Source organism: Smaragdicoccus niigatensis DSM 44881 = NBRC 103563, assembly GCF_000380645.1.
In the GTDB taxonomy this organism is placed as follows: Bacteria; Actinomycetota; Actinomycetes; order Mycobacteriales; family Mycobacteriaceae; genus Smaragdicoccus; species Smaragdicoccus niigatensis.
The window spans coordinates 55936-106736 of the sequence record NZ_AQXZ01000008.1 but is presented as its reverse complement, the minus strand read 5'-3'; the positions used below and the strand labels follow the sequence as shown (position 1 = coordinate 106736).

50 protein-coding genes (1 of these 50 running past the window's edge) are annotated in these 50801 nt (G+C 64.1%); 25 read left to right on the top strand and 25 right to left on the bottom strand.

Annotated elements, in window-relative coordinates; translation table 11 throughout:
- From F600_RS31445 to F600_RS0102035, 4 genes are all read left to right on the top strand, one after another.
- On the top strand, positions 1 to 448 hold a 448-nt coding region (locus tag F600_RS31445), incomplete at its 5' end, for a hypothetical protein (RefSeq protein WP_211220029.1).
- A complete protein-coding gene (locus tag F600_RS29990) occupies positions 445 to 1560 on the top strand; it encodes a DUF6777 domain-containing protein (protein ID WP_060934602.1) in 1116 nt (371 codons plus the stop codon). The genes F600_RS31445 and F600_RS29990, both read left to right, overlap by 4 nt.
- 89 nt (positions 1561 to 1649) lie before the next feature.
- Positions 1650 to 2414 (top strand): class II aldolase/adducin family protein, encoded by a 765-nt coding sequence (locus F600_RS0102040; RefSeq protein WP_245541453.1) that lies wholly within the window; start codon positions 1650 to 1652, stop codon positions 2412 to 2414.
- A gap of 22 nt (positions 2415 to 2436) precedes the next feature.
- Entirely contained in the window at positions 2437 to 2973 is a 537-nt protein-coding gene (locus F600_RS0102035) for a putative immunity protein (RefSeq protein WP_018158916.1), read from the top strand.
- Between the two features lie 9 nt (positions 2974 to 2982).
- Here the strand turns inward: F600_RS0102035 and F600_RS29985 are convergent, their stop codons facing one another.
- Genes F600_RS29985 through F600_RS0102020 form a run of 3 tightly spaced genes read right to left on the bottom strand, consistent with a single transcriptional unit; the run spans position 2983 to position 6533 of the window.
- Positions 2983 to 4125 (bottom strand): DUF3047 domain-containing protein, encoded by a 1143-nt coding sequence (locus F600_RS29985; RefSeq protein ID WP_018158915.1) that lies wholly within the window; start codon positions 4123 to 4125, stop codon positions 2983 to 2985.
- A gap of 51 nt (positions 4126 to 4176) precedes the next feature.
- Complete coding sequence (locus F600_RS0102025; RefSeq protein ID WP_018158914.1) at positions 4177 to 5064, bottom strand: alpha/beta fold hydrolase; 888 nt, start codon at positions 5062 to 5064, stop codon at positions 4177 to 4179.
- Complete coding sequence (locus F600_RS0102020; protein ID WP_018158913.1) at positions 5061 to 6533, bottom strand: flavin-containing monooxygenase; 1473 nt, start codon at positions 6531 to 6533, stop codon at positions 5061 to 5063. Before F600_RS0102020 ends, F600_RS0102025 begins: the two co-directional genes overlap by 4 nt.
- Positions 6534 to 6658: 125 nt before the next feature.
- Between F600_RS0102020 and F600_RS0102015 the strand changes: the two genes are divergently transcribed.
- Positions 6659 to 7882 (top strand): PucR family transcriptional regulator, encoded by a 1224-nt coding sequence (locus F600_RS0102015; RefSeq protein ID WP_018158912.1) that lies wholly within the window; start codon positions 6659 to 6661, stop codon positions 7880 to 7882.
- On the opposite strand, the gene F600_RS0102010 is transcribed toward F600_RS0102015, so the two are convergent.
- A complete protein-coding gene (locus tag F600_RS0102010) occupies positions 7866 to 8444 on the bottom strand; it encodes a TetR/AcrR family transcriptional regulator (RefSeq protein ID WP_018158911.1) in 579 nt (192 codons plus the stop codon). The two genes, F600_RS0102015 and F600_RS0102010, sit on opposite strands and share 17 nt — an antisense overlap.
- A gap of 92 nt (positions 8445 to 8536) precedes the next feature.
- Between F600_RS0102010 and F600_RS0102005 the strand changes: the two genes are divergently transcribed.
- Together F600_RS0102005 and F600_RS0102000 are read left to right on the top strand one after the other, a co-directional pair.
- On the top strand, positions 8537 to 9016 hold the full coding sequence (locus F600_RS0102005) for an SRPBCC family protein (RefSeq protein WP_018158910.1): 480 nt from the start codon (positions 8537 to 8539) through the stop codon (positions 9014 to 9016).
- Positions 9017 to 9035: 19 nt separating this feature from the next.
- Positions 9036 to 9302, top strand: coding sequence for a hypothetical protein (locus F600_RS0102000; RefSeq protein ID WP_018158909.1), 267 nt, complete (start codon positions 9036 to 9038; stop codon positions 9300 to 9302).
- Here F600_RS0102000 and F600_RS0101995 read toward each other — a convergent pair.
- A complete protein-coding gene (locus F600_RS0101995; protein ID WP_026306070.1) occupies positions 9286 to 9927 on the bottom strand; it encodes a dihydrofolate reductase family protein in 642 nt (213 codons plus the stop codon). The genes F600_RS0102000 and F600_RS0101995 overlap by 17 nt on opposite strands.
- Positions 9928 to 10085: 158 nt before the next feature.
- Between F600_RS0101995 and F600_RS0101990 the strand changes: the two genes are divergently transcribed.
- Positions 10086 to 11450 (top strand): wax ester/triacylglycerol synthase domain-containing protein, encoded by a 1365-nt coding sequence (locus F600_RS0101990; protein ID WP_026306069.1) that lies wholly within the window; start codon positions 10086 to 10088, stop codon positions 11448 to 11450.
- A 3-nt stretch (positions 11451 to 11453) separates the two neighbouring features.
- Here F600_RS0101990 and F600_RS0101985 read toward each other — a convergent pair whose 3' ends face one another.
- Positions 11454 to 11948, bottom strand: coding sequence for a RidA family protein (locus F600_RS0101985; protein WP_018158905.1), 495 nt, complete (start codon positions 11946 to 11948; stop codon positions 11454 to 11456).
- Positions 11949 to 12014: 66 nt separating this feature from the next.
- Between F600_RS0101985 and F600_RS29980 the strand changes: the two genes are divergently transcribed.
- On the top strand, positions 12015 to 12608 hold the full coding sequence (locus tag F600_RS29980) for a TetR/AcrR family transcriptional regulator (protein ID WP_018158904.1): 594 nt from the start codon (positions 12015 to 12017) through the stop codon (positions 12606 to 12608).
- Here F600_RS29980 and F600_RS0101975 read toward each other — a convergent pair.
- The 3 genes from F600_RS0101975 to F600_RS0101965 form a co-directional block, all read right to left on the bottom strand.
- A complete protein-coding gene (locus tag F600_RS0101975) occupies positions 12605 to 13420 on the bottom strand; it encodes a methyltransferase domain-containing protein (RefSeq protein ID WP_040630036.1) in 816 nt (271 codons plus the stop codon). The genes F600_RS29980 and F600_RS0101975 overlap by 4 nt on opposite strands.
- Positions 13421 to 13572: 152 nt before the next feature.
- Positions 13573 to 14238, bottom strand: coding sequence for a lysophospholipid acyltransferase family protein (locus F600_RS29975; RefSeq protein ID WP_018158902.1), 666 nt, complete (start codon positions 14236 to 14238; stop codon positions 13573 to 13575).
- A gap of 142 nt (positions 14239 to 14380) precedes the next feature.
- Complete coding sequence (locus tag F600_RS0101965; RefSeq protein WP_060934603.1) at positions 14381 to 14965, bottom strand: hypothetical protein; 585 nt, start codon at positions 14963 to 14965, stop codon at positions 14381 to 14383.
- A 260-nt stretch (positions 14966 to 15225) separates the two neighbouring features.
- Between F600_RS0101965 and F600_RS0101960 the strand changes: the two genes are divergently transcribed.
- Positions 15226 to 15576 (top strand): hypothetical protein, encoded by a 351-nt coding sequence (locus F600_RS0101960; protein ID WP_018158900.1) that lies wholly within the window; start codon positions 15226 to 15228, stop codon positions 15574 to 15576.
- 19 nt (positions 15577 to 15595) lie between these two features.
- Here F600_RS0101960 and ychF read toward each other — a convergent pair whose 3' ends face one another.
- Genes ychF through F600_RS0101945 form a run of 3 tightly spaced genes read right to left on the bottom strand, consistent with a single transcriptional unit; the run spans position 15596 to position 20822 of the window.
- The gene (gene ychF, locus F600_RS0101955; protein WP_018158899.1) at positions 15596 to 16681 is read right to left on the bottom strand and encodes a redox-regulated ATPase YchF; all 1086 of its coding nucleotides are present in this window, start codon (positions 16679 to 16681) and stop codon (positions 15596 to 15598) included.
- Between the two features lie 20 nt (positions 16682 to 16701).
- Positions 16702 to 19671 carry an AAA family ATPase gene (locus F600_RS0101950; RefSeq protein WP_018158898.1) on the bottom strand — a complete coding sequence of 990 codons (2970 nt, stop codon included), beginning with the start codon at positions 19669 to 19671 and terminating at the stop codon, positions 16702 to 16704.
- Positions 19668 to 20822 (bottom strand): exonuclease SbcCD subunit D, encoded by a 1155-nt coding sequence (locus tag F600_RS0101945; RefSeq protein WP_018158897.1) that lies wholly within the window; start codon positions 20820 to 20822, stop codon positions 19668 to 19670. Before F600_RS0101945 ends, F600_RS0101950 begins: the two co-directional genes overlap by 4 nt.
- A gap of 137 nt (positions 20823 to 20959) precedes the next feature.
- On the opposite strand from F600_RS0101945, the gene F600_RS0101940 reads away from it, so the two are divergent.
- Genes F600_RS0101940 through F600_RS29970 form a run of 4 tightly spaced genes read left to right on the top strand, consistent with a single transcriptional unit; the run spans position 20960 to position 25486 of the window.
- Positions 20960 to 23158 carry an MMPL family transporter gene (locus F600_RS0101940; protein ID WP_018158896.1) on the top strand — a complete coding sequence of 733 codons (2199 nt, stop codon included), beginning with the start codon at positions 20960 to 20962 and terminating at the stop codon, positions 23156 to 23158.
- A gap of 4 nt (positions 23159 to 23162) precedes the next feature.
- Positions 23163 to 23447: a YciI family protein gene (locus tag F600_RS0101935; protein ID WP_018158895.1), complete on the top strand. Its 285-nt coding sequence runs from the start codon at positions 23163 to 23165 to the stop codon at positions 23445 to 23447.
- Positions 23448 to 23502: 55 nt separating this feature from the next.
- On the top strand, positions 23503 to 24666 hold the full coding sequence (locus tag F600_RS0101930; protein ID WP_018158894.1) for a DNA recombination protein RmuC: 1164 nt from the start codon (positions 23503 to 23505) through the stop codon (positions 24664 to 24666).
- Positions 24667 to 24691: 25 nt separating this feature from the next.
- A complete protein-coding gene (locus tag F600_RS29970; RefSeq protein ID WP_156024359.1) occupies positions 24692 to 25486 on the top strand; it encodes a DUF6542 domain-containing protein in 795 nt (264 codons plus the stop codon).
- Between the two features lie 25 nt (positions 25487 to 25511).
- On the opposite strand, the gene F600_RS0101920 is transcribed toward F600_RS29970, so the two are convergent.
- Complete coding sequence (locus F600_RS0101920) at positions 25512 to 26516, bottom strand: 4-hydroxy-3-methylbut-2-enyl diphosphate reductase (protein WP_018158892.1); 1005 nt, start codon at positions 26514 to 26516, stop codon at positions 25512 to 25514.
- Here F600_RS0101920 and F600_RS0101915 point away from each other — a divergent pair.
- The 3 genes from F600_RS0101915 to F600_RS0101905 are packed head-to-tail and all read left to right on the top strand — an operon-like array spanning position 26515 to position 28692.
- The gene (locus F600_RS0101915; protein ID WP_018158891.1) at positions 26515 to 27207 is read left to right on the top strand and encodes a lipid droplet-associated protein; all 693 of its coding nucleotides are present in this window, start codon (positions 26515 to 26517) and stop codon (positions 27205 to 27207) included. The two genes, F600_RS0101920 and F600_RS0101915, sit on opposite strands and share 2 nt — an antisense overlap.
- Before the next feature lie 10 nt (positions 27208 to 27217).
- Positions 27218 to 28465, top strand: a complete 1248-nt coding sequence (xseA, locus tag F600_RS0101910; protein WP_018158890.1) for an exodeoxyribonuclease VII large subunit — start codon at positions 27218 to 27220, stop codon at positions 28463 to 28465.
- Complete coding sequence (locus F600_RS0101905; RefSeq protein WP_018158889.1) at positions 28462 to 28692, top strand: exodeoxyribonuclease VII small subunit; 231 nt, start codon at positions 28462 to 28464, stop codon at positions 28690 to 28692. Before xseA ends, F600_RS0101905 begins: the two co-directional genes overlap by 4 nt.
- 3 nt (positions 28693 to 28695) lie before the next feature.
- Here F600_RS0101905 and F600_RS0101900 read toward each other — a convergent pair whose 3' ends face one another.
- Positions 28696 to 29262, bottom strand: a complete 567-nt coding sequence (locus F600_RS0101900) for a DUF4245 domain-containing protein (RefSeq protein ID WP_245541452.1) — start codon at positions 29260 to 29262, stop codon at positions 28696 to 28698.
- 140 nt (positions 29263 to 29402) lie between these two features.
- Between F600_RS0101900 and glpX the strand changes: the two genes are divergently transcribed.
- The gene (glpX, locus tag F600_RS0101895) at positions 29403 to 30440 is read left to right on the top strand and encodes a class II fructose-bisphosphatase (RefSeq protein ID WP_018158887.1); all 1038 of its coding nucleotides are present in this window, start codon (positions 29403 to 29405) and stop codon (positions 30438 to 30440) included.
- A gap of 3 nt (positions 30441 to 30443) precedes the next feature.
- Here the strand turns inward: glpX and F600_RS0101890 are convergent, their stop codons facing one another.
- On the bottom strand, positions 30444 to 32612 hold the full coding sequence (locus F600_RS0101890; protein WP_156024358.1) for an EAL domain-containing protein: 2169 nt from the start codon (positions 32610 to 32612) through the stop codon (positions 30444 to 30446).
- Between the two features lie 117 nt (positions 32613 to 32729).
- Here F600_RS0101890 and F600_RS0101885 point away from each other — a divergent pair, with 117 nt between their 5' ends.
- Positions 32730 to 34118: a class II fumarate hydratase gene (locus F600_RS0101885; RefSeq protein WP_026306066.1), complete on the top strand. Its 1389-nt coding sequence runs from the start codon at positions 32730 to 32732 to the stop codon at positions 34116 to 34118.
- Here F600_RS0101885 and F600_RS0101880 read toward each other — a convergent pair.
- The 3 genes from F600_RS0101880 to phoH2 form a co-directional block, all read right to left on the bottom strand.
- The gene (locus F600_RS0101880; protein WP_018158884.1) at positions 34115 to 34972 is read right to left on the bottom strand and encodes an acyl-ACP desaturase; all 858 of its coding nucleotides are present in this window, start codon (positions 34970 to 34972) and stop codon (positions 34115 to 34117) included. The genes F600_RS0101885 and F600_RS0101880 overlap by 4 nt on opposite strands.
- Before the next feature lie 111 nt (positions 34973 to 35083).
- Positions 35084 to 35629, bottom strand: a complete 546-nt coding sequence (locus tag F600_RS26425) for an LGFP repeat-containing protein (protein ID WP_018158883.1) — start codon at positions 35627 to 35629, stop codon at positions 35084 to 35086.
- Positions 35630 to 35729: 100 nt separating this feature from the next.
- Positions 35730 to 37070, bottom strand: a complete 1341-nt coding sequence (phoH2, locus tag F600_RS0101870; protein WP_018158882.1) for an RNA 5'-3' helicase PhoH2 — start codon at positions 37068 to 37070, stop codon at positions 35730 to 35732.
- 390 nt (positions 37071 to 37460) lie between these two features.
- On the opposite strand from phoH2, the gene F600_RS26420 reads away from it, so the two are divergent.
- The gene (locus F600_RS26420) at positions 37461 to 38063 is read left to right on the top strand and encodes a hypothetical protein (protein WP_245541451.1); all 603 of its coding nucleotides are present in this window, start codon (positions 37461 to 37463) and stop codon (positions 38061 to 38063) included.
- 12 nt (positions 38064 to 38075) lie between these two features.
- Positions 38076 to 38267, top strand: coding sequence for a DUF559 domain-containing protein (locus F600_RS32235; protein ID WP_342664554.1), 192 nt, complete (start codon positions 38076 to 38078; stop codon positions 38265 to 38267).
- Between the two features lie 35 nt (positions 38268 to 38302).
- Here F600_RS32235 and glyA read toward each other — a convergent pair whose 3' ends face one another.
- Positions 38303 to 39616, bottom strand: a complete 1314-nt coding sequence (gene glyA / locus F600_RS0101860; RefSeq protein ID WP_018158879.1) for a serine hydroxymethyltransferase — start codon at positions 39614 to 39616, stop codon at positions 38303 to 38305.
- Positions 39617 to 39677: 61 nt separating this feature from the next.
- Here glyA and coaA point away from each other — a divergent pair, with 61 nt between their 5' ends.
- Positions 39678 to 40610, top strand: a complete 933-nt coding sequence (coaA, locus tag F600_RS0101855; RefSeq protein ID WP_018158878.1) for a type I pantothenate kinase — start codon at positions 39678 to 39680, stop codon at positions 40608 to 40610.
- A 59-nt stretch (positions 40611 to 40669) separates the two neighbouring features.
- On the opposite strand, the gene F600_RS0101850 is transcribed toward coaA, so the two are convergent.
- The 4 genes from F600_RS0101850 to F600_RS0101835 all read right to left on the bottom strand — a co-directional run bounded on the left by F600_RS0101850 (position 40670) and on the right by F600_RS0101835 (position 46386).
- A complete protein-coding gene (locus F600_RS0101850; RefSeq protein ID WP_018158877.1) occupies positions 40670 to 42316 on the bottom strand; it encodes a calcium-binding protein in 1647 nt (548 codons plus the stop codon).
- 190 nt (positions 42317 to 42506) lie between these two features.
- On the bottom strand, positions 42507 to 44105 hold the full coding sequence (locus F600_RS0101845; RefSeq protein ID WP_156024357.1) for a beta strand repeat-containing protein: 1599 nt from the start codon (positions 44103 to 44105) through the stop codon (positions 42507 to 42509).
- Positions 44106 to 44257: 152 nt separating this feature from the next.
- Positions 44258 to 45502, bottom strand: coding sequence for a calcium-binding protein (locus F600_RS0101840; protein ID WP_026306061.1), 1245 nt, complete (start codon positions 45500 to 45502; stop codon positions 44258 to 44260).
- Between the two features lie 113 nt (positions 45503 to 45615).
- Positions 45616 to 46386, bottom strand: a complete 771-nt coding sequence (locus F600_RS0101835; RefSeq protein WP_040630032.1) for an isoprenyl transferase — start codon at positions 46384 to 46386, stop codon at positions 45616 to 45618.
- 112 nt (positions 46387 to 46498) lie between these two features.
- Here F600_RS0101835 and trhA point away from each other — a divergent pair, with 112 nt between their 5' ends.
- The 3 genes from trhA (at position 46499) to F600_RS0101820 (ending at position 49756) form a co-directional block, all read left to right on the top strand.
- On the top strand, positions 46499 to 47167 hold the full coding sequence (gene trhA / locus F600_RS0101830; RefSeq protein ID WP_018158875.1) for a PAQR family membrane homeostasis protein TrhA: 669 nt from the start codon (positions 46499 to 46501) through the stop codon (positions 47165 to 47167).
- Between the two features lie 77 nt (positions 47168 to 47244).
- Positions 47245 to 48771 carry an adenylate/guanylate cyclase domain-containing protein gene (locus F600_RS0101825; protein WP_018158874.1) on the top strand — a complete coding sequence of 509 codons (1527 nt, stop codon included), beginning with the start codon at positions 47245 to 47247 and terminating at the stop codon, positions 48769 to 48771.
- A 274-nt stretch (positions 48772 to 49045) separates the two neighbouring features.
- Positions 49046 to 49756 carry a glycoside hydrolase family 25 domain-containing protein gene (locus F600_RS0101820; RefSeq protein ID WP_081628665.1) on the top strand — a complete coding sequence of 237 codons (711 nt, stop codon included), beginning with the start codon at positions 49046 to 49048 and terminating at the stop codon, positions 49754 to 49756.
- Between the two features lie 51 nt (positions 49757 to 49807).
- Here F600_RS0101820 and F600_RS0101815 read toward each other — a convergent pair whose 3' ends face one another.
- Complete coding sequence (locus F600_RS0101815; RefSeq protein WP_018158872.1) at positions 49808 to 50683, bottom strand: dioxygenase family protein; 876 nt, start codon at positions 50681 to 50683, stop codon at positions 49808 to 49810.
- Positions 50680 to 50801, bottom strand: partial view of a GTP cyclohydrolase II gene (locus tag F600_RS0101810; protein WP_018158871.1) — the final stretch only. Its footprint extends 538 nt past the window's final position; only the last 122 of its 660 coding nucleotides appear in the window; its start codon lies off the right edge, out of view; the stop codon is at positions 50680 to 50682. Before F600_RS0101810 ends, F600_RS0101815 begins: the two co-directional genes overlap by 4 nt.

Sequence of the window (50801 nt, the reverse complement as noted above, 5' to 3'; positions counted from 1 at the left end):
GATCTGCAACAGCGGCACCTGCGGATGCGGCCACGGCCTCACCAACTGCTCCGGATACTGCATCAACACCTACACCGACCCCAACAACTGCGGCGCCTGCGGAAACGCCTGCAACTCCGGCGCCTGCAACAACGGAACCTGCGCACCCGTCACCCCGACCTGCTCAGGCGGCCAAACCCTGTGCAACGGCACCTGCGTCTCCCTCGGCTCCGACCCCAACAACTGCGGCGCCTGCGGAAACGCCTGCAACTCCGGCGTCTGCAACAACGGAACCTGCGCACCCGTCACCCCCGCCTGCCCTGGTGGCCAAACCCTGTGCAACGGCACCTGCGTCGACCTCAGCAGCGACGCTTACAACTGCGGTGCCTGCGGCAACGTGTGCTCGATCGGCCAGACCTGCACTCATTGTCCGGTCGGCACCTGTTCCAACGGAGTGTGTGGGCCGTGACCGCGCGGAACCAGATCCGCTGGATCGCACTCGTCGTCGTCCTGGTGTCCGCACTCGCGGGCTGCTCCGCCAAACCCGCCACCGGTACCAGCGAATCGGGAGAGGTGTGGCTGACCACGGCAACCGCGCCCGGCCACAACCCGTTCATGCCGCCGGCCGCCGCAGCGTTGCCCGAGAAGACGGCCACTCCGCCCAAGCTCACACCACAGGGCAATGGGCAAAGCATCACGCCGCAAAGCCAGCCGGGAAACCAAGAGGGCCTGTACGGCGGCACGATGAACAACTCCTCGTGCGACCGCGACAAGATGATCGCCTTCTTACAAACACACCCCGCTCAGGCGAAGGCATTCGTCGAGGCGTTGAATGCGGACTCGACGCTCTTCTGGAGCGGCGGAAGGCAGCTCCGGGTCGACCAGATTGCCGCCTACCTCCGGGAATTGACGCCCGTGATCCTTCGGGTCGATACGCGCGTGACCAATCACGGGTTCGACGGGACCAAGGCGACGCCGTTGCAGTCGGTGCTCCAAGCCGGGACGGCCGTGATGGTCGACGGGCACGGCGTTCCACGGGCACGCTGCTACTGCGGGAACCCGCTCACCGCCCCGAGCGCCCTGACCGCCACCCCGAAGGAAAACGGACCCAGGTGGGCCGGCTACAACCCGGGCACGATTGTCGTCGTTCAGCCGACGACGATCGTCATCAACATCTTCGTGCTCATCGACATCGTCACCGGACAGCCGTTCAATCGGCCCGTCGGTTCGGACGGTAAGAAGGACGCTCCGAAGTCCGGAACTGCACCGGGCGGCGCGGTGAAGAACGGCGTGTACTCGAGCGGCGGACTCTCGGTCACCGTCAAGGATGCTGTGTTGGTCAAACTGGCCGAGAACATCGGCGGCAACTGCGCGCTGAATGTCGACCTGTCACTCGCCATCGACCCGACCAACGGCACGTTCTCCGGACCGTGGACGAGTCAAGTTATATCCGGCAAATGCACCGGCGCCTCGGGGACGATGAGTGGCTCGGTTCACGACAACGTCATGACACTCACGCTGGTCAACAATTCGACCGGCAAGACTTTCACGGACCAGCTGCAGCTGGGCTCACGGCGCTAGCCAATCGCCCGTTGTGACCTGCACTGAATGGAACACTGGTGCCCATGAACGAGACCGTCCGGAAACTCCTCGAACAGGCCGTCGGCCCGATGCCGGAGAACTGCGACCTTCCGGTTCCACCCATGGGCCTGTCCGAGGACGAAGAGCGTGCACAGCGCAAACTCGACCTCGCGATCGCCTTCCGCGTCTTCGGGAAGTTCGGATTCTCCGAGGGCGTTGCCGGGCACATCACCGCTCGCGACCCGGGCGACCCGAACCTGTTCTGGGTCAACCCCTTCGGAATGAGCTTCAACCAGATTCGGGTAAGCGACCTCATCTGCGTCGACCACGAAGGCCGCGTCATCCACGGAACTCGGCCGGTCAACCGAGCCGCCTTCATCATTCACGCGCAGGTCCACGCAGCCCGCCCAGACGCCGTCGCGGCCGCCCACGCGCATTCGTTGTATGGGAAGGCCTTCTCGTCGCTCGGAATCGAACTCGCACCGATCACACAGGATGCGTGCGCGTTCTACGGCGACCACGGGCTCTACCTGAACTACAGCGGCGTCGCCTATGCCGAGGAAGAAGGCAAGAACATCGCGGCTGCCATCGGCGACTACAAAGCCGCGATCCTCCGTAACCACGGCCTCATCACCGTCGGAAGCTCGGTATCCGCAGCCGCCTGGTGGTTCGTCACCATGGAGCGGTCCTGCCAGGCTCAACTCGTCGCGATGGCCGCGGGGACACCCACAGTTGTCGACCACGACACCGCGATCCTCGTTCGCCAGCAGATCGGGAACGAGCCCGCGGGTTGGTTCCAATTCCGTCCGTTGTGGGAACAGATCATGGCGACGCAGCCGGACGTCGCAAGCTGAGCCGATCGGCCACAATGAGGTCGTGGCGATCGATCCCAAGGACTACTTCGATCTCGAGATGTCGGAGCTTCGGGAGGTTGCTCGATTCGCCGTCCGCAACGCGGAAGACGTTCTGGGCGTTTTCGAAGAAGTGAATCCCGTCGATGCGCGCCCGCGGGCTGCCATCAGCGCGGCCTGGGAGTTTGCGAACGGCGCAAAGCGCAGCAAGCTCCAACGGGTCACCGCGCTCGATGCACATCGCGCGGCCAAGGAAGCGGGCTCTGAGGCAGCAAAACATGCCGCGCACGCTGCTGGCGATGCTGCGGCCGCTGCGTACCTACATCCCTTTGCCAAGGCCGAACAGGTGGGCCACATCCTCCGGTCAGCCGCCCACGCCGCGTGTGCGACTGATCTGCTTGCCGGAAACCCGCAGGCCGGAACGGATCACATCACCAGGGTCGCGGCCCGCGCGACGCCCGTCCTCATCGACGTGCTGCGCCGCTACCCGCCCGCGCCGGCAGGCAAGTCGCGGGTCGCCGAGCTCATGCTCGTTCTGGATGGAATTGTGAGATCTCGCTGATCGGTCGTCTCAGAGAACGCTGGTGACGTCGCTGCCGTCGACGAGCGCGATGCCCCGGAACGCCGCAGTGGCGGTCTGATGCATGTGCAGGCTGACGGCGATCAACCAGATCGCGACCACTCGCGCGGGCGCCGCGCCACCGATTGCCGCTCGATGGTCGGCAAATGCCGGCCGTTCGTCAGACACCCAGGTCCCCAGATCCGAACGACCGCTGCGGACCACGATGTGCGTTTCACGACGTCGCCAGTGATCGAGCGGGCACGGATAGGCCAACCCCAGCGGCAGCGAGGAACTCCACTGCCAGGTGAGGTCTCGCCCATCGTCGAATTCGACGGCGATACTCACGTAGTCGTGGGTGAACATCGTGTTCTCGGGCACCGCAGCCGGAAGGTCGTCGACGCGCCATGACCAGCGCAAACGCAGGTTATCGGTGAGCGCAACATCGACCGGGTGCCGAATGATGGCGACTGTATCGCGGCAATCGACGTCGATTTGGCCTTCGGCCTCGGTGTAAACGTCCTCGTGCCCGAGCAAAGGGTGGTGGAACCAACCGTTCGGAGCGTGCGGTGGGTTGGTGAGACGTTGAGATTCGATCGCACACAATCCCGACGAATCCGCGGCGGCGACTTGTGCGAGGGCGCGCTGGGGATCGCCGTCACTCGGCCAGATGGCGACAACGACCGTGAAGCCTCCGCGAATCGCCTGGAACGGGATGCGATCGGTCGTGACATCGCCGTTCGACTGCAGTTCCGCCGGTAGTCGTCCGCCGAACTGCACTTCTCCTTCCCGATCCGCGGTGAAGGTGAAGGTGGGGCGCGCGCTCATCAGCGCCGGTCCGTCGCCGACCCGGCACAGCATCCCGAAGCTCGGACCCGCCCCGATCCCGCGCTGCGTCATCGCGAATGCACGCCCCCACGCAAGCCACGTGACCCGATCACCCGGCCGGACACGGATGCCGGTGGCCGTCCAGGGCCGCCGGTTGGCCGGCACTGTGACGAGGTGGGCCTCTCTCGCCACGCTGAGGAGGAGAATCCGCAGTTCCCGGCCGTCGACGACGGTAGTCGCCGGTGGTCGATTCCCCGCCATCGCCTGAACGGTGGCGAGCGACTGTCTCAACAGCGCTCGCGCGGAGGTGTCCGTGAAGATGTCCACGGAGATTATTGAACGCCTGACCAGGCCCTACGGACAGTCGAAGCCGCGAACCTAAGCGCTGACCTCGACATGACTGGCGATCAGTTCGAGGAGCCGTGGGATGACCCCAGCCGGGAAGTTATGCCCCATGCCCGGGATGACGACGTGCCGCGCACCGCTGATGGCGGCGGCAGTGGCACGACCGCCACTCGGCGCGACGATGAGGTCGCGATCACCGTGGATGACGAGAGTCGGAGCCGTGACGCGGGCCAGTTCTGCCGTTCGATCACCGGACTTGTGAATCGCGCTGATCTGCCGCGCGACCCCGCGACCCGTGAGCGGACCGGCACCGCGGTCCCAGGCCGCGGCAGCGTATTCACGCTCGGCAGCCTCTTCGAACGGGAACCCTGCCGACGCGATGTGGCGCATCATCCGCACGTGGCGAGCAATCGCCTTGCGTTTGGTCCGCGCGGGCGGGGCCGCGAGGTGCAGCATCGTCGACTTCCGGGGCTGCCCGACCGACGGGTCGCCGGTGGTCGAGAAGATCGAGGTCAGCGACGTGACACGCTCGGGATACCGGGCCGCCACCGTCTGCGCGATCATCCCGCCCATCGACATTCCGACGACGTTTGCTTGGCCAATTCCGAGGTGGTCGAGCAGGCCGACCGTGTCGGCGGCCATGTCACCCAAGTCGTAGGCATCTGCGCGCGGGCGCGCCATGAGCTTCCGCAAGGTTCCGGGCGCTTTGGTGTCGATCTGCGTCGACCGCCCGATGTCGCGGTTGTCGAATCGGATCACATAGAAACCGGACCGCACGAGTCCATCAACCATCGCCTCCGGCCAGACCGTCAGGTCGACACTGAGTCCCGCGACGAGCAGCAATGGCGTCCCGGCTGGGTCACCGTCGGTGCGATAGCAGAGCGTGATGCCACGGCCGACGTCGGCGAAGTTGTCCTTCATGCGAAAACCTCGATTCGAGAGGAAGAAGTGAAACGAAGATTGGGGTCATCGACCGGCCCGCCGCGCAGCAGCTTGACGTCGGCCTGATAGTTCATCGACGTCAGCCACGGGTAGCTGAGTCCTTGACGCGGCAGGTCTTCGATCGCGCGTTTGACGTAACCTGCCCCGAAGTCCAGCAGCGGACGGGTCGCCATGTCTGGTGCGGGCAGCTCGGGATAGCAGATGTCGGCACCGATCTCGTCCATGTGGGACAGCAATCGGGTGAAGTGCTCACACAACAGTCCGACCTTGAGCGTCCATGACGAGTTGGTGTAGCCGATCGCGTAGGCGAGGTTCGGCACGTCGCTGAGCATCATGCCCTTGAACGCGACCTTGTCGGCCAGGCTGACCGGCGTCCCGTCGATCGTCAGGGCCACTCCCCCGAAGAGCTGCAGGTTCAGTCCGGTGGCGGTCACGATGATGTCGGCTTCGAGTTCGCGGCCGGACTCGAGACGAATGCCCGTCTCCGTGAAGGTGGCGATGCGGTCGGTGACGACCGATGCGGAGCCGTCGCGCAGGGTCTTGAACAGATCACCGTCGGGCACCGTGCACATCCGCTGGTCCCAGGGGTTGTACGTCGGCTTGAAGTGTTCGTCGACCGGGAAGTCCTTCGGCAATTGCCGAGCGTTCGTCGCGCGGATGAACCGGCGCATTGCCCGCGGAAAGCGCTGCGACACTTCCCAGATCAGGCGCTGCTGCACGACGTTCTTCTGACGGGTGATCCGGTAGGCGAGGTTCGCCGGCAGGACCTTGCGCAACGTGTTGGCGATGGCGTCCTCAGACGGAACCGGCAAAATGTACGTCGGCGACCGCTGCAGCATCGTGACGTGCCCGGCCTGGGAGGCCAACGCAGGCACGAGCGTGACCGCAGTGGCACCGCTGCCGATGACCACGATCTTCTTGCCGGTGTAGTCGAGGTCGGCGGGCCAATGCTGAGGGTGCACGATCTGGCCGGTGAACTGCTCGCGGCCTTCGAACGTCGGGGTGAATCCCTCGTCGTAGCGGTAGTAGCCGGCCGCACAGAAGATCCAGTCTGCAGTGATGGTCACCGGCTCACCGTCGTGATCCACCTCGACCGTCCAGCACGCTTCCGCCGTCGACCACGCCGCCGAGACGACCTTGTGGCGGTAGCGGATCTGCTTGTCGATGCCGTTCTCGGAAGCCGTCTCGCGGAGGTAATCCAGGATCAGGTCGGCGGTCGCGATCGACTTGTCGTGGACCCACGGCTTGAACTCGTAGCCGAAGGTGTGGAGGTCCGAGTCCGACCGGATTCCCGGGTAGCGGAACAGGTCCCACGTGCCGCCCGACGCCTCGCGGGCCTCGAGGATCGCGTAGCTGCGGCCCGACTGCTCGGCCTGCAGGTAGTACGCGGCGCCGATGCCCGAGATACCGGCGCCGATGATCAGCACGTTGACGTGTTCTGTTGCCATGGAAATTCCGTTCGATGAGGTGTCGACTCCAGAATCCGCTCTAAACCACGTCATTAGCCATGGCAGAGTGCATCACATTTGACATGTCATGGTGCTTGTTGCACCAGCATGGCTATCCTTCGACCATGGCATCCGAAGAGGCGCTCGATCTCCTCCGCCGCACCGCTGAGCTTGCGCTCAGCGAGCCACAGCGATGGCTCGCCAATATCGACGCCGCCATCATGTCCGCGCCAAGCATGCGGGTCATCGCCGATGACCCCGTGCTACGGGCCGCCACGCAGCGAACGAATCGTTCAAACATGCTCCACTGGGCCACCGCGGTGGCCAGCGATCCCGCTGCCCGGGTGCCTGCGAACATCGGCGCCGAGACGCTGAACTACGCCCGCGACCTCATTCGGCGCGGAATGACCGAGTCAACCTTGGACTCGTACCGCATCGGACAGAACGCGGCATGGGTGCAGTTCATGCGCGAGGCGTTCACCTTGACCTCCGACGCGGAGATCCTGCAGGAGGTCCTCAGCCTCGCGTTTGCCTCGATCTCCGACTTTCTCGATGCAACGATCGGCGCAGTTGCCGCGCGCATGGCCGTTGAACGCGACGAATTGACTCGCGGCACACACGCCGAGCGCCGGGAGGTCGTCTCGCTCATCCTCGACGGAGCACCCATTCCCCGCCCGCGCGCTGAGGCGCGACTGGGCTACGCATTGACCGGCACGCATCTCGCGGCGATCGTTTGGGGCGAGGACCCGGATTCCGAACTGAGCGACCTCGAACGCGCGAGTGACCTCGTCGCCCGAGCCTGCGGTGCGCGTCACCGGCTCACTGTCGTGCCGAGCGCTGCGACCCTGTGGGTGTGGTATGCGGGCGGCTACCCGCCGGACGCCGATCGACTCGACACGCAGATCAAATCCATTGCCGGAGTTCGTATTGCACTCGGACCGGCCGCTTCGGGGATCGAAGGTTTCCGGCGCAGCCATCTCAACGCGCTGACGACCCAGCACATGGTCGCGCGCCTGAAGTCCAGCCGCCGCGTCGCAAACTTCACCGACGTACAACTACTCACGATCCTCAGTGGTGACCTCGAAGGCGCGGACGCGTTCGTCACCGCAACGCTCGGCCCCTTCGCCACCGCCCCCGCCGACATCCGCCAATCGGTACGGATGTTCGTGCAGTGCCAGTGCAACGCCTCACGGGCCGCGACCACCCTGCACGTGCATCGCAACACCATGCTTCGACACCTGGAACGGGCGGATCAACTGCTGCCGCGACCGTTGAACGACAACAGTGTCAACATTGCTGTCGCGCTCGACATCGTCGAGTGGCGCGACGCATCTACCCGACGACCCTGAGGGCGAGTGTGCGCGCTCGGTCGAGTTCCGCGTTGTTGCCAAACAATTCGCGACGCACGTTGCCGGCGTTGAGCAGGGCGTCGATCGTGAATGCATCTGCCGCCGGGTCCGCCGACCCGGCCGTGACGAACTCCGCCTCGAGCAGATCGAGCCACTCACGTTTCAGTTTGCGGACCGAGTCCGCGACTGGCCCTTCGCGGTGCCCGTACTCAACAGACGTAGCTGAGACGAAGCAGCCTCCGGGAAAGACGCCGGCGAGCAGGTAGGCGATCCAGGAGTCGACGAGCGCCCGCAGCCTGGGTTCTCCCGGTTGGCTACCCCACGCTGGAGCGATGACCGTCTCGCGATAGATCCGCCGCGCCTCTGCGACGGCCGAAATCTGGATCGCCTCACGGGAACCGAAAACCGTCAGGATGCCGCTCTTGCTCAGTCCCGTGGCGGCGGCGAGCGAGCCCACGGAGATCGAATCGAGCCCGTGAGTGGTGGCGATCTCTGCCGCCTTGCGCGCGGCCTTGCGTCGCGTCACGTCACCGCGCGCGCGCCGACCGTCCACGGAAGTCATCCATCTATTTTATACGACCGACTGGACGTAAATTACCGCGGGCGCTAGCTTCATAATTACGACCGGACGGTCGCATAGTTCAAGGAGTGGCCATGCCTGAATACGAGCCCGTTCTCATGGACAGCATCGACATCGATGCGCCCATCGAGAAAGTCTGGAGCTTGGTCAGCGATGTCTGCCGGATGCCGGATTGGAGTCCGCAGGTGCGCTCAACCCGACTTCGCAGCGGCTTCGACCAGGTCGGGTTGGGAACGCAATTCACGAACCTCAACAGCCAGGACGGTCTGGAGTGGACAACCCACGGCGAAATCGTGCGTTTCACGCCGCTACAGGAGCTCGCATTCCGAATCGTCGAGAACTGGGCGGTGTGGTCATTCACGTTGGACCGCAACGAGTCCGGCGGAACGCGGCTCACGCAGCGGCGGGAGACACCAGAGGGACTATCAGCGGTGTCGCTGAACCTCACTGAGACCTATCTGGGCGGGCAGGATGCGTTCACCCAGTCAATGAAGGCCGGCATGCGGCAGACGATCGAAGGGGTCCGCATGGCCGCGGAAAGCGCTGCCGGATAGCTGCCGATATCCTCGGGCTGTGGTGAACTTCCTGCTGTCCGTCACCTTCGCCTGTGGACTTGTCATCGCCGTGGCACACGTGGTCAACCGGCGCTTCGTAGCTCCCGTTTACGACGTGGTCGCCAACGTGCTGGCATTCGGATGTGCGACCGCGGCATCCCTGTTGCTCGACCATTGGACTCCGGCGGCACTCTCGGGATTCGCCATTCTGTGCTGGCTGATCCTCGCGCGCCGCACCATAGGCGCCCTCAGTACCCGGGAACTCGAGGTCAGCGCGAGAAAGTGACGTGGATCGTGCCGCTCTCGGCAACTTCCGTCGCCACGTTGTACCCACCCTCGAATCCCCGCAGGTCCGCCCACAGATTCTCACCGCGGCCGAGCAGGATCGGCGCGATGGCCACGTGCAGTCGGTCGACCAGACCGGCCGCGAGGTACGGCCGCACGGTCCTGATGCCGCCGCCGATACGAACGTCGCGATCCCCGGCAGCGTCCCTGGCGAGCGTGAGCGTCTCCTCGGCCGAACTCTGGACGAAGTAGAAAACCGTGCCGCCTTCCATCGTCAGCGTTGGCCGCTTCTCATGGGTGAGCACGAACACCGGGACGCCGAACGGCGGGTTCGAACCCCACCAGCCCTGCCAGTCCGGGTCGTCTGGGTGAAGGTGTAGTCCGAACATGCCGGCGCCCATGATCTCGGCGCCAATGCCCTCGAAATACGCTGCGGCGTAGTTCTCGTCGATGCCATCACTGCCACGATCGGGTTGACCGAAGACCTTTCTCTGCATGGTCTTCGTTGCGACGTACGCCGCGGTGAGGCGTTGCCAATCCTGCCCGATGGGGTCTTCGGGAGTTTGGTCAGTCGTCGTCGCATAGCCGTCGAGTGAGATGTTGAGGTCGACTCGCACCAAGCCCATTTGTGCCCCTTCCGTGGTGAGGCTCATGCTAGCCGGGTCCAAGCAGGGTCCGACCGATCCACCATGGACCTCAGTCTTAGGGCACAAAGTCTCCGATCACGTCCTGGGTGTTGTGATGCGGATCACCGCCGTCGTAGCTTTCCGTGAAGGAGAGAACGATGACTGAATTCATGAGCAATAGCGACGCGTTCACCTGGGCGATGGAGGCAGATCCCCGGCTGAGGTCGACGGTCGTCACGGTGATTCTGCTGGAGCGCGAACCGGACTGGAATGTCGTGCGGTCCCGGTTCGAGTTGGTTGCGACAAAGCTGCCGATGTTCCGCAAGAGGGTGGTGGAGTCGGTTCCGCCGGCGCCGCCTCGGTGGGAATACTGCGCGGACTTCGACCTCGACTTCCACATGCTCCGGGTGTCGGCCCCGGCGCCCGGAGGCCTCGACGTGGTGTTGGAGATGGCGCGCCGCTCGGCCATGGACGAGTTCGACCGCGCTCGTCCGATGTGGGAGGTCACGTTCATCGACGGACTGGCGGACGGCGGCGCGGCGGTGCTCTGCAAGTTCCATCACTCGTTGACCGACGGCGTGGGCGGCGTGCAGATCGCGATGACACTGTTCGACCTCACCGAGGAGCCTCGGGTGATCAGCGAGGAGATCGTCGAACCCCAGATCACCAACCCGCAGTTCCTCCAGACCTACCGGGATTCGGCCGGCTACGACGTGGGACTCCTGTCCTCGACCGTCCGCAGCGCGCTCAAAGCAGCTCCGTCACTGCTGGTGGAGAGCATTCGCCGGCCGGTTCACGTGGCGACCGAGGCGGCCGAGATGGTGGCGTCGGTGTACCGCACCGTGCGGCCCGTGAACCAGACTGGATCTTCGCTGATGACGGATCGCTCGCTTGTGCGGCACCTCGCCGTGCTGGAAGTGCCGATGCCGCGTTTGCGAGAAGCCGCCCACCGCGGCGGCGGCGCGCTCAACGACGCGTTCGTTGCCGGGGTGGCCGGCGGCTTGCGTCTCTACCACGCCAAACACAGCGTCAGCGTGGGTGATCTGCACCTGACAATGCCGGTGAGCCTGCGCACCACGGACGACTCCATGGGTGGGAACAAGATCACTTTGATGCGGTTCGACGTACCCGCCGGCGAAGCCGATCCCGCGCTGCGGATAAGCGCGATCCACAGCCGCACGCAACGGGTACGCCATGAGAAGTCGTTGCCCTACACCCAGTTGATCGCGGGCGCCCTCAACCTGATGCCACGTTGGTACATCGGCTCGATCCTGCGCCACGTCGACTTCCTGGCCAGCGACGTTCCCGGGATTCCGGTCCCGGTGTATCTCGGCGGAGCCAAGGTGCAGATGCAGTTCGCGTTCGGCCCGACAATCGGGGCTGCGGTCAACGTCACGCTGTTGACCTATGTCGACACCTGCGCACTCGGCATCGACGTTGACACCGGCGCGATTCCGGACTTCGAGGTGTTCTTCGACTGCCTGGTGGCGGGGTTCGACGAGGTTTTGGCGCTCGTCGACTGAGGGTCACGCGGTCGCGCCGGCGATCTCCAGTTCCGCTGAAATCACCACTGGCAGGCGGAACGGCAGGGTCGAATAGCCGACCGCCGTTCGAGCATGCGCACCGACCTCCGGACCGAAAACCTCGAGCAAGAGCTCAGAGGCAGGGTTCAGAACCATGGTCGTCAATTCGAAGTCCGGTGCTGCATTGACGAATCCGGTAACCGTCAACCATGCGTCGATTCTGTCCAAGCTTCCGATCGCCTGCTTCAAGCTGGAGAGCATGGACAACAACGCAAGAACACCTGCGCTCTGAGCCTGTTCGAGGGAGACCTCTGAAGGCACTTGTCCTACCGGTCCGGCCATCGTGCCGTCCGGCGCCAGGGGCCCGTGCCCCGAAGCGAAGGCGCGACTTCCGTGGACGCGGACCCAGCTGAAGGGAATCCTGACACCGGGCGGCAGCACAGCCGGTCGCGGCAATTGAAATCCCAGTTCAGACAACCGCCGCTCAGCATTCGACATGACAGGCACCTCGCTTTACAGCTTGTCAAGCTTTCGAGTTTCAAGTATCCGAGTAAGCTTTACACCGTGTCAAGTGGAGACCCACAGACCCGACAACGAATCCTCGAAGCAGCACTGGCCGTTCTGGAGGACGGCCGCGGCGCGCCGGTGTCGATGTCGCAGGTAGCTACACGTGCCGGCGTATCCCGGCAGGCTCTCTACCTCCACTTCGCCGACCGGACCACCCTGCTTCTCGAAGCCAGCCGACTGGCGGATCGGAAATATCGGACTCCGGACCGTCAGCGCCGTATCGACGAAGCGCCGTCGGGGCGCGAAGCGTTGCGGAAGGCCGTCGCCCTGCAAGCCCACATCAAGCCACTTCTGCTCCCGATGATCATTGCGCTGGGCGTGCTCCGCCGATCCGACGCCGCCGCCGAGATCGCCTGGCAAGAGCGGGATCAAGCCAGACTCGAGCGCTGTCGCCAAGTTGCTGACCGTCTCGAGAACGAGAGCTTGCTCAGGCCAGGGTTGTCGACCGACGCAGCCGCAGCAATGATCTGGGTCGCTACCAGCTCTGCCGCGTGGGAGGACTTGGTGCTCAGCTGCGGGTGGACCGCTCAGCGCTGGACGGATGAGACAGTCGCGCTGCTGGAAGCTGGACTGCTCAGGTCAGACGCTTAGGAGGGCTTGCGACCCCACACCTGGAAGAAGAGGTGGGATACGACGAGCCTTCTCGGGTCGGCCAGATCTTGTGCAAGGCGAGTCTTGATCTCCCCGAGCTCGTCCGCCTGGATCATGCCGTCGCTCACTACACGTTGCGTGAGGTTCTCGGCGAAATCGAGCAAGATCGATCGGCGCTCGTGACCGGGTGGGTAAATGTGAACGATCGGATTGATCTGCACATCGGTCACGCCGGCCTCGCGCAACAAGCGGGGCACCTTACGACCAATGAATGGGTCAATTCCGTTCCGTGCTGAATAGTCCACGAACAGGTCGACGATCGACGTCCACGCCTCGCTTGGCGGATCACAGAAGTGGCTGATCCAGTCCGCCTCATGGAAGGCGACAAGTCCACCGGGCCTGGCAAGCGCCACCGCCTCCATAACCACTTCGTGCGGCCTGGGGATATTCACCAGAACCAGGCGTGCGGTGACAAAGTCGAAGCCGCCCCGCGGTAGGCCCGTGGATCGAGCATCAACTTCGCGAACTTCCACGTTATGCAGGCCTTGAGAAGCGATCATCTGTCGCGCCAGCATGACGGCATCGCTGCTTCGCTCGACGCCCGTGACCGATCCAGATTTGCCGACACGACGCGAGAGTTCGTCGAGGCAGCCATGCGGTCCGCAACCGATCTCGACGACGCGACAGCCCTCGAGAGAGCCCACCTGATCGAACAGCCAACTGGACTCAGGCGCGAGCTGAGCCGCCTGCTGCTGTAGCCGCTTCTGTTCTTCGGTGCGGTAGCCGAGCACATACTGATCTTGTTGAGACACGATGCCTCCAGCCGCCGAACCATCGCTTTGCTGGGGACGACGCTACGCCGTGAATTCGCTGACGGTAGATGGTTACAACCGCGATTGAACAGCGGAATTGGGAGTCAACGTCGCGCTCCCTGATAGCCAAGATTATGGTCACCCGGTCGCGCTCATTCACAATCACCGTTGAGGGCCTTCACCAATGCCGAAGTCGCCGCGACTTCTTCCCCTGGAACGACCGTGATAGGCGCTCCGACAGTGAGCACCCAGCGCGAGACAAACGGAATCGGAAGAGGCTTTTCGTCCCATCCCCCAAGGTTCCAGCAACGTTTCACCTGGAAGCGAAGGGGGACGAGCGGCAGTCCGGTCGCAACCGCGGTGAGAACTGCGCCGGGGCGCACTCGACGTCGAGGACCGGCAGGACCGTCTGGCATCAACATCGTGTTTTCCCCACGGCGGACCCCGGCGATCATTGCCTCGAGCGCCTCCCGTCCCCCGGTACCGCTGGAACCCAGATAAAGCGTTTCGACGCCATCCCAGCGAGCCGCCAGATGGACTGGCCGCATGTACCAATAGGGATGGTTCAGCCAGCCCTGACCCCGCCAATCGCCTAGCGAGATCCAACTGAGCCACACGTGCTCGTGCCACAGCACCCACACGTAACGTTGCGTTTCAAGATGCTCTTTGCCGACAACGGTGAACCGACAGGTCCAGCGGGCGAGACGGATGTAGCTCCACATCAGCGCGGCGACGAAGTACGAGATCGGCACGTACACGGGCAACCACCGCTTGGGGACGTTGTCGACGCGGTACCAACTCTTCCACGACGAATTCAACTGCCCTCCCTAAGCGGTTTGACTGGGCTCGCCGCGAGTATCCAGACCGGAGTTCGCCAAAGCGAGCGATGGTTTCCCTGACCGGCCGCAGCCAACCATTTCTGCAACCTACTTGCTCACAGTGAACCGCAATTCGGCGACATCAAAGTTCGCGATGCGGTAGGCCGTACGTCGTGCGATAAGCGTTGAGGATTGTCGCAAGCGGCTCGGGGTCGCCAAAACCGGACGGGATTTCTAGGTACTCGCGCTTGCCAGGCCGGCGAGTCAGGCACTCGACGTAACGGATTTTCACTCCCGGGTTGTATTCACCAGCGGGAATCCAACGAGTCTTGGGTTTGAACGTCCCTAATTCTGACCACGCGTAGGTTCTTCTCCGCGACGGATGGAGTTCCACGGTCAGCCCAAGCTCATCGAGATCAATGGACGGTAGGAATCCCCGCAGCCGCGGAATCGCCGCGAGCCAGCATCCGAGTGCAGCGGCGGCGACCATGAGTCCAAAACCAAGAACAAGCCAACGAGATTCGTCGGCGAGGACCAAGACCGCGCAACCCGCAAGAAATACCGCCGCGGCGGTGAACAGGACAGCGCCGACGAGCAAGACGAATGCCGAATTCTCGCAGGCGATCCAAGTGACGGGCACAAGAGAAGCCCGGACATCGGCGACCTGGAGGCGGCAGATCCTGCCCGCTTCAGTTCGCCTCAGCTGGTTGACTTCCCGCAGGTTCACGCATTTACCCTAGGCGCGTCGCGGCCCAATCAAGTGACAGGCGGCCATTGCCCCGGCTAGTGGTCGCCGCCGGATGAGGGACCGCAGCATCGCCATTGCCTGACTGTTGGACCCCGGATCTAGTCGCGCAACCCGCGTTGGCGGCTCGATCTACTTCCTGACCTACTTGCTCACATTGAAGCGGAACTCGACGACTGAGCGCCTGCCCGTTTGAGAGCAAACTCGCGCTCGGCGGCAGCCGCTTCAATAACGTTTGTCCCGTGTGGGCCGGTATTGCATTCGCCGCGGCGGTGGTTGTTGCGATCACTGCGACTCGGGTCAAGATCGCGCGCGATCGAGCGCGTCGCTCGCAGGCAGGACTCACCGGAACCGACCTCGATCCACCGAGCCGAACTGCGTGGCTTCTGGCGTTTATCTTTCCCGGCATGTTCGGAATCGGATCTTCGATCGCCTCAGTCCATGCTGCCGTCGATCATCACACCGGCAATGCCCTGTTCTTTGGCTCGGTCGGAGCCCTCTGCATCTACGGGATTTTCCGAATCTGGCAAAAGCGTGGACGGTACAGCTGGGCAGACCTCAGCGAAGCCTGGAAACCAGACGGCGGTGGATAGATCCGCACAACTTCGTCGCCTACTTGCTCACATTGAAACGGAACTCGACCACGTCACCATCGGACATGACGTAGTCCTTGCCTTCCATCCGGACCTTGCCCGCGGCCTTGGCGGCAGCCATTGTGCCGGCCGCGTCGAGGTCCTTGAAGGCAACGACCTCGGCCTTGATGAAGCCCTTTTCGAAGTCGGTGTGGATGACGCCGGCAGCCTTGGGGGCGGTGTCGCCCTGGTGGATCGTCCAGGCGCGAGATTCCTTCGGACCGGCCGTCAGGTAGGTCTGGAGACCGAGCGTGTGGAAGCCGGCCTTGGCGAGGGCGTGGAGGCCAGGCTCGGTCTGACCGATCGATTCGAGCAGCTCAAGGGCACTCTCGTCGTCGAGTTCCTGAAGCTCGGCTTCGATCTTCGCGTCGAGGAACACCGCGTCGGCGGGCGCGACGGCTTCGCGCAACTTCTGCACCTGGGCGTCGTCAGTGAGCACCGACTCGTCGGCGTTGAAGACGTACAGGAACGGCTTTGCGGTGAGCAGATGCAGCTCGCGGACGTACTCCGGATCGATGGACTTGCCGGCAGAAAACAGCGTCTTTCCGCTGTTGAGAAGCTCCTGGGCCTCCACTGCCGCATCGAAGTACGGCTTGCGGTCCTTCTTGACCTTGGCTTCCTTCTCCAGACGTGGTACTGCCTTCTCCAGAGTCTGAAGGTCAGCCAGGATCAGCTCGGTCGCGATCGTCTCGATGTCGGCGAAGGCGTCGACTCGGCCGTCGACGTGCACGACATCGTCATCGACGAAAACCCGCACGACCTGGCAGATCGCGTCCGCCTCACGGATGGTTGCGAGGAACTTGTTGCCCAGCCCGGCACCCTCGGACGCGCCCTTCACGATTCCGGCGATGTCGACGAACGACACGGTCGCAGGCAGAATCCGCTCCGACGAGAAGATCTCCGCGAGACGGTTCAGACGAGAGTCCGGAAGCGGAACAACACCGACGTTCGGCTCGATCGTGGCGAACGGATAGTTGGCGGCGAGGACGTTGTTCTTGGTCAGTGCGTTGAACAATGTCGACTTTCCGACGTTCGGTAGACCGACGATTCCGAGGGTGAGGCTCACGAGGTCAGAAGTCTACCCGCTCAACTGACCTGTACTTCCAGCCGAGAACCCAGGTGACCACGCACAACGTGCAGCCGCGCGGGAATCCGTTGCCGCATCTCCTCCACGTGACTGACCACGCCGATGATCCGACCACCTTCACGAAGATCGTCGATGACACCCATGACCGACTCCAGCGATTCGCCGTCCAGCGAGCCGAACCCCTCGTCGATGAAGAGGGTGTCGAGCATGGTGCCGCCCGACTCGTTGGCCACAACATCGGCCAGGCCGAGCGCACAGGACAGCGACGCCATGAACTTCTCCCCGCCAGACAGGGTTTTCACCGACCGGACCTGGTCGTTGTAGAGGTCACGAACGTCAAGGCCGAGTCCGCCGAGTGTTCCGCGAGGGCCTGCAGCATCGCTGTGAACGAACTCGTACCGACCACCCGACATCCGCCGCAGCCGCATCGACGCCTCGGCCGCGACCTCCTCCAGTCGCGCGGCGAGGACGTAGGACCGCAACGAGATCTTGCGCTGGTTCTGCCCGCGCCCGGCGACGAGATCGGCGATGCCGGCAAGTTCGTTGTGCCGTTCGCGTTTGGGCGCGATCTTGCTGTCCGCTGCCCAGAGGTCGACGACGAGTCGTTCCAGCTTCGCGACCTCGTCCTTAGCCGCCGAGAGCCTCGCTGCCGTCGCCTCGGCGTCGGCCGTCGCCGCGCGCAGAACCGCAGTGACCGCCAAAACGTCGACGGGTTTGTCCGCGTCTGGAGCGGTCTCCTCGAGAACGGCCTCGGCACGAACCCGTCGATCGTCGACCGCACGCAAGCCACTCTCGAGCCGCTTGATCTGTGTATCTCCGCGGACCGCCTGCCGTGCGGACTCGGCGGTCTCGAATCCGGCGTCCAGCGCCGCGCGGCCCACCCTGGCTTCGAGCTCGCGAACCGCCTCGGCGGCGGTGGCCGACGAGTTGAGTGCGTCGCGCAGCCGTCCCGCCGTCGTTACGAGGCTCGACAGTCGATCGCGGCGCGCGACCGGCGAAATGTCGGACCGACAGACATCACCGATTGCGGCCCGACGTCGCTCGAGGTCCTCGTCAACGGAAGCAATCTGTTGGGTCAGGACGGCGGACCGCTTCTCGGCCTCGCGGATCTCCTCGTCGAGGCTGGACTGCTGGGCCTGCAATCGAACAATCGTCGACCGCAATGCTTCAATTCGGGCAGTAGCAGCGCGAGCGGCATCGAGCTTGGCGACAAGGTCGACGTGGCGAGTGGTCAGAGTGCTCACCGGCTCGTCGTTCGAGACGACCAGCAACCGGTCGGCCTCACGGCGAGCTTCTGCGAGCCGCTCCTGATCGAGTTCCTTGAGGTCAGCGGCCCGCTGCTCCGCAGCCCGGGCCTTCGCCTCGTCATCCTTGGTTGCGCCGGAACCGCCCGGAACCGCCGGGGCGGGATGCTCGACAGATCCACAGACCTCGCAGGGCTCGCCAGCGACCAACGCTCCCGCCAATTCGACCGCCATCGAGTTGAGACGACGCTCGCGAACATCGACGAGGTTCTCCCGGGCAGACACGTGCGCGGAGCGACTCGCGATCGCGGCTGCCTCGGCAGATTGCACGGCGCGACGCTGCTGCACGAGCGCCTTCGCGGCGTCGAGCTGGTTCCGGCATTCGCGCGCCGAAACCATCAACGCGTCGAGTCCGGCGGCGAGGTCGGAATCAACGCTGAGCTCGCCGTCGACTTCGGCGATCTGCGTTGGGAGCACCGCACGTTGCTCCGTCAGCGCAGCGAGCCTGACGCCGACGGATTCGAGTTCTGTCCCCGCCCGCTGACGTGCCGATTCGGTCGCAGCCAGCTCCTCGACCTGCGGAATGATCGCGTCGAGCAGACCGATTTCGGCGTTCCAGGTCCCGATCGCCTGATCGACCGCCGAGACCCGCTCCCCCGCTTCGAGGGATTGCAGAATCGCAGCTAGGTCGGCGCCGTCAGCATCCGACTCGAGCGCGACCGCGCAGCTACCGACTTGTTTCTCCGCACCGGATTTCCGGACCTGAGCAGACACCAGCTGCGCATCGAGAACAGCGACCTCGGCGCTGCGCCGGGCACCTTCGAGCTCGGACACCCAGGTCAGGTAGGTGTCGTGTTGCGCTTGCAGCTCAGCCATCGCCGCCGACGCCTGTTCGCGCCTCATCAGGCGTGCCGCCAATGCCTCTTCGTCGGCCACTCGCTTGTGTGCTTCGGTCCGCTCACGACTCCGGAGCTCGTATTCTGCACGTCCCTGTTCGACGCGAAGCCGCGCACATTCCAGCAGGTCGGTGGCCCATTCGACATGTCCGTCCGCGGGCAGGTCCGCGGCCGTCGCTCCCTTGATTTCCGAAACGAGACGGTCCCGAGCCTGGCTCAATGTCTCGAGCTCATCGGCACTCTTTCGCCGCTGCTCGGCCAGCCACTCCTCCGCCGCCTTGAACCGACCGGTGTCGAAGAGGCGCTCGAGCAGCTTCTCGCGCTCGTCATTAGCCGCCACGAGGAACTTCGCGAACTCGCCCTGCGGAAGCATCACCACCTGGAAGAACTGTTCAGCGCTCATCCCGAGCAGACGGTTGACCTCATCGCCGACCTCGGTGTGCCGCGTCAGGTTGTTGCCTTTGCCGTCGAGCCAGGTCAGGGTGACCGCCGCGTTGACCTTCGTCTCGCCGGCACCACGACGCTTGGGCCGGAGGTACTCAGGGCTCCGGATCAGACGGAGGCGACGACCGCCGACCGTCGCTTCGAGCTCGACGCGAGGAACGACCGCCGCCTCGGCGTAATCGCAACGGAGGCGGTTCTCCTTCCCCCGCACACCGGGCACACGGCCGTAGAGAGCAAAAGCGATCGCGTCGAGAATCGTCGTCTTACCTGAGCCCGTCGCTCCATGGAGAAGGAACAACCCGTCCGTCGAAAGCTGCTCGAAATCCACGTCGACGGTCGCCGCGAACGGCCCGAACGCGGTGATCGACAGCTTGTGCAACCTCATGCCGACTTGGCCACCCCCGTCGGCTCGACCTGACGATCGTCCTGTGCGAGCGCACTTTCGAGCCAGGCAACTTCGCCAATCGTCGGTTCACTTCGCACGTCGGCCACAAACCCGCGCGCGATATCGAGGTCCGTCCGTCCCTTGACCCTTCGCCGATAGTCGAGAGCCTGCATGGCCTGCTGGTTCACGAGGTCGAGGTGGACGGCAAAGGGAAAGCGCGCCTTCAGCTTCCGCATTGCCTCCGCAGGGCGCACCGCGTCCGTGAGCAGGACGGAGATGTAGTGGTCCTCATATGTAGCAAAGGACGGATCGGTGAGCAGTTCCTCGAGAGACGCCGTGAGGGTCGACAGTCCGCGGATGATCGGCAAGTCGTGTCGTTCCACGTTCGACAGGCCCTGTGCGTCGAGATCGACGACCCAGACGGCCTTCCGATGGGAGGTCTCCGCGAAGGAATACGGCAGCACAGACCCCGAGTACCGGACGTTCTCGGCGATCGTCTGCGGCGAGTGCAGATGTCCGAGGGCGACATAGTCGACGCCGGCGAACACCCCGGCCGGCACGGTTTCGACTCCCCCGACCGAGATCGATCGCTCGGATTCCGAGGGCTCACCGCCGACGACGAACGCATGCGCGACGACCACTGTGCGCGCGCCATCTCGAGACTCGATGTCGGCACGGATCTGACCCATCGCCGCAGTCAGCACCGATTCGTGCGAGTTGCCGCACGCCAAGCCATGCCGGGTCACCTCGGGTTCGAGGTACGGAATGCCGTAGATCAAAACCGGGCCATGCTCGTCGACGAGCTCAACCGGCTGGGCGATCTGCTTCAGGTCCGTGCGCAGGTGCAGCCCGCCCGCGGCAGCGAAGGACGATCCCGCACCGAGCCGCGGGGCCGAGTCGTGATTGCCGGACGAAACGACGAGCTGGGCACCCGCGGCCCGGATTGCCTCGAGCCCGGCCATGCAGGTCGACACCGCGTCGGCACTCGGAATCGCGCGGTCGTACACATCACCGGCGAGCACGACGACGTCGACGCCGGTCTCGGTGACCAGGTCAGCAATGGCAAGAAGTGCAGCGAGCTGGTCAGCCAGGAGATCGACACCATGAAACGTTCGGCCAATGTGCCAATCGGAGGTGTGCAGGATCCGCATGTCGCAGACGCTACGACTGCCCTCTGACAAGTTGCGGTAACCGCGCCGGGGCGTGAGATGCGCGGGGCGCGCTCAGGGTCATATCAGGGAAATACCGGATGGCGTTTGCGCCAGATTTGCCGGTATTAGTGGAAGTTATGAATCGACAGGTAGCCGGTTGGATCACGCATAGGTGGACGAAGTGGGCGATTCTCGCCTTCGCTCTCGTCTTCATCGGTGCGATCGGGTCCTTCGGCGCGCAGCTGACCAGTGTCCAGAAGAACGACATCGCCTCCTGGCTTCCGGGAGACGCCGAGTCGACTCAAGCCCTCGCCAAGACCAAGGGGTTCTCCGACCCCAACAACATCCCGGCGATCATCGTCTTCACTCGTGACTCCGGCATCACCGGTGCCGACATCCAGGCGATCACCGAAGACATCCAGAAGATCAAGGGCGTCGACGGCATCACCAACGTGACGACCGCGGGACTTGCGGGACTTCCCGAAGACAAGATCGACCTGTGGATTCCGTACATGCCGTCGCTGACGGGCGCTGACCTCGCCCGATTCACCTCACCGGACGGCCAGGCGGTCCAGGTCATCGCGATGACCCACATGTCCAGCGAGGGCTGGGAGAAGCTGCCCGGCATCGTCACCGACCTGCGGAAGATCGTCGATGCCGACACCGGCGGACTGAAGGCCTCCATCGCCGGACCTGCTGCACAGGGTGCGGACCAGGCCGAAGCCTTCGGCGGAATCGACGGCGTTCTGTTGTTCAGCGCCGTCGGCGTGGTCATCGTCATGCTGTTGCTCACCTACCGCAGCCCCGTGCTGTGGCTCATTCCGCTGTTCTGTGGCGTGGCGAGCGTGATGACGGCGCAAGGTGTCGTGTACCTGCTGGCCAAGTACGGCGACCTGACCGTGAATGGTCAGAGTGCCGGCATTCTGAGCGTCCTGGTCCTGGGTGCGGGTATCGACTACGCACTGCTGCTCGTCGCTCGCTACCGCGAGGAACTCCACCGCTACGCCGACCGTCACGAAGCCATGGCGCACGCACTGCACCGCGCAGCGCCCGCGATCATCGCCAGCGGCGCGACCGTGGTCATCGGTCTGTTGTGCCTCACCTTCGCGCAGATGAACTCGACAGCGGGACTCGGGCCCGTCGCGGCGGCCGGCATCGTCGTCGCCCTGCTGATGATGCTCATTCTTCTGCCGGTCCTGCTGGTGATCTGCGGTCGCTGGGTGTTCTGGCCGTTCATCCCGCGTCTGGGAACCCCGACGCAGACGTCGAAGGGCTTCTGGGCACGAACTGGAACCGTCCTCGCCAAGCGTCCGCGCGCGGTGTGGGTCGGCACCACCGCCGTGCTTCTGGTCGTCAGCTTCGGAATGCTGCAGCTCAACGCCAACGGCCTGAGCAACAAGGACATGTTCACCAGCGAACAGCCGTCGATCGCTGCCGAGGAGGTGCTGGCCAAGCACTTCCCGGGTGGCGAGGGTTCGCCGGTGGCAGTCGTGGCCAATGCGAGTGCGACCGATGAGGTCGTCAGCACCCTCGCCCGCGTCCCCGGAATCGACGCAGCCAGCGTCAAGCCGATGGGTTCGAAGGACGGGATCGTCTACGTCGAAGCCACGCTGACCGATTCTCCGGACTCGAAGGCCGCGTTCGCGACCGTCGACCGCGCCCGCGACGCGATGCACAAACTGCAGGGCGCGAATGCGCTCGTCGGCGGACAGACGGCCATCAACAAGGACGTCCAGGATGCCTCGGCGGCCGACAACCGGCTGATCATCCCGATCGTTCTCGTGGTCGTCCTGCTGATCCTGATGGCGCTCCTGCGCGCGGTCGTCGCACCGCTGATTCTGTTGGGCACAGTGGTGTTGTCATTCGGCGCCGCGCTCGGCATCAGTGCGTTGGTGTTCCGGCACGTGTTCGATTTCGCCGGCGCGGACTCGTCGTTCCCGCTGTTCGCCTTCGTGTTCCTCGTCGCCCTCGGCATCGACTACAACATCTTCCTGATGACTCGAGTTCGCGAGGAGACGTTGCGGGTCGGCACCCGAAAGGGCGCATTGATCGGCCTGGCCGCCACCGGTGGTGTCATCACCTCAGCGGGTCTGGTCCTCGCGGGCACGTTCGCCGCCCTGGCGACCCTGCCGATCGTGTTCCTCGCCGAGGTCGGCTTCGCGGTCGCGTTGGGTGTTCTGCTCGACACCCTGATCGTCCGGTCGGTTCTCGTCACGGCGCTGAACCTCGACATCGGCCGGTACATGTGGTGGCCGTCGAAGCTGGCCCACAAGCGGGACATCGAGGTCGAACAGCGGAAGGTGGACCCAGACGACGAACTGGTGCCCGTAGGCTGACGCAATGCCAATCTTCGCTGTTCAGTACACCTACACCGAGGCCACGATCCCGGCGCGGGATGCTCACCGGCCGGCACACCGCACCTACCTGCGGGAGTTGGTGGACGCCGGGATCAACCTCTCGTCCGGGGCGTACCCGGACGGGACCGGTGCACTACTTCTGTTCCGCGCGGAAAGTGCGGACGCTCTCCGCGAGCTTCTCAGCAAGGATGTCTTTGCCACCGAGAACCTCATCGAGCGCACTGAGATCCACGAATGGGTTCCGGTGATGGGCGCGTTCAGCGAATAGGCAGGTCAGAGCACATCTGCGCTACTTGTCAGAGGTATGAGGCAGCATCGAGGTCATGACGATCTCGGTGCTGCTTCTCTTTGTTCTGGCGCTCGGCCTCGGCTTCGCGCTGGGCTGGGCGGTGCAGTCTGCCCGCATGCAGCGACGGACCGCCGAGGCCGAGGCACGTTTGGCGGCGTTGAGCGGAAGTCAGGGGCTCGTCGAGTCCTCCTTGGCGCTGGCGAGTGAGGATTCGGCGAAGCGCCACGCCGGCGCCCTCAGCGACGAGATCTCACGCATCGTCGACCCGCTTCGCGACAGCGTTCTCGCGCTCGCCGAACACGTCGAGCAGGTCGAGGCGGACCGACTCCGGGCCTATGCCGGCCTCTCCTCGACCGTCGATGGCATGCACCGGACGTCTCAGCAACTCGCCGCGCAGACCAGCCAGCTGGTGTCGGCACTTCGCGCCCCCACGGTCCGCGGCCGCTGGGGCGAGGTGCAGTTGCAGCGAGTCGTCGAACTAGCCGGCATGAAGCAGCACTGCGACTTCGATCTCCAGCACAGCGGCGACGGCGTCCGGCCGGACATGGTCATTCACCTCGCGGGCGGGCGTCACATCGTCGTGGATGCGAAGGTCCCGTTCAGCGCATACCTCGACTCGATGCAGACTGCGGACTCCAGCGAGCAGCAGGTTCAACTGCGCAAACACGCCAAGCAGGTCCGGGCACATGTCGACACTCTCGCGGCGAAGGCCTACTGGGATTCGTTTCCCACCAGCCCGGAGTTCGTCGTCCTGTTCCTGCCGGGCGACGTCTTCCTGGACTCGGCGCTCGCCGCAGACGCCGCGCTGCTCGAGTATGCCTTCAGCAACAAGGTCGTCCTCGCAACGCCGACCACGCTCATGACGATGCTCCGCACGGTCGCGCTCACCTGGCGCCAAGATGCGATCTCGCGCGACGCGGCGAAGATTCAACAGCTCGGACGCGAGCTGTACAACCGGATCAAGACGGCCGGAGCGCACCTCGATCGCGCCGGCGTACAACTCGCCAAATCGGTGGAGTCCTTCAACCAAGCCGTGGCGTCGATCGAGACACGCGTCATGGTCACCGCGCGAAAGCTCAACGAGCTCCAGCATTTCGACGAGGACGGTCCGGAGCTATCGACCGTCGACGTGCGCCCACGTTCGGTTTTGTGGGACGAAAGCTCCACGACAACCGGCCTCGCCACGACGGAATTCTGAATTTGAGCAGCTAGGGTGGCCTTCTGTGGAGCGTTTACGTCGCGCCGAAGGCTTTGATCCGGCGACAAACCAGCCTGCGCGCAGCACAGTGCCGCTCGAGTACCGCTCGATCGTGGCCGCACGCCGAGGCGTCGCCGCGCCCGTCGCGGTTCTGATCGCCCTCGGTTTCACTGGAGTCGGTATCGGTGTCGACGCCCTCCTGGGCAACGAGCTCACCGCAACCTTCTCGGCCTTGTACTTTCTCGGCTGTGTGGCGGCAGTACTTGCCGTTCGTCACCGCGGACTGTTCACTGCGGCGGTGCAGCCGCCGCTGATCATGGCGGCTTCGGTGCCGGTCGCGGCCGTCGTGGTTTCGGGCAGCTCTCCGAGTTCGCTCAAGGACATGCTCCTCAACGTCGCGATCCCCATGGTCGACCGATTCCCCGTGATGCTTGCGGCCTCGATCGTTGTGCTCGTGCTGGCTGTCTTCCGCTGGATGACCGGCCGGGTGGCCAAGCCGTCACTGCCGGAAGACCGTCGCCCGACTCGGGAACCGCGCGTCAGCCGGCGTACGCCACCGCCTGCCCCGGACCCGACGTTCCGCACGAATTCGCGCGCACCACGACCGGACGTTCAGTCCGATACCGCCTACCGCCAGCCGACCGACCAGACTCGCGCGCGACTCGAAGCACGCCGTGCCCGGGCGAACGAGCCGGTTCGCGAGACCCGGCGTCAGCCCCGCCGGCAGTGGGGAACTCCGGCGCTGGCCACGCCAAACCGCATCAACGATGCGCCGGCACACCCCGGACGGCTTCGCTACCGCGATGAGCCGCGTGGCTGATGTACGCCGTAGTGCGGCGCCGGCGCTACTTGCGCGCGGCGCGCAGTTCGCGCGGCAGGGAGAAGACCAGCGACTCCGTCGCCGTCGTGACCGGCTGCACCTGTCCGAAGCCGAATCCTGCGAGCAGTTCGATAACGCCCTGGACCAGCACTTCCGGAACCGACGCACCCGACGTGAGACCAACGGTGGACACACCCTCGAGCCACTGAGGATCGACCTCGCGGGCATAGTCCACGAGCTTGGCAGCACGCGCGCCGGCTCCGAGCGCGACCTCGACGAGGCGAACCGAGTTCGACGAGTTGCGCGAACCGACGACGATGACCAGATCACAGTGCGGCGCCATGGCCTTCACGGCCACCTGGCGGTTCTGGGTCGCGTAGCAGATGTCGTCGCTCGGCGGGTCCTGCAGCAGCGGGAATCGCTCGCGCAGTCGGTTTACCGTCTCCATCGTCTCGTCGACGCTCAGCGTCGTCTGCGACAACCAGATCAACTTCGATTCATCGCGAACGGTGATCTTGTCGACCGCGTCGGGACCATCGACGATCTGCACGTGGTTCGGGGCCTCACCAGCGGTTCCCTCGACCTCCTCGTGCCCCTCATGGCCGATGAGCAGAATGTCGAAGTCATCGCGAGCGAAGCGCTTCGCCTCCTGGTGCACCTTCGTCACCAGCGGGCACGTCGCGTCGATCGTTCGAAGATGGCGCTGCTCGGCCGACTCGTGAACGGCCGGCGAGACGCCGTGCGCCGAGAAGATCAGCAGCGAACCCTCGGGGACCTCGTCCGTCTCGTCGACGAAGATGACGCCCCGGTCGGTCAGCGTTTCCACGACATGCCGGTTGTGCACGATCTCTTTGCGCACGTAGATGGGCGCACCATGCTTCTCGAGAGCCTTCTCGACGGTCTCGACCGCTCGGTCGACACCCGCACAGTAGCCACGCGGCTCGGCGAGCAGAATTCGCTTCGCCTGGCCCGTCGCTCCAACCACAGCCGAACCCGACATTCCGACACTGAGGGGAACCGCACCAGTCATGACAACCAGCGTAACGGTCAAGCCGCGGCATGAGTCGACCGCCGGCAACGCCAACTCCAGGAACGGAGAGATCGTGTCCATCGACAGGCCCTACCCACTGTCGCTGATTCCGAGCAATGTATTGGGCATGATTCGCCCGCCTTACGCTGCCCGGGTCGCCGTCGGTGCTGCTGTCTACGCGTTCGAGGAGTCCGTCAAGATCCCGTCGCGGCTGATCGCGCTGCCGATGAGCGTCGTCAGCCAGCTCATCCAAACCGGTGTCCAGGTACAGCATTTCGTGCACGGCCTGGCGATGAAGGGCGACGAACTGTTCGTCACGCTCGGTCTGGACCCGGCCGAGGAAACACCGGAGTGGGCGCGATTCGACGAGGACGAGATCACGCTCGACCCCGTCGAGGAGAGTTCGGCTCCGGCATCCGGCCGCTTCGCCCTGTACTCGACCCCGGTCGAGTCGACCACGGCGAAAGAGACTGTCGTCACCCCGATCCTCGAGCCCGCTCCGACCGAGGTTCCGGCCGTTGCCGACGAGATCGACTACTCGTCGCTGACGCTCGCGCAGCTCCGCGCTCGTCTGAAGGGCCTGACGCTCGACGACGTCACCGCGTTGCTCACCTACGAGACCGCCACCCGGGCCCGCGTCGGCTTCTCCACGATGCTGACGGAGCGGATCACCGCACTGGGATCCAAGTAACCTCCACGGTGTGACCGCAGCGTCTACCCAGGCCAATTCGAACTCTGCCGAGAATCCCTGGCCGGTTCGATCCGTCGCGACGAAGGTCGCCGACTGGATCAACCGGTTGGGGACGGTGTGGGTCGAGGGCCAGATCACCCAGATCAACCTCCGCCCCGGCACCCGCACGGCATTTCTGGTCTTGCGCGACCCGTCGGTTGACATGTCGTTGCAGGTCACGTGCACTGCCGACCTGCTTCGCAACGCCCCCGTGCCGCTCACTGAAGGCAGCCGGGTCATCGTTCTCGGAAAGCTTCAGTTCTTCGTCGGTCGCGGCAGCGTATCGCTGCGCATCACCGAAATTCGCGCCGTCGGGATCGGCGAACTGCTCGCTCGCATTGAGCGCCTGCGCCAACTGCTCGCCGCTGAAGGCCTCTTTGATCCTCGGTTGAAGCGGCCACTACCGTTCCTGCCGAAGCGGGTCGGCCTCATCACCGGGCGGGCCAGCGCCGCCGAGCACGACGTCCTCGAAGTCTCGCGAAAGCGTTGGCCCGAAGTTCAATTCGAGGTTCGAAATACCGCAGTCCAAGGCCCGACCGCGGTTTCGCAGATCCTCGAAGCCCTCGCCGAACTCGACGAAGACCCGAATGTCGACGTCATCATCCTCGCGCGCGGCGGCGGCAGCGTCGAAGATCTGCTCCCCTTCTCCGACGAAACCCTGTGCCGCGCCATCTCCCGCGCGACCACGCCGATCGTCAGTGCCATCGGGCACGAGCCGGACAACCCGCTCTCCGATCACGTCGCCGACTTGCGCGCCGCCACCCCGACGGACGCGGCCAAACGCGTCGTACCCGACGTCGCCGCAGAGCGCGATCTCGTCGCTGACCTGCGCGAACGCGCCGCACAAGCACTACGGGCGTGGGTTCAGCGCGAGTTCCGGAGCCTGGAGCAGATCCGCAGCCGACCGGTTCTCGACCGCCCCCTCGACATGCTGTTCGCTCGACACGACGAAGTCGAACGATTGATCACCGCCGCGCGACGAGACGTGGAGCGCTTCGTCACCCGGGAAGAAACCACGATCAGTCACCTGCGGAGAAGCCTGACGGCACTGGGTCCATCGGCGACCCTTGCGCGGGGCTACGCGATCGTTCTCAAGGGCGAACACGTCGTCCGAACCGTGGACGAAGCCCCTACTGGCACCGAACTTCGCATCCGACTGCAAGATGGGTCGATTCGCTCCATAGTGACGGAGCCCACAGACGATACGGTGGAATCGTGACCGCGTCGAAGCATGCCCTTCCTGTAGATATCGCCGACCTCGGCTATGAGGCCGCTCGCGAAGAGCTCGTGGAAGTGGTGCGCAAACTCGAACAAGGCGGTCTCGACCTCGACACGTCGATCGCTCTGTGGGAGCGCGGCGAAGCGCTTGCCCGTCGCTGCGAACAGCACCTTGCCGGTGCGCGTTCGCGCATCGAAGCCGCGCTGGCTCAGCGCGACGCCGGCTAAGACCTACTTGGGCAGCGGTTTCGCTGCCTTCATCGCTTTCGCCAAGGCCTCGAACTCAGCGGGGTCAGCCGTGCCGCGCAGCGAGATCCGTACGTCGCCGAAGTCCGCGATCCACACCGGTTCGCCGTTGTCGCCGGGATAGACGATCCACGAAACACCGTCGACGTTCTGAATTCCGCTGCTCGGCGACGTCGGCGCCTGCAGTTTGACCAGCGCCTCTTCGGTCGCCGAGGTCTGCGTCACCTGAATGAAGCGCTTCCCGGTGGTCACGTAGCCGACGGTCGTGGCCGGGCCACCGCCCTGGCCGGGGATCGCATTCTTGTTGCCCGAGTTGGGCACCCATCCGTCCGGAACAGCCGGAATACGCACGGGGAAGGCGAGGTTCGCAGCGTCTTCTTTGAGACCGGCCTCGGCGTCGAATCGGTGCACGGGTCCGATGGTCGGACCACCAGGACTGAACGAGCATTGTCCGGCGAGCCCGGCGATCACCAAGCACATCAGCGCGAGTCCGATCACTGCCCAGAGCATGTCTTTGGCGCCGGCGAAGATCCGCGCATTTTGTCCAGCCACGCCATAAGTATCCAGATTGTTCGCACACCCCCCTCACGTGCCTCACAAAGTAAGCGGGATTATGAGGAGGTTCTGGAAAGATACTCTTCCGGCGCGGGTGGACGTCCGCGCCCGAAGATCGATTGCAGGAGGCCACACGCATGACCGCTTCTTCGGCTGACAGCCGTGAGACCCCTGACCGCAACCTTGCGCTCGAGCTGGTTCGTGTCACCGAAGCCGGTGCGCTCGCCGCGGGCCGCTGGGTTGGTCGCGGCCAGAAGGAAAGCGGTGACGGCGCGGCGGTGGACGCCATGCGCTACATGGTCTCGACGGTGACCATGAAGGGCATCGTGGTGATCGGCGAGGGCGAGAAGGACGAAGCCCCGATGCTCTACAACGGCGAGCTCGTCGGAAACGGCGAGGGCGCCGAGTGCGACTTCGCCGTCGACCCGGTCGACGGCACCACGCTGATGTCGAAGGGCCTCCCGAACGCGATCTCGGTCCTCGCGGTTTCCGAGCGCGGCACGATGTTCGACCCCTCCGCGGTGTTCTACATGCACAAGCTGGCGGTTGGTCAGGAAGCTGCCGACGTCGTCGACATCGAAGCCGGCGTCGCCGAGAACATCCGTCGTGTCGCGAAGGCGAAGAACCTCGGCATCTCCGACATCACCGCGACCGTTCTCGACCGCCCGCGGCACGTCGACCTCATCAACGAGATCCGCGCGACCGGCGCCCGCATCAAGCTCATCTCCGACGGTGACGTCGCCGGCGCGATCGCGACTGCACGCCCCGACTCTGGTGTCGACATCCTGTTCGGTATCGGTGGCACCCCGGAGGGCATCATCGCCGCAGCCGCGATGCGCTGCCTCGGCGGTGAGCTGCAGGGCAAGCTCGCTCCCAAGGACGACGCGGAGCGCGAAAAGGCCCTCGCTGCGGGTCACGACCTCGACCGCGTGCTGCGCACCAAGGACCTCGTGTCCGGCGAGAACGTATTCTTCTGCGCAACCGGAGTCACCGACGGTGATCTCCTGCGCGGTGTCCGCTACCAGGGCGGCGGCGCGACCACGCAGTCGATCGTCATGCGGTCGAAGTCCGGCACGGTTCGCATCATCGACGGCTACCACCGACTGACGAAGCTGCGTGAATACTCGGCTGTCGACTTCACCGGCGTCGACGGCGCAATTCCGCCGCTGCCGTAAAGGCTAGGAGACGATCGATTCGAGCGGCATCGGGCGGGAGATATGGAACCCCTGCCCGAAGTCGCAGCCGAGCTTGCGTGTGATCGCATATGCCTGCTCGGACTCGATGCCTTCGGCGATGACCGCGAGGCCGAAGGCATGCGCCAGCCGCGTGATCGAGGCCAGGACGAGTTCGGCTCGGACGTCGTTCTCGATGCCCTGGGTGAAGCTGCGGTCGATCTTGACCCCGTTGATCGGCATCTCGGCGAGCCGAGCGATCGACGAGTAGCCCGTCCCGAAGTCGTCGATGACGATGCTCACGCCTCGGGCGGCCAAGCGCTGCAGCGTCGCGAGGGCGTGGTCGAACTGCTCCATGAAGCCGGACTCGGTCACTTCGATGATGATTCTCGACGGGTCGACACCATGGCGTTCGAGCGCCGCGTCGACGTGTGCCGCGGTGTTCGGGTCGCCCAGCTGAATCGCCGAGACGTTGATGCTCAGTCGCACTTCGTCCGAGATGGTGCACAAGCGGACCGCATCCCGAATCGCCAGATCGAGAACCGTCACCCCGAGCGGCACGATGAGTCCGGTCTCTTCGGCGAGCGGGATGAACTCCGCCGGGCCGAGCCGTCCCAGCTTCGGATGGTTCCAGCGGACGAGCGCCTCGAAGCCCGCGAGAGCACCGTTACCCAGCCGCTCGACCTGCTGGTACTCCATCATGAGCTCGCCACGGTCGATCGCTCGGCGAAGTTCGTTCTCCCGCGTCACCCGACGCACAATGCGATCGCGCAGTTTCTTGTCGAAGAACTCCCAGCGCGATCCGCCGCGTTCTTTGGCCGCGTACATCGCCGCATCGGCGTCGCGAATGAGTCCGGAGGCGTCAGCCTGTTCCTCGCTGAACGCGATGCCGATCGACGCGGTGAGAAAGTGCTCTCGACCGTTGACGAGGAGTGGTTTCGCAAACGCCGACGCAAGGCGTTGCGCCAGTTTGGCAGCGCCGTCACGGTCTGAATCGGTCTGGGCGACGGTGAACTCGTCACCACCGAACCGCGCCAGCAACGCCTCGTCCCCCACGACGTCCGCGAGGCGCTCGGCGACCGCAGCGAGAACCTCATCGCCCGAGGGGTGCCCGATGCTGTCGTTGATCCACTTGAAGCGGTCGAGATCGAGGAACATGACCGCAACCGACTTGGGCGATTCGCCGAGCATTGTGTTGAGCCGGTTCAAGAACACCGCACGCGTCGGGAGTCCGGTGAGCGCATCACGTTCGGCCGCCGTGCGCAGCAAGCGGTCGGACTCGGCACGCTGGATCGTCAGCGACGCGAGACCTGCTGCCGCGCTGATCGTCTTGAGCTCGGCGTCGTCCGGGGTATGCGGCACCCGTCGATACAGTGCGAAAGTCCCGAGCAGACGGTTGTCGCTGTCGTAGAGCGGACTCGACCACACCGCCCGGAGATCGTGCGACTTCACGATATCGAGGAAGCCGGCGGTTCGGGGATCGGTCAGGGCGTCGTCGATGATCGTGAGTTCGCCGGTCGCCGCGGCGGTGCCGCAGGCACCCACCCCGTCCGCGATCGCGAGCCCCGAGAGCGCCGCACTCACCTCACTCGGCATCGAGGGCGCCGCTGCAACGTAAAGCACCTGGGAGTTCTCGTCGGGAACCATGACAGTGCAGATTGTGCCGGGATACCGCTCCTCGACATCTCGGCACAGTTCGACCAGTGTCTGGTCCCGCGCTGCGCCGCGTGCGATGCGATCCAATACGCGCTGGTAGGTGGCCAGGTCATCAGTCGCCTGACGCTCTTGCCGAACCTGGCTCGACGAAAACCGCAACGCGTCGTCGAAGGGACGCCTCTCCGTGACATCCCGCATGGAGACGATGTAAGTGGACGGTTCGTCGGCTGCCGTGGCCACTGATACATCAACCGGGACGTCCGACCCATCCGGGCGACGTAGCAGCAGCACACCATCGAGACCACTTGGGGCGTCCGGCGCAGCCGCCTCGAAGTGCTCATGGAGAGCAGCAAGTCGGTGTCCGTATTCTGGCGGCAGCACCTTGGCCAGCGAACCTCCGACAAGATCCGCCTTGGCGAATCCGGTCAGCTTCTCCGCGGCCGAGTTGACGAGCATGACAATGCCATTCGGATCGACCGCGACAATTGCCGTCGGTGCGTTATCGAATACCGCGCTCATCCAATTGAGCTGATGCGCAAAGTCGTTCAACGCCGCACCGCTCGCGGGACATCGATTCTTCGCACCCTTCCCATTATCGACGGTGGACCCGGATTCCAAGGGCGTAGCGTCGGATTCATGACTGAATACCGCATCGAACACGACACGATGGGCGAGGTCCGCGTTCCGGTTGAGGCCCTGTGGCGGGCACAGACACAGCGGGCAGTCGACAATTTTCCGATCAGTGGGCGGGGTCTCGAACGGGCCCAGATCCGAGCGCTCGGACTCCTGAAAGCTGCTTGCGCGCAGGTGAATCGGGACCTCGGTCTGCTTTCCGCGGAAAAAGCGGATGCGATCGTCGCCGCCGCATCGGAAATCGCGGAAGGTCGCCACGACGATCAATTCCCGATCGACGTCTTCCAGACCGGTTCCGGCACAAGTTCGAACATGAACGCGAACGAGGTCATCGCATCGATCGCGGCGAACAACGGCGCGAAAGTGCACCCGAACGACGACGTCAACATGTCCCAGTCGTCGAATGACACGTTCCCCACCGCAACCCACGTCGCGGCCACTGAAGCCGTCGTCAAAGACCTCATTCCAGCGCTCCGGCATCTCCACGAAGCCCTCGCTGCAAAGTCCGTGGAATGGCGTTCGACAGTAAAGTCCGGACGTACACACCTGATGGACGCCGTACCGGTCACGCTCGGTCAGGAATTCGGCGGTTACGCCCGCCAGATCGCGGCAGGCGTCGAACGGATCGAGGCGACACTCCCCCGCCTCGGCGAACTCCCGATCGGCGGCACCGCCGTCGGAACCGGCCTCAATGCACCGGCCGGATTCGGCCCGAAGGTCGTCGCCGAACTGGTGAAGGCAACGGGAGTCGAACAACTTCGACCGGCCGTCGACAGTTTCGAAGCCCAGGCTGCTCGCGATGGACTCGTCGAGGCGTCGGGCGCCCTGCGGACCATCGCGGTGTCGCTGACGAAGATCGCGAACGATATCCGATGGATGGGTTCGGGTCCGCTGACCGGCCTCGCGGAGATTCAACTCCCGGATCTGCAGCCCGGTAGCTCGATCATGCCGGGCAAGGTCAATCCAGTTCTGCCCGAGGCCGTCACTCAGGTCGCGGCACAGGTCGTCGGAAATGACGCGGCGATCGCGTGGGGCGGAGCCGCGGGCGCGTTCGAGCTCAACGTCTACATTCCGGTGATGGCGCGAAACCTGCTCGAATCGATTCGGTTACTCGCCAACGTCTCTCGGCTGTTCGCCGACAAATGCGTCAGCGGACTCGTCGCCAACACCGACCACCTGCGCACTCTGGCGGAGTCGTCGCCGTCGATCGTGACGCCGCTCAACTCCGCCATCGGTTACGAGGAAGCGGCCGCCGTCGCCAAGCAAGCGCTCAAAGAGCACAAGACGATCCGCCAGACCGTGATCGACCGCGGGCTCATCGGCGACAAGCTGTCGGAAGCCGAATTGGACAAGCGACTGGACGTGCTACGAATGGCGGGCGTCGAAAACTAGTTCTTGATGAAGTCCGCGAGTTCGTCGCGCGCCAACTCGCCCGCCGGCCCCAGGTCGGTGCGAGTGAAGATTTCCCACTTGTTGAGGAGCGGCGTGAACACCTGCTCGACTTCATCGAGCGGGTCATAGATACCGGCGGCCGCGAGCGAAACGCGACTGTCGGTGCCGCGCAACATGATCGATGGCTCGGTGTAGTCGGCGACGCGCGCGGAGATGGCGCGGACCGTGCGGTCCGGAGAGACATCAAGCGCGGCCGTGACGAAATCCCCCCACACCGCGCGGTGCGATTCGCCGTCCTCTGCGAGGCGGTCACAAATCGCCGCGACTTCGTCGTTCTCGACCAGAAGCGCGGTGTTGCGGTGCCGAATCATCGCGGACGTCGACTCGAAGGCACATTGGGTGAAGATCTCGGGGATCGACAGTTCCGGACGGCGAACACCGGCGGTCATGTGCTCCATCCGCAGTCGCTCGAGCTCGACCGGGTCGACCGCCCGCGTCACCATGAGGTAGTTGCGGAGAACGATTGCGTGGCGTGCTTCTTCTGCGGTCCACCGGTTGATCCAGGTCCACAATGACCCCGATCGGATGAGCTTCGCCAACTCACGGTGATACGACGGCACGTTGTCCGAAATGAGCACGCCGACGGTCAGCGCGAGCGTGCCGAGCTCGCCCAGCGTCGACTGGTCGGGAGTCCAATCCTGTCCACCGAGGAACTGGAAATTGCGGCCCTCGTTCCACGGGACAAGATCTTGCGGCTGCCATGGCTCTGCGGCTTCGACGTGCCGGGAGAGGATCCGCGCCGCTGCGGCTTCCAACCCTTCGAGCATCTCTTTGTCTTCACGCGTGTTTGCCACACTCAAACCGTAGATAGACAACTGGGTCGAGTTCGTGAGGACACGCGTGTGGCCTGCACATTTATGCAGGCCACACACCCCGCGAAGCACGCTGCGGACGCAGCAAAAGATCTAGTTCCGATGGAATACCGGTGCGCCGCCGGACCAATCGATCGAGCCGTGCTGGAACGTCTGGGAGTAGACGTTTCCATCCTTCTTCTCGTCCGCGGTCGGATAGCCCAGGGAGCTGCTCATCCCACCGTCCCCTTCCCACGCCGAGCGGATCTTGCCCCAGACGATCTGCGCATCCGTCGCGTTGCTGTCGCAGATGAGGCCGCCCACGAACTCCTGACACGCGCCGCCCGGCCCGGAGGTCGGCGAACCGATTGGCGCGCCGAGGTCGCCGTCGGGGCCGCCGGCGTCCTTGTACTTGGCCAGGGTGTCACCTTGGACCGTCACATCCTCGCCGTCCGGCGACTTGAATTGCTCACTACTACCGGATGATTCGTCGCCATTGAGGGCCGATCCGGCCTTGGATGACGCGGTTGCCACCCCAGACTTCGCCGATGCCGTCATCTCACCGACGCTCGGTGAATTGTCTCCACACCCGGCCGTCAGAAACCCCGCCGCCGCGAGCGCCGCCATGATTCCAGCGGTCCGCTTCGTTGCCGTTCGCATCCTTACCCCTTCGGTAAACGCCACGGCGCCGGTGCGAACCGGCGCCGTGGCTTGAGCCGTATGGGTTGTTGGTTTCCCAGGGGATGCGAGCCGAAACCAGCTACGAGTTCGGAGCGAACTCCTCGAGCATGTCGGTGACGAGTGCGGCGATCGGCGAACGCTCGCTTCGCGTGAGCGTGATGTGTGCGAACAGCGGGTGCCCCTTGAGCCGTTCGACAACCGCCGCGACGCCGTCGTGACGGCCCACACGCAGGTTGTCGCGCTGGGCTACGTCGTGCGTCAGGACCACTCGCGATCGCGTGCCGAGCCGGCTCAGAACCGTGAGAAGGACGTTGCGCTCCAACGACTGCGCCTCGTCGACGATGACGAACGAGTCATGGAGCGACCGGCCGCGGATGTGCGTCAGCGGCAGAACTTCGAGCATTCCGCGGCCGAGCACTTCATCCATGACGTGCTTGCTCGCGAGGCCTTCGAGGGTGTCGAAGACGGCCTGCGCCCACGGCCCCATCTTGTCCGACTCACTGCCGGGCAGGTAGCCGAGGTCCTGGCCACCCACCGCATAGAGCGGACGGAAGACGACGATCTTGCGGTGCGAACGACGCTCGAGCACCGCTTCCAATCCGGCCATCAGCGCGAGTGCAGACTTTCCGGTGCCCGCCTTGCCACCGAGCGAGATGATGCCGATGCTCTCGTCAAGGAGCAGGTCGAGAGCGATCCGCTGTTCCGCCGAGCGTCCGTGAATTCCGAACGCTTCGCGTTCCCGCACGAGCTGCACTCGCTTGTCGGCGGTGACCCGGCCGAGGGCGGACGACGAGGGCCCGAGAAGTCGAACGCCGGTGTGGCAGGGCAGGTCTCGCGCCTCATCGAGGTCGATCGACCCACTCTGGTAGATCGAGTCGATGTCGGTGGTCGCGACGTCGAGCTCGGTCATGCCCGTCCAGCCAGAGGTGACGACGTCGTGCGCGTGGAACTCGTCGGCCTGGAGACCGACGGCACCAGCCTTGACGCGAAGCGGGGTGTCCTTGGTGACGAGCGTGACCTGCTTGCCTTCGGCCGCGAAGTTCAGCGCGCAGGCCAGGATTCTCGAGTCGTTGCTGTCGTTGCGGAAGCCTGCCGGCAGCAGCGTGGGGTCCGTGTGGTTGAGCTCGACCTGAAGTGTCCCGCCCTCGGTACCGATCGGAACCGGACGGTCCAGGCGACCGTGCTCGAGGCGCAGGTCGTCGAGCATCCGGAGCGCTTCGCGCGCGAACCAGCCGAGTTCGTGGTGGTGCCGTTTGCCTTCCAATTCGCTGATGACGACCAGCGGAAGGATCACCCGGTGCTCTGCGAAGCGGGTTGCCGCCCAGGGGTCGGAGAGCAGAACCGAAGTGTCGAGGACGTACGTCCGGAGACCTTCGGGGTCAGGGGTGATGTCGGCAGGGATCGAGCGTGATACGGGCACTTGGGCTCCTCGATCGCGCGGGGCACCCCACGCGAACCGGTCAGTATCGCTCGGCCGGTCCGTCCCTAGCGGAAAATTCCGCGAGAGCCGGGTGCCGACCCTCTCGTACTGAGTGAATCACTCACGATCAGGACCTCCCGTACGGACTGCTTCCCCCAGTCCGTACCTGCAACGTAACCCTGGTTCTGTTGCCGTTTGCGGCACCACGCGGGCGCCTGGATGAACTTCGCGTTACACGATGGATCGGACTTGCAGGCCTACCCGCGCTGAGCACGGGTAGGCCTGCAATCTCGGCGACCGCGGAACCGGTCTGACCGGGAATCCGTCAGCTACGGCGTGGATCAACAACAACTCGCAACGATGCTCGCCATTCAAGACGGAGTGATTTCGATGCCGCAAGCTCGGGAATGCGGTCTGTCCGCCGATGCCATTCAGTGGCGCCTCGACGCCGGCCAGTGGGACAGCCTGACCAGAGGCGTGTATCTCGTTGCGGGTCATCCACGTTCGCATCGAACGAGACTCCGCGCAGCCGTTCTGGGCGCCGGGCGCGAGGCCGCGGCGCACGGTGCCAGTGCCGCTTGGTGGCACAACCTCTCGACGACCGCTCCGACCAGGCCGACGATCACGATCCCTGCTAAGCGCTGGATCGATCGGACGGGCATCGACGTTCGGCGCAGGAACCTGCATTCGTGCGATATGGAGGAGGTCCTCGGACTATCCGTCACGACGATCCCACTGACGGTTCTCGAGACTGGTGACTCGCTTCTCATGGATCGCGCGCTGCAAACGCGGGTAACACTGACGGAACTTCGGGAAGCTCACGACCGGAACCTGCGGTACGCCGGATCAGCCAAAGCGGCCGAACTGCTTGCCGTCGCTGCTACTGGCGGCCGGAGCGAAGCCGAACGCTTGTTGCACCGCATCATTCGGCCACTCGTGGGTTGGCGGGCGCAATTGCCCATCGGTCCGTATCAGGTAGATGCGGCGTTCTAGGCAGCCCGCCTCATCATCGAGGTGGACGGCTGGCGCTGGCATAAGGACGCCAAGCGCAATAGCGAAGACCTGCGTCGTCAGAACTTCCTCATGAACCTCGGCTGGCGAGTTCTTCGGTACGACTGGCATCGCCTTCGCCACGAACCTGAAGCTGTCCTGGCCGAAGTCGAGAACGCCATCAAACTGAAGGCTGGACCGCGCTGAGCACGGTCCAGCCTGCAATTTCAGCGATCAGGCGATCAGCCGAGCAGCTTCCAGTCCTCGAGTCCCTCGTAGAGGGGCACCGCACGCGCCACCGTCGTGACCCGTGCGCGCAGCGCGTCGAGGTCGGCGCCGCCGGCCAGAGCCGTCGCGATGATGTCGGCAACCTCGGTGAACTCAGCGTCGCCGAACCCGCGGGTCGCGAGTGCCGGGGTGCCGATGCGCATACCCGAGGTGACCATCGGCGGGCGCGGGTCAAACGGGATCGCGTTGCGGTTGACGGTGATGCCGATCTCGTGGAGAAGGTCTTCACCCTCCTGACCGTTGAGGTCGGAGTTGCGCAGATCCACGAGAACGAGGTGAACGTCCGTACCACCGGTGAGGACCGAGATGCCGCGCTTGGCAACGTCGGCGCCGGTCAGACGCTCGGCGAGGATCGACGCACCAGCGAGAGTGCGAACCTGACGGTCCTTGAACTCCTCGGTGCCGGCGATCTTGAAGACCGCAGCCTTCGCCGCGATCGCGTGCATGAGCGGGCCACCCTGCTGACCTGGGAAGACGGCCGAATTGAGCTTCTTCGCCCACTCCTGCTTCGCCAGGATCAGACCCGAGCGCGGACCGCCGAGCGTCTTGTGGACGGTCGAGGACACGACGTCGGCGTACGGCACCGGCGACGGGTGGAGACCCGCGGCCACCAGGCCGGCGAAGTGCGCCATGTCGACCCACAGGTAGGCGCCGACCTCGTCCGCGATCGATCGGAAGGCCTCGAAGTCAAGGTGACGCGGGTAGGCCGACCAGCCGGCGACGATGACCTTCGGCCGAACCTCGAGTGCAGTCTTGCGCACCTCGTCCATGTCGATGCGGTGGTCTTCCTTGCTGACCCCGTACGTGTGGCACTCGTACAACTTGCCCGAGAAGTTCAGGCGCATACCGTGCGTCAGGTGACCACCGTGCGCCAGGTCGAGTCCGAGCAGCTTCTCGCCGGGGTTCATGAGTGCCATCAGCACCGCGGCGTTGGCCTGCGCACCCGAGTGCGGCTGGACATTCGCGAACTCGGCGCCGAACAGGGCCTTCACGCGGGTGCGGGCGAGGTCCTCGACGACGTCGACGTGCTCGCAGCCGCCGTAGTAGCGACGGCCCGGGTACCCCTCGGCGTACTTGTTGGTCAGGACACTTCCCTGCGCCTGCAGGACAGCGCGGGGCACGAAGTTCTCCGACGCGATCATCTCGAGGGTGTCGCGCTGGCGCGAAAGCTCCCCCGCCATCGCCGCAGCGAGCTCGGGATCGAGTTCGTTGAGCGACTGGGTTGTTACGGACGGTGCGGTCAAGCGAGAAGTGTCTGGCACAACCACTAGTTTATGAGACGGTTTACCGGGAGATAAATCGAGCGGCACTTCAACGAGAAGGGACACGATGGCACGACTCAACGAGCCGAGTCCCTACGTCGAATTCGACCGCAAAGAATGGCGCGAACTTCGGCAGGCCACGCCGCTGAAACTCACTCGGGCAGAACTACATGGGCTGCGCGGTATCGGCGAACAACTCGATCTTGATGAAGTCGCGGAAGTCTTCCTTCCGCTCGCTCGTCTGATCCATCTTCAGGTCGCGGCGCGAAACAGATTGTTCGCCGCAACGGCGACATTCCTCGGTGACAAGCACCCCGAGCGTCCGGTCCCCTTCATCATCGGAGTCGCGGGCAGCGTCGCGGTCGGAAAGTCGACTACGGCTCGTGTGCTCAAGGAACTGCTCGCTCGATGGGTCGGGCACCCCCGCGTCGACCTGGTGACGACCGACGGATTTCTCTATCCGAATTCCGAACTCAAGCGGCGCGGAATCATGCACCGCAAGGGTTTTCCGGAAAGCTACGACCGCCGCCGACTGCTGCGCTTCGTCACCGAGATCAAATCCGGCGTGGAGACCGCCGAGGCCCCGGTCTATTCGCACCGGATCTACGACATCGTTCCGCACAAAGCGCAGACGGTGAACCAACCGGACATCCTGATCCTCGAAGGGCTCAACGTTCTGCAAACCGGCCCGACCCTGATGGTTTCGGATCTGTTCGATTTCTCGATCTATGTCGATGCCCGCATCGAAGACATCGAGAACTGGTACGTCGATCGGTTCCTCGCGCTGCGGAAGACCTCGTTCGCCGATCCGACCTCGCATTTCCATCACTACGCGCACTTGTCGGACCGGGACGCCCGCCGGGTCGCCGTCGAGATCTGGGAGACGATCAACCGGCCCAACCTCGTCGAGAACATCCTGCCGACCCGGCCGCGCGCGACCCTCGTCCTGCGCAAGGACACCGATCACACGATCAACCGGTTGCGACTGCGCAAGCTGTAGACGCCAAGAGCCCACCGCTGCTATTGCGCAACGATGGGCCCTCTGACCGGCGGGTTGGATCAGCAGGTCACGTTATCGACTGCCCCGCCACCACTGGCGGAAGCGGAGCAATTGTTCCCCTTGGCGCTTGCAGTGTTGTTGTCGCCGAGGTGTGCACTGGAGTCGCTGCCGTTGCCTACTGTCGTTGCAGTGTTGCTGTTTCCCCCGTAGGCGTCAGCCTCGCTCCCGTTGCCTACGACCGCGGCGGTGTTGTTATCGCCAAACGAGGCCGATGCAGAACTGCCATTGCCGATCACGGTGGCAGTGTTGCTGTCGCCTTCGCCGGTAAATATGTCGCTGTCGGTGCCAATCGCCGTCGCGGTGTTGTTATCGCCATACTCGGCCGCTGCGTAGCTGTCATTGCCGATCACGGTGGCGGTGTTGTTGTCGCCGACGTCGGCATACACGTCGTTGCCAGTGCCGATCGCCGTCGCGGCGTTGTTGTCGCCGCCGTCGCCGGCAGCTGCATAGTTACCGGTCCCGATGGCCGTGGCCGTGTTGTTGTCGCCCTCTGCCGCGTTGGCGTAGTTGTCGTTACCGACCGCCGTCGCCGTGTTGTTGCTGCCGTCATAAGCCGGGGCGAAGCTGTTGTTTCCAATGACGGTGCCGGTGTTGTTGTCGCCAAAAGCAGCATCAGCTTCACTGCCATCACCGATGACAGTCGCGGTGTTGTTGTCGCCATATCCGGCGAGTGCCGTACTGCCGTCGCCGATGTCGGTAGCGGTGTTGTTGTTACCCACGATGGCATTTGCCTCGCCGCCGTCACCGATGGTCGTGGCCGTGTTGTTGTTGCCTTCCGTGGCATCAGCATCGCTGACGTTACCGATGACGGTCGCGGTGTTGTTGTCGCCATACGCGGCATCAGCCTGGTTGTCGAAGCCGATGGCGGTGGCGGCGTTGTTGTCGCCATTGTCGGCATTCACTTCGTTCTCGGTGCCGATTGCCGTGGCGGTGTTGTTGCTTCCCTCTTGGGCTCTCGCCTCGTTGTCGACACCGACTACCGTGGCACGGTTGTTGTCGCCCTCCCGCGCCGCGGCGTAGTTGTCCGTGCCAGTGATCACCGCAGTGTTGTTGTCGCCAAACACTGCGTCGGCGTGGTTGTCGTCGCCGGCGATCACGACGGTGTTGTTGTTGCCCTGGAACACACCGTCGTCGTCGTAGTTGTAAGCGTGGGCCTCGTTGTCGGTTCCCAATACCAAGGCCTTGTTGTTGTCGCCGTCCCCGACGATGGCCTCGTTGTCATTGCCGCTGACCACCGCGCTGTTTCCAGAGCCGTTCTGGGCACTCAACTCGTTGTCGTTACCCCGCGAGAAGACGAAGTTCTTGTTTCCCGTTCCCGCAGTCCCACTGGAGTTCTTACCGAAGACGAAAGCCCGGTTACGGCTGCCGTTGGACGCCGTCGCGGAGCTGTTGTCACCAGCGGCAATCGCAGTGTTGCCCGTGCCACCAGTCGCACTGGCGCTGGCACCGGCGCCGCGGGCGTACGCGACATTGCGCCCGGGGTCCGTCGTGCACGAGGCCGTGCCCCTGGTGATGGTGCGTCCATTCGCGGAGACACACGCATTTTGACTGGGCAAAGCATTAGCCATCGCCGGCGCTGCGATGGCCAACGCGGCGAGTGGCGCAACCAGAATTCCGGTCCGCGCGATGTTCTTGGTGAGCTTCAACTGCGACCTCTTCAAAGAGTGGCGAATCCGCCCGTGACCGAGGCGGATGTCGTTGAAAGTACAAGAACAAAATCCCCAAAGCGGATAAATTCGAGCACTCTTCGTGATCGACCCGTGGTCAATTGCACCCGTCCACCGAAAAGGCCCACCGCCGCTGTTCCGCGACGATGGGCCTTCCGGCTGGTTCAGATCAGCAGGTCACCTTGTCGACCGCGCCGCCACCACTGGCGGAGGCGGAGCAATTGTTCCCGGTGGCGCTTGCGGTGTTGTTGTCGCCGATATACGCGCTGGAGTCACTGCCGTTGCCGACGGTCGTGGCGGTATTGCTGTTCCCCTCGAAGGCGTACGCGGTGCTGTCGTTGCCGATTGTCGTGGCGGTGTTATTGCTGCCGGGCGACTGGTCGTCCCCGAACGCGCCGGCGTCGCTCCCGTTGCCGACGACCGTCGCGGTGTTGTTATCACCGTACGAGGCCTCTGCATAACTGCCGTTGCCGATCGCGGTGGCAGTGTTGTTGTCACCGTCGGTGGCATACACCTCGTTATCGGTACCGATTGCGGTGGCGGTGTTGTTATCGCCATCCAGGGCCTCGGCATAGTTGTCGGTGCCGATCGCCGTGGCCGTGTTGTTGTAGCCGTCGTCGGTCCCCACCTCGTTGTCGGTGCCGATCGCGGTGCCGGTGCTGTTATCGCCCTCTACGTCGACATAGTTGTCCGTGCCGATCGCCGTGCCAGTGTTGTCGCTGCCTTCGTGCGCATAGACAGTGTTGTCGGTCCCGATCGCCACACCGGTGTTGTTGTCGCCGCCGTCGCCAACAGTTACGTCGTTGTCGGTCCCGATCGCCACACCGGTGTTGTTGTCGCCGCCCTCGGCGTCAACCTCGTTGCCGGTGCCGATCGCCGTGGCCGTGTTGTTGTAGCCGTCGTCGGTATCCAACTCGTTGTCGGTGCCGATCGCAGTTGCCGTGCTGCTCTCGCCTTCGGTGTCGACATAGTTGTCCGTGCCGATGGCAGTGCCGGTGTTGTTGCTGCCTTCATGCGCGTAGACGGTGTTGTCGGTGCCGATCGCCGTACCGGTGTTGTTGTCACCGTCGCCGGTCGTTACGTCGTTGTCGGTGCCGACCGCGAGTACCCGGTTGTTGTCACCGTCGAGGGCATCCGCCTCGTTGTCCGTGCCGATGAGGACCGCGGTGTTGTTGTCACCGAATGCCGCATCCGCGTCATTACCGTCCCCGATGGTGACGACGGTGTTGTTGTTGCCCTGGAACTGTCCGGCGTCTCGGTAGTTGTAGGCGTCGGCGTCGTTGTCGTTGCCAAGCACGAGGGCCTTGTTGTTGTCGCCGTCGCCGACGATCGCCTGGTTGTTGTTGCCGCTCGCCACAGCGCCGTTTCCGGTGCCGTTCTGGGCAGTAAGCGAATTGTCGTCGCCCCTCGAGAAGACGTAGTTCTTGTTGCCCGTTCCCGCAGTTCCACTGGAGTTCTTACCGAAGACGAAAGCCCGGTTGCGGTTACCGTTGGATGCCGTTGCACTGCTGTTGTCGCCAGCGGCAATGGCAGTGTTGCCCGTGCCACCGGTCGCCGTGGCACTTGAATTGGCGCCGCGCGCGTACGCGACATTGCGCCCCGGATCTGTGGTGCAGGAGGCCGTGCCCCTGGTGATGGTGCGCCCATTTGCCGAGACGCACGCATTTTGACTGGGAATGGCATTAGCCATCGCCGGCGCTGCGATGGCCAATGCGGCTAATGGTGCGACAAGAATCCCGGTCCGGGATGCGTATTTTGTGAGCTTCAACTGCGACCTCTTCAGGGAGTGGCGAATCCGCCGTTACCGGTGCGGATGTGGTTGAAAATACAAGATCGAGGCACGCAAAACTGATGAAACGGACATAGGAAAGCCCACCGTCACTCGTGCGCAACGGTGGGCCTTCCGCAACTGGTTTTAGATCAGCAGGTCACGTTGTCGACTCCACCGCCTCCGCTCGCGAATGCCGAGCAGGAGTTCCCCTTGACGCTGGCGGTATTACCGTCACCGATAGTCGCAGTGGCGTCGCTCTGATTGCCGACGACCGTGGCGGTGTTGTTGTTTCCGTAGCTGGCATCGGCGTAACCGTCGTTGCCGATCACCGTCGCGCTGTTGTTGTTTCCGTCAGTCGCCTCGGCAGTGCTGTCGTTGCCAATCACCGTCGCAGTGTTGTTGTCGCCGTCTTCAGCATTGGCGAAGTTGTCGGTGCCAATAGCTGTGGCCGTGTTGCCGTCGCCGTCCTCAGCCACGACCTCGTTGTCGGTTCCGACCGCCGTCGCCGTGTTGCCATCGCCGGCGTCGGCATCGACGTCGTTGTCGGTTCCTATCGCGGTGGCCGTGTTGCCATCGCCATACGCGGCATCCGCGTCGTTGTCGGTTCCGATCGCCGTGGCGGTGTTGTTGTCACCCTCATAGGCATACGCCCCGTTATCGGTGCCGATTCCGGTCGCCGTGTTGTTGTCCCCGTCATAGGCCTCGACCTCGTTGTCGGTGCCGATTGCCGTCGCCCTGTTGTTATTGCCATCCTGAGCATCGATGTCGTTGCCGGTGCCGACGATGAGCCCGCTGTTGTTATCGCCGAAATTGACGTCACCATGATTGTCGGTGCCCACGATGACCAGGGTGTTGTTGTTGCCCTGGAACACTCCATCGTCTTCGTAGTTGTAGACGTGGGCGCGGTTCTCGTCGCCGACCACCACAGCCTTGTTGTTGTCGCCGTCACCGACGGTTGCATCGTTGTCGTTGCCGCTGACGACGGCGCTGTTTCCGGTGCCGTTCTCGGCAGTCGCTTCGTTGTCGTTACCCCGCGAAAAGACGAAGTTCTTGTTTCCCGTTCCGGCGGTCGCACTCGAGTTCTTACCGAACACGAAGGCCCGGTTGCGACTGCCGTTAGACGCCGTGGCGGTGCTGTTGTCGCCCGCGGCAATGGCGGTGTTGCCCGTGCCACCCGTCGCCGTGGCACTTGAATTGGCGCCGCGGGCGTACGCGACATTGCGGCCGGGGTCCGTGGTACAGGAGGCCGTGCCCCTGGTGATGGTGCGTCCATTCGCCGAGACGCACGCATTTTGACTGGGCAGAGCATTAGCCATCGCCGGTGCCGCAATGGCCAATGCGGCGAGTGGCGCAACGATAATTCCGGTCCGGGATACGTATTTGGTGAGCTTCAACTGCGACCTCTTCAAAGAGTGGCGAATCCGCCCGTGACCGAGGCGGATGTCGTTGAAACTACAAGATCTAGAGGCGCAAAACGGACGAAACGGCAATCCTCCCGCTATCGCCGTTAAGTCCCGAACCGCCGGTGCCGCGCGGCGTAATCCCGCAGCGCGCGAAGGAAGTCCACGTGCCGGAACTCCGGCCAATAAGCCTCGGTGAACCAGATCTCCGAGTAGGCGCTCTGCCACAACAGGAATCCGGAAAGCCGCTGCTCACCCGAGGTGCGGATGACGAGGTCGGGGTCCGGCTGGCCCTGGGTGTACAGGTTCTCGCCGATCGCTTCCTTGGTGATCGCCTCGGTCAAGGCAGTACCCGAGAGGCCCTCAGCCTGCTTCGCGGCGACAAGCGACTTCACCGCGTCGACGATTTCCTGCCGACCGCCATATCCGACGGCAACGTTGACCGTCGCGCCCGTACGCCCCTCCGTCCGGGCGGCGGCGGACTCGAAGCGCGTAGCCGCGAAGTCCGGCAACAAGTCGAGTTGGCCGACGATCCGAACCCGCCAGTTCTGGTCCGGTGCCGAGATCTCGTCGACGACGTCGCCGATGATTTCGAACAGTGAGTCGAGTTCGCTGGAATCGCGGCGGAGGTTCTCGGTCGACAGCAAGTAGATCGTCGCGAGCTCGATCCCCGCTTCATCGCACCAGCGCAGCAATTCGGCGATCTTAAGAGCGCCCATCCGGTGCCCGTGGGCCACATCGGTAAAGCCGTTTTCGCGGGCCCACCGCCTATTTCCATCACACATGACAGCGACGTGACGAGGCCTTTGGGCCTTCGCAAGCTGACGCAGCAATCGGCGCTCATAAAGCCGGTACACAAGACCGCGCGGCGTCGTCACGATCAATCAGACTACTCGCGAACCCGGTCCTGGGTGACAATGGCCACAAGGGACTTCAGCCCAAACCTACGGCACCGTAAGTTTGTTACTGACACACGAAGAGGTAACCCTTATGACCGCAGCCCTGGAGAACGCCATCAAGGCCGTGAAGCCGAAGCTTCGCGGCTGGATTCACGCGTGGTCCTTCCTGGTCGCACTGTTCGCGGGAGTGGTGCTCGTCGCCTACGCCGGAAGTGTGAGCCCGACCGCCGCCGTTGCCACCGCCATCTACACCGTCACCATTTGGGGCTTGTTCGGAATCTCGGCGATCTATCACCGGATCACCTGGAAGACCGTCGAAGCCCGCACCTGGATGAAGCGCGCGGACCATTCGATGATCTTCCTGTTCATCGCCGGTAGCTACACCCCGTTCACGCTGCTCGGACTCCCCCGCTCCACCGGAATTCCGCTGCTGATCGTGGTCTGGGTTTCCGCCGCCCTCGGCGTCGCGCTCAAGATGTTCTGGCCGACCGCACCCCGCTGGGTGGGCGTTCCGCTCTACATCATCCTCGGCTGGGCCATCGTCCCCTACGCGGGAACGCTGCTGCACACCGCCGGCGTGACTCCGATGGTGCTGCTCGCCGTCGGTGGCGTGATCTACAGCGTCGGCGCGATCCTGTACGCCACCAAATGGCCGAACCCGTGGCCGACGCACTTCGGTCATCACGAGTTCTTCCACGCCGCAACGGTTGTCGCCGCGATCTGCCACTACATCGCGGTGTGGTTCGTCGTCGCCGCCTAGACCGGATCAACTCGGCGCGCGACCGCCCCACCCGGCTCTACAGTCGCAGGTAGAGCCGAAGAAACACGGGGTCCGCGATGATCGATCGTCTCGCCAGATGGGCGTTGCGATCCCCCGCGGGCTTCACCGCGATCGCCATCCTGTGTGGTTTGGGCGGGTTCGTCGTCGTCATGATCGAGCTGTGGCTGACCGGCGTTCTGCAACGCACGGGCAGCAACCTGGGTGCCGTCCTGGCCTTCACGTTCGGATACGTGGGGATCGGCATCATCATCGGGCCTTTCGTCGCCTGGCGAATGCAACAGCGAGGACTGACGTGGTGGCGGGCCGGCCGGCCACCCACGAAGGGTGAAGCGCGCCGAGTCCTCCGCCTGCCGTTCAAGATGGCGGTTTTGTCCGCATCACTGTGGATACCGGGAACGATTCTCGAAGCCGCGCTCTCGATCGCATTCGGCTATACCGACGTCCTCTTCACGACGATGCAGCTCATCCTCGCCGGCGGGCTCGCGTCGTGTGCGTTCGCGTACCTCGCCATGGATCGCGCACTGCGACCTGCCGTGCCGGTGCTGGCATCGGTCATCCCGGTGCGCGATCGCAGCCTCAGCGCCCTCGCTCGCGTCGGGATAACGTGGGCACTCGCGAGCGGACTCCCGATCCTCAGCGTGATCCTCGTTCTGACCGATCGGGTGGCGGCACCCGACGACAAGATGCGTGGTGCGCTCGTCATCTGCGCCGGTGCGATCCTGTTCGGATTGGTTGCCACGCTCGCCTTCGCGAAATCGGTCGCGGTCCCGCTTCGTGAACTCGAGGAGGCAATCGGCCGGATCACCGCCGGGGACCTCGACGTGAGTGTCCCGGTCGAGTTCACCAGCGAGGTCGGCGTCCTGCAGGCCTCGGTGAACGACATGACGGAATCCCTGCGCGAGCGCGAACGCGTTCGCAATGTGTTCGACCGCCACGTTGGGATCGATGTCGCCGAGCGCGCCCTCGCCGCCGGCAGCAGCCTCAACGAATCCGCCATGACCGGCGAACTGTGCGAAGTCACGGCGCTGTTCGTCGACATCGTGGGGTCGACCGAACTCGCACACAAGATCCCACCGCAGTTGTTCGTCGAGAAAATCAACCGCCTGCTCGCGACCGTCGTCGACGCGACCGAGGACAACTGCGGGCTGGTCAACAAGTTCGAAGGCGACGCGGCGCTGTGCATCTTCGGGGCACCGATCCAGCTCGACAACGACGCCGAGGCAGCACTCCAAACCGCACTTCGCATCCGCGATGAAGTGTTGGCCACCGGCGAACTCGACATCGGGATCGGGCTCTCCCGCGGCACGGTTTTCGCGGGCGACGTGGGTTCGAAGAAGCGCCTTGAATTCACCGTGATCGGCGATCCGGTCAACGAGGCCGCGCGTCTCACCGAGGCGGCCAAAGGCGTGCGGCAGCGCATCCTCGCGAGCGAATCGGTGATCGCCGCAGCACCGTCGATGCGAGAAAAGTGGATGCGCTACGAGACGATCCACCTTCGGGGCCGCCCGGTCGAGACGAAGACCTGGACCGACCGGCGCGGCTATCCACCGCTGCGATACGGCAGCCGGTCGCGTCAGCCTTAGCTACAAATTATCATTCACATTTCAATTTGATCCGCAGTCCCGAGCGCCCTAAATCCTATTCCACAGAATGCATTTCTCGTGAAAAGGATCACACGGCCGGTTTTCGATATTCTTTGCCAAAGCCATTGCAAAATAATAGTTTTCATGCCGAACCGCCCGTATTAATACCTAACCGAGCTGCGAAGACGCGGTAACGCGCAATTCCCCACTCGCGATCTTCTTGCGAATCCGACCTGCAATGACGCATGGCCGGAACAGATGCAAGGAGTTTTACTTGAAGCGAACGTTCGCCGGTTTGATTGCGGGAATAAGTGCCGCAATTATCTTGGGCACGGGTACCGCATCCGCGGTGGGCCAGTACACCACGGGAACGACGGGCAATGACGTCAGTTACCCGAACTGCAACAAGCCGATCCCGAAGGGTTCGAGCTTCGGAATCGTGGGTGTGACCGGCGGCCTGGGTTACTCGACCAACTCGTGCATGGCGTCCGAGGCAGCGAAGTTCAAAAGCTACAGCCTGTACGTGAACACCGGTTGGTACGACCAGACGACCCACGACACTTCGGGTCCGAAGCAGTGCGCGACCGGCGATCAGCAGTGCCGGGCGTACAACTACGGCTACAACGCTGGAGTCTGGGCCTGGGACGCCGCGGCCAGTGCCGGGGTGCGCAGCTCGACGTGGTGGCTCGACGTTGAAGCCTCGAACTCCTGGAACGCAGACACACTCCAAAACCAGCAGAGCTTGCTGGGTGAGCGCGACGCACTGCTCGCCAAGGGCGCCGGTTTCGTCGGCGTGTACAGCACCGCGTCGATGTGGCAGCAGATCACCGGCGGATGGAAGCCCGGTTGGTCCAACTGGGTCGCCACCGGCCAGTCGAACACACTCGCCGCACGCAAGTACTGCACCGGTTACCAGTTCGCCGGCGGCACGACTTACCTCGTGCAGTACGTCGCGAACGGCCTGGACTACGACTACGGCTGCTGATTCCGCGCAAACAGGCTCTGGATCGACGGATCGAGAGCCTGTTTTTACTTCTCAGACGACTTGGAAACTCCGCTTCGACAGGCCCAGCATGTAGCCGTCGATGACGTTCTCGACCGGCACGGTGGGGTCGGTCGCGGCACCGAGCGTCACGAACAGTGGCGTGAAGTGCTCGACCGTCGGATGCGCCATATGAATCCCGGGCGCCTTGGTCCAGAAGCTCTGCAGCTCGTCGACGTCGCCGCGGGCCAGGGCATCAGTGGCCCAGGAATCGAACTCGGACGACCAGCGCGGCACGCGGTCGGGGTTCGCCCAGTCGACATACGGCAGCCCGTGGGTCATGAAGCCCGAGCCGATCACCAGAACGCCCTGCTCACGAAGCGCCTTCAAGCGCATTCCCAGCCGCAGCAGCCGGTCGGTTCCCGTGGTCGGCAGGCTCAACTGCAGGACCGGGATATCCGCCTCCGGGTACATGACCTTGAGCGGAACCCAGGCGCCGTGGTCGATGCCGCGACGGTGTTCGTAGACGTGCTCGGTATCGGCGAGCACGCCCTTGAGCTGCGCGGCGAGCGTTGTGCTCTCCGGGGTGTCGTATCGCATCTGGTAGTACAAGCGGTCGAAACCACCGAAGTCGTACACCAGTTCCGACGGCTGCGTGCTCGTGATGCCGAGGCTCTTCGACTCCCAGTGCGCGCTGACGATGAGGATCGCCTTCGGCTTGGGAAGGGCACGCGCCCAGTCGTGGAGTTCGCGCATCCATGGGCCGTCTTCAAAGAGCGGCGGAGCACCGTGACTGACGTACAGCGCCGGGAGCGGCCCGTCGTCGGGAGTCCACTCGCGGTGCGAGCCCGTGGTCGCGACGTGCCGAAGGTGGGCGGCGAACGGATGGTGTGCCGGGATCAGGCGGTCAGCGATGGCAGTGGTGGTCATGCGATCATCCCCAAATCGATCGTGTGCGAGGTGTGGTCGCGCTTGGCAAGCAGATATCGCGCGTTGGCTCCAGAAAGGTGCACGCCGGTCGCGATCTGCTCGTCGACCGCGATGCCGA

Excerpts from the sequence above, each read along its gene's own strand:
- F600_RS0102010 (WP_018158911.1), bottom strand. The coding sequence starts at position 8,444 with ATGACTTCCGTGGACGGTCGGCGCGCGCGCGGTGACGTGACGCGACGC.
- F600_RS0102020 (WP_018158913.1), bottom strand. The coding sequence starts at position 6,533 with ATGGCAACAGAACACGTCAACGTGCTGATCATCGGCGCCGGTATCTCG.
- F600_RS0101985 (WP_018158905.1), bottom strand. The coding sequence starts at position 11,948 with ATGTCGAATGCTGAGCGGCGGTTGTCTGAACTGGGATTTCAATTGCCG.
- F600_RS0101825 (WP_018158874.1), top strand. The coding sequence starts at position 47,245 with ATGATCGATCGTCTCGCCAGATGGGCGTTGCGATCCCCCGCGGGCTTC.
- F600_RS0101930 (WP_018158894.1), top strand. The coding sequence starts at position 23,503 with ATGACGATCTCGGTGCTGCTTCTCTTTGTTCTGGCGCTCGGCCTCGGC.
- glpX (WP_018158887.1), top strand. The coding sequence starts at position 29,403 with ATGACCGCTTCTTCGGCTGACAGCCGTGAGACCCCTGACCGCAACCTT.
- F600_RS0102025 (WP_018158914.1), bottom strand. The coding sequence starts at position 5,064 with ATGAAGGACAACTTCGCCGACGTCGGCCGTGGCATCACGCTCTGCTAT.
- F600_RS0101995 (WP_026306070.1), bottom strand. The coding sequence starts at position 9,927 with ATGGGCTTGGTGCGAGTCGACCTCAACATCTCACTCGACGGCTATGCG.
- F600_RS0102015 (WP_018158912.1), top strand. The coding sequence starts at position 6,659 with ATGGCATCCGAAGAGGCGCTCGATCTCCTCCGCCGCACCGCTGAGCTT.
- F600_RS0101815 (WP_018158872.1), bottom strand. The coding sequence starts at position 50,683 with ATGACCACCACTGCCATCGCTGACCGCCTGATCCCGGCACACCATCCG.
- F600_RS0101950 (WP_018158898.1), bottom strand. The coding sequence starts at position 19,671 with ATGAGGTTGCACAAGCTGTCGATCACCGCGTTCGGGCCGTTCGCGGCG.
- F600_RS0101990 (WP_026306069.1), top strand. The coding sequence starts at position 10,086 with ATGACTGAATTCATGAGCAATAGCGACGCGTTCACCTGGGCGATGGAG.
- F600_RS0101920 (WP_018158892.1), bottom strand. The coding sequence starts at position 26,516 with ATGACTGGTGCGGTTCCCCTCAGTGTCGGAATGTCGGGTTCGGCTGTG.
- F600_RS26420 (WP_245541451.1), top strand. The coding sequence starts at position 37,461 with ATGCCGCAAGCTCGGGAATGCGGTCTGTCCGCCGATGCCATTCAGTGG.
- F600_RS26425 (WP_018158883.1), bottom strand. The coding sequence starts at position 35,629 with ATGCGAACGGCAACGAAGCGGACCGCTGGAATCATGGCGGCGCTCGCG.
- F600_RS0101940 (WP_018158896.1), top strand. The coding sequence starts at position 20,960 with ATGAATCGACAGGTAGCCGGTTGGATCACGCATAGGTGGACGAAGTGG.
- F600_RS0101935 (WP_018158895.1), top strand. The coding sequence starts at position 23,163 with ATGCCAATCTTCGCTGTTCAGTACACCTACACCGAGGCCACGATCCCG.
- F600_RS0102005 (WP_018158910.1), top strand. The coding sequence starts at position 8,537 with ATGCCTGAATACGAGCCCGTTCTCATGGACAGCATCGACATCGATGCG.
- F600_RS0102040 (WP_245541453.1), top strand. The coding sequence starts at position 1,650 with ATGCCGGAGAACTGCGACCTTCCGGTTCCACCCATGGGCCTGTCCGAG.
- trhA (WP_018158875.1), top strand. The coding sequence starts at position 46,499 with ATGACCGCAGCCCTGGAGAACGCCATCAAGGCCGTGAAGCCGAAGCTT.
- F600_RS0101890 (WP_156024358.1), bottom strand. The coding sequence starts at position 32,612 with ATGAGCGCGGTATTCGATAACGCACCGACGGCAATTGTCGCGGTCGAT.
- F600_RS0101945 (WP_018158897.1), bottom strand. The coding sequence starts at position 20,822 with ATGCGGATCCTGCACACCTCCGATTGGCACATTGGCCGAACGTTTCAT.
- F600_RS0101915 (WP_018158891.1), top strand. The coding sequence starts at position 26,515 with ATGACAACCAGCGTAACGGTCAAGCCGCGGCATGAGTCGACCGCCGGC.
- coaA (WP_018158878.1), top strand. The coding sequence starts at position 39,678 with ATGGCACGACTCAACGAGCCGAGTCCCTACGTCGAATTCGACCGCAAA.
- F600_RS0101885 (WP_026306066.1), top strand. The coding sequence starts at position 32,730 with ATGACTGAATACCGCATCGAACACGACACGATGGGCGAGGTCCGCGTT.